Source organism: Alsobacter metallidurans, assembly GCF_014636935.1.
In the GTDB taxonomy this organism is placed as follows: Bacteria; Pseudomonadota; Alphaproteobacteria; order Rhizobiales; family Beijerinckiaceae; genus Alsobacter; species Alsobacter metallidurans.
Window position 1 is genome coordinate 1,704,916 of the sequence record NZ_BMES01000002.1, and the last position, 57,671, is coordinate 1,762,586.

The 57,671-nt window shown below is 68.7% G+C and carries 46 protein-coding genes and 1 pseudogene (2 of these 47 only partly in view); 21 read left to right on the forward strand and 26 right to left on the reverse strand.

What is annotated here, in order from left to right; genetic code table 11:
* A protein-coding gene (locus tag IEV99_RS18375; protein WP_308469380.1) for an ATP-binding protein crosses the window boundary here: on the reverse strand, positions 1-2,090 show its 5' portion. Its footprint begins 628 nt before the window's first position; 2,090 of the gene's 2,718 nt are visible here — the first part of the coding sequence; it begins with the start codon at positions 2,088-2,090; its stop codon lies off the left edge, out of view.
* A gap of 239 nt (positions 2,091-2,329) precedes the next feature.
* Between IEV99_RS18375 and IEV99_RS18380 the strand changes: the two genes are divergently transcribed.
* Together IEV99_RS18380 and IEV99_RS18385 are read left to right on the forward strand one after the other, a co-directional pair.
* Positions 2,330-2,854: a hypothetical protein gene (locus IEV99_RS18380; protein WP_188519169.1), complete on the forward strand. Its 525-nt coding sequence runs from the start codon at positions 2,330-2,332 to the stop codon at positions 2,852-2,854.
* A gap of 304 nt (positions 2,855-3,158) precedes the next feature.
* Entirely contained in the window at positions 3,159-3,563 is a 405-nt protein-coding gene (locus IEV99_RS18385; RefSeq protein WP_188519170.1) for a group II truncated hemoglobin, read from the forward strand.
* Here IEV99_RS18385 and IEV99_RS18390 read toward each other — a convergent pair.
* Positions 3,553-4,245, reverse strand: a complete 693-nt coding sequence (locus IEV99_RS18390; RefSeq protein WP_188519171.1) for a class I SAM-dependent methyltransferase — start codon at positions 4,243-4,245, stop codon at positions 3,553-3,555. The two genes, IEV99_RS18385 and IEV99_RS18390, sit on opposite strands and share 11 nt — an antisense overlap.
* A gap of 98 nt (positions 4,246-4,343) precedes the next feature.
* A pseudogene (locus IEV99_RS18395) lies at positions 4,344-4,700 on the reverse strand (response regulator transcription factor); the annotation flags it as partial.
* Positions 4,701-4,954: 254 nt separating this feature from the next.
* On the opposite strand from IEV99_RS18395, the gene IEV99_RS18400 reads away from it, so the two are divergent.
* A complete protein-coding gene (locus IEV99_RS18400; RefSeq protein ID WP_188519173.1) occupies positions 4,955-5,194 on the forward strand; it encodes a hypothetical protein in 240 nt (79 codons plus the stop codon).
* Positions 5,195-5,211: 17 nt separating this feature from the next.
* Here the strand turns inward: IEV99_RS18400 and IEV99_RS18405 are convergent, their stop codons facing one another.
* A complete protein-coding gene (locus tag IEV99_RS18405) occupies positions 5,212-6,381 on the reverse strand; it encodes a dipeptidase (protein ID WP_188519174.1) in 1,170 nt (389 codons plus the stop codon).
* Between the two features lie 100 nt (positions 6,382-6,481).
* Between IEV99_RS18405 and IEV99_RS18410 the strand changes: the two genes are divergently transcribed.
* Entirely contained in the window at positions 6,482-6,880 is a 399-nt protein-coding gene (locus IEV99_RS18410) for a response regulator (RefSeq protein ID WP_188519175.1), read from the forward strand.
* Here IEV99_RS18410 and IEV99_RS18415 read toward each other — a convergent pair.
* The 11 genes from IEV99_RS18415 to IEV99_RS18465 form a co-directional block, all read right to left on the reverse strand.
* The gene (locus IEV99_RS18415; RefSeq protein ID WP_188519176.1) at positions 6,877-7,908 is read right to left on the reverse strand and encodes a sensor histidine kinase; all 1,032 of its coding nucleotides are present in this window, start codon (positions 7,906-7,908) and stop codon (positions 6,877-6,879) included. The two genes, IEV99_RS18410 and IEV99_RS18415, sit on opposite strands and share 4 nt — an antisense overlap.
* 3 nt (positions 7,909-7,911) lie before the next feature.
* Positions 7,912-8,379, reverse strand: coding sequence for a response regulator (locus tag IEV99_RS18420; RefSeq protein ID WP_188519177.1), 468 nt, complete (start codon positions 8,377-8,379; stop codon positions 7,912-7,914).
* Positions 8,379-10,598: an ATP-binding protein gene (locus IEV99_RS18425; protein WP_188519178.1), complete on the reverse strand. Its 2,220-nt coding sequence runs from the start codon at positions 10,596-10,598 to the stop codon at positions 8,379-8,381. The genes IEV99_RS18420 and IEV99_RS18425 overlap by 1 nt, the downstream gene beginning before the upstream one ends.
* Positions 10,591-11,151, reverse strand: coding sequence for a biliverdin-producing heme oxygenase (locus IEV99_RS18430; RefSeq protein WP_188519179.1), 561 nt, complete (start codon positions 11,149-11,151; stop codon positions 10,591-10,593). Before IEV99_RS18430 ends, IEV99_RS18425 begins: the two co-directional genes overlap by 8 nt.
* A 243-nt stretch (positions 11,152-11,394) precedes the next feature.
* Positions 11,395-12,792: an MATE family efflux transporter gene (locus IEV99_RS18435; RefSeq protein ID WP_188519180.1), complete on the reverse strand. Its 1,398-nt coding sequence runs from the start codon at positions 12,790-12,792 to the stop codon at positions 11,395-11,397.
* Positions 12,793-13,045: 253 nt separating this feature from the next.
* Positions 13,046-13,531 (reverse strand): BA14K family protein, encoded by a 486-nt coding sequence (locus IEV99_RS18440; protein ID WP_244643921.1) that lies wholly within the window; start codon positions 13,529-13,531, stop codon positions 13,046-13,048.
* Between the two features lie 86 nt (positions 13,532-13,617).
* A complete protein-coding gene (locus IEV99_RS18445) occupies positions 13,618-14,211 on the reverse strand; it encodes a hypothetical protein (protein ID WP_188519181.1) in 594 nt (197 codons plus the stop codon).
* 373 nt (positions 14,212-14,584) lie between these two features.
* A complete protein-coding gene (rpoD, locus tag IEV99_RS18450; RefSeq protein WP_188519182.1) occupies positions 14,585-16,609 on the reverse strand; it encodes an RNA polymerase sigma factor RpoD in 2,025 nt (674 codons plus the stop codon).
* A 228-nt stretch (positions 16,610-16,837) separates the two neighbouring features.
* Positions 16,838-18,787, reverse strand: a complete 1,950-nt coding sequence (gene dnaG / locus IEV99_RS18455; protein WP_188519183.1) for a DNA primase — start codon at positions 18,785-18,787, stop codon at positions 16,838-16,840.
* Between the two features lie 137 nt (positions 18,788-18,924).
* Complete coding sequence (locus IEV99_RS18460; RefSeq protein WP_244643922.1) at positions 18,925-19,551, reverse strand: Uma2 family endonuclease; 627 nt, start codon at positions 19,549-19,551, stop codon at positions 18,925-18,927.
* 77 nt (positions 19,552-19,628) lie between these two features.
* The gene (locus IEV99_RS18465) at positions 19,629-20,081 is read right to left on the reverse strand and encodes a GatB/YqeY domain-containing protein (protein WP_188519184.1); all 453 of its coding nucleotides are present in this window, start codon (positions 20,079-20,081) and stop codon (positions 19,629-19,631) included.
* Positions 20,082-20,337: 256 nt separating this feature from the next.
* Here IEV99_RS18465 and carA point away from each other — a divergent pair, with 256 nt between their 5' ends.
* The 3 genes from carA (at position 20,338) to IEV99_RS18480 (ending at position 22,804) form a co-directional block, all read left to right on the forward strand.
* Positions 20,338-21,558, forward strand: coding sequence for a glutamine-hydrolyzing carbamoyl-phosphate synthase small subunit (gene carA / locus IEV99_RS18470; RefSeq protein ID WP_188519185.1), 1,221 nt, complete (start codon positions 20,338-20,340; stop codon positions 21,556-21,558).
* A 95-nt stretch (positions 21,559-21,653) separates the two neighbouring features.
* Positions 21,654-21,992, forward strand: coding sequence for a c-type cytochrome (locus IEV99_RS18475; protein ID WP_188519186.1), 339 nt, complete (start codon positions 21,654-21,656; stop codon positions 21,990-21,992).
* A gap of 98 nt (positions 21,993-22,090) precedes the next feature.
* Positions 22,091-22,804: a class I SAM-dependent methyltransferase gene (locus IEV99_RS18480; RefSeq protein ID WP_308469381.1), complete on the forward strand. Its 714-nt coding sequence runs from the start codon at positions 22,091-22,093 to the stop codon at positions 22,802-22,804.
* Here IEV99_RS18480 and IEV99_RS18485 read toward each other — a convergent pair.
* Together IEV99_RS18485 and IEV99_RS18490 are read right to left on the reverse strand one after the other, a co-directional pair.
* Positions 22,801-23,109 (reverse strand): hypothetical protein, encoded by a 309-nt coding sequence (locus IEV99_RS18485; RefSeq protein ID WP_188519187.1) that lies wholly within the window; start codon positions 23,107-23,109, stop codon positions 22,801-22,803. The genes IEV99_RS18480 and IEV99_RS18485 overlap by 4 nt on opposite strands.
* Positions 23,110-23,194: 85 nt before the next feature.
* Positions 23,195-23,623, reverse strand: coding sequence for a GtrA family protein (locus IEV99_RS18490; RefSeq protein WP_188519188.1), 429 nt, complete (start codon positions 23,621-23,623; stop codon positions 23,195-23,197).
* A gap of 277 nt (positions 23,624-23,900) precedes the next feature.
* Between IEV99_RS18490 and carB the strand changes: the two genes are divergently transcribed.
* The 3 genes from carB (at position 23,901) to IEV99_RS18505 (ending at position 28,317) form a co-directional block, all read left to right on the forward strand.
* Positions 23,901-27,233 carry a carbamoyl-phosphate synthase large subunit gene (carB, locus tag IEV99_RS18495; protein WP_188519189.1) on the forward strand — a complete coding sequence of 1,111 codons (3,333 nt, stop codon included), beginning with the start codon at positions 23,901-23,903 and terminating at the stop codon, positions 27,231-27,233.
* 114 nt (positions 27,234-27,347) lie between these two features.
* Positions 27,348-27,821 carry a transcription elongation factor GreA gene (gene greA / locus IEV99_RS18500; RefSeq protein WP_188519190.1) on the forward strand — a complete coding sequence of 158 codons (474 nt, stop codon included), beginning with the start codon at positions 27,348-27,350 and terminating at the stop codon, positions 27,819-27,821.
* The gene (locus IEV99_RS18505) at positions 27,805-28,317 is read left to right on the forward strand and encodes a hypothetical protein (RefSeq protein ID WP_188519191.1); all 513 of its coding nucleotides are present in this window, start codon (positions 27,805-27,807) and stop codon (positions 28,315-28,317) included. The genes greA and IEV99_RS18505 overlap by 17 nt, the downstream gene beginning before the upstream one ends.
* A gap of 271 nt (positions 28,318-28,588) precedes the next feature.
* Here IEV99_RS18505 and IEV99_RS18510 read toward each other — a convergent pair whose 3' ends face one another.
* From IEV99_RS18510 to IEV99_RS18535, 6 genes are all read right to left on the reverse strand, one after another.
* Entirely contained in the window at positions 28,589-31,057 is a 2,469-nt protein-coding gene (locus IEV99_RS18510) for a sensor histidine kinase (protein WP_188519192.1), read from the reverse strand.
* Positions 31,032-31,703, reverse strand: a complete 672-nt coding sequence (locus IEV99_RS18515; RefSeq protein WP_188519193.1) for a response regulator transcription factor — start codon at positions 31,701-31,703, stop codon at positions 31,032-31,034. The genes IEV99_RS18510 and IEV99_RS18515 overlap by 26 nt, the downstream gene beginning before the upstream one ends.
* A gap of 71 nt (positions 31,704-31,774) precedes the next feature.
* Positions 31,775-32,962, reverse strand: a complete 1,188-nt coding sequence (locus IEV99_RS18520; RefSeq protein WP_188519194.1) for an alpha/beta hydrolase-fold protein — start codon at positions 32,960-32,962, stop codon at positions 31,775-31,777.
* A 163-nt stretch (positions 32,963-33,125) separates the two neighbouring features.
* Positions 33,126-34,739, reverse strand: a complete 1,614-nt coding sequence (gene treF / locus IEV99_RS18525) for an alpha,alpha-trehalase TreF (RefSeq protein ID WP_188519195.1) — start codon at positions 34,737-34,739, stop codon at positions 33,126-33,128.
* Positions 34,740-35,165: 426 nt separating this feature from the next.
* Complete coding sequence (locus IEV99_RS18530) at positions 35,166-36,038, reverse strand: PCC domain-containing protein (RefSeq protein WP_188519196.1); 873 nt, start codon at positions 36,036-36,038, stop codon at positions 35,166-35,168.
* Positions 36,035-37,666: an acyl-CoA synthetase gene (locus tag IEV99_RS18535; RefSeq protein ID WP_188519197.1), complete on the reverse strand. Its 1,632-nt coding sequence runs from the start codon at positions 37,664-37,666 to the stop codon at positions 36,035-36,037. The genes IEV99_RS18530 and IEV99_RS18535 overlap by 4 nt, the downstream gene beginning before the upstream one ends.
* 187 nt (positions 37,667-37,853) lie before the next feature.
* On the opposite strand from IEV99_RS18535, the gene IEV99_RS18540 reads away from it, so the two are divergent.
* From IEV99_RS18540 to IEV99_RS18560, 5 genes are all read left to right on the forward strand, one after another.
* Complete coding sequence (locus IEV99_RS18540; protein ID WP_188519198.1) at positions 37,854-38,870, forward strand: TRAP transporter substrate-binding protein; 1,017 nt, start codon at positions 37,854-37,856, stop codon at positions 38,868-38,870.
* 278 nt (positions 38,871-39,148) lie between these two features.
* Positions 39,149-40,966 carry a TRAP transporter large permease gene (locus IEV99_RS18545; protein ID WP_244643982.1) on the forward strand — a complete coding sequence of 606 codons (1,818 nt, stop codon included), beginning with the start codon at positions 39,149-39,151 and terminating at the stop codon, positions 40,964-40,966.
* 326 nt (positions 40,967-41,292) lie between these two features.
* Positions 41,293-43,185, forward strand: a complete 1,893-nt coding sequence (locus tag IEV99_RS18550; protein WP_244643923.1) for an autotransporter assembly complex protein TamA — start codon at positions 41,293-41,295, stop codon at positions 43,183-43,185.
* Positions 43,185-47,486: a translocation/assembly module TamB domain-containing protein gene (locus IEV99_RS18555; protein WP_188519200.1), complete on the forward strand. Its 4,302-nt coding sequence runs from the start codon at positions 43,185-43,187 to the stop codon at positions 47,484-47,486. Before IEV99_RS18550 ends, IEV99_RS18555 begins: the two co-directional genes overlap by 1 nt.
* 200 nt (positions 47,487-47,686) lie before the next feature.
* A complete protein-coding gene (locus tag IEV99_RS18560; RefSeq protein WP_188519201.1) occupies positions 47,687-49,132 on the forward strand; it encodes an NAD-dependent succinate-semialdehyde dehydrogenase in 1,446 nt (481 codons plus the stop codon).
* Positions 49,133-49,135: 3 nt separating this feature from the next.
* On the opposite strand, the gene IEV99_RS23880 is transcribed toward IEV99_RS18560, so the two are convergent.
* On the reverse strand, positions 49,136-49,264 hold the full coding sequence (locus IEV99_RS23880) for a hypothetical protein (protein WP_280514678.1): 129 nt from the start codon (positions 49,262-49,264) through the stop codon (positions 49,136-49,138).
* Between the two features lie 59 nt (positions 49,265-49,323).
* On the opposite strand from IEV99_RS23880, the gene IEV99_RS18565 reads away from it, so the two are divergent.
* The 5 genes from IEV99_RS18565 to IEV99_RS18585 all read left to right on the forward strand — a co-directional run bounded on the left by IEV99_RS18565 (position 49,324) and on the right by IEV99_RS18585 (position 56,521).
* The gene (locus tag IEV99_RS18565) at positions 49,324-50,871 is read left to right on the forward strand and encodes an acetolactate synthase large subunit (protein WP_188519202.1); all 1,548 of its coding nucleotides are present in this window, start codon (positions 49,324-49,326) and stop codon (positions 50,869-50,871) included.
* 154 nt (positions 50,872-51,025) lie between these two features.
* The gene (locus IEV99_RS18570) at positions 51,026-51,625 is read left to right on the forward strand and encodes a hypothetical protein (protein WP_188519203.1); all 600 of its coding nucleotides are present in this window, start codon (positions 51,026-51,028) and stop codon (positions 51,623-51,625) included.
* Positions 51,626-51,745: 120 nt separating this feature from the next.
* Positions 51,746-52,723, forward strand: coding sequence for a DUF2865 domain-containing protein (locus IEV99_RS18575; protein WP_188519204.1), 978 nt, complete (start codon positions 51,746-51,748; stop codon positions 52,721-52,723).
* A 117-nt stretch (positions 52,724-52,840) separates the two neighbouring features.
* Positions 52,841-54,595 (forward strand): DUF2865 domain-containing protein, encoded by a 1,755-nt coding sequence (locus IEV99_RS18580; protein WP_188519205.1) that lies wholly within the window; start codon positions 52,841-52,843, stop codon positions 54,593-54,595.
* A gap of 309 nt (positions 54,596-54,904) precedes the next feature.
* Positions 54,905-56,521 carry a peptide chain release factor 3 gene (locus tag IEV99_RS18585; RefSeq protein WP_188519206.1) on the forward strand — a complete coding sequence of 539 codons (1,617 nt, stop codon included), beginning with the start codon at positions 54,905-54,907 and terminating at the stop codon, positions 56,519-56,521.
* Here IEV99_RS18585 and IEV99_RS18590 read toward each other — a convergent pair.
* The gene (locus IEV99_RS18590) at positions 56,497-56,721 is read right to left on the reverse strand and encodes a hypothetical protein (protein WP_188519207.1); all 225 of its coding nucleotides are present in this window, start codon (positions 56,719-56,721) and stop codon (positions 56,497-56,499) included. The genes IEV99_RS18585 and IEV99_RS18590 overlap by 25 nt on opposite strands.
* Before the next feature lie 404 nt (positions 56,722-57,125).
* Between IEV99_RS18590 and IEV99_RS18595 the strand changes: the two genes are divergently transcribed.
* Complete coding sequence (locus IEV99_RS18595; protein WP_188519208.1) at positions 57,126-57,389, forward strand: SemiSWEET family sugar transporter; 264 nt, start codon at positions 57,126-57,128, stop codon at positions 57,387-57,389.
* Here IEV99_RS18595 and IEV99_RS18600 read toward each other — a convergent pair.
* Positions 57,386-57,671: the 3' portion of a DUF1499 domain-containing protein gene (locus IEV99_RS18600; protein WP_188519209.1), read on the reverse strand. 239 nt of this gene lie beyond the right edge of the window; the window shows 286 of its 525 coding nt (coding positions 240-525); its start codon lies beyond the right edge, outside the window — the gene reads right to left on this strand; it ends in the stop codon at positions 57,386-57,388. The genes IEV99_RS18595 and IEV99_RS18600 overlap by 4 nt on opposite strands.

The window sequence follows — 57,671 nt, forward strand, 5'->3', positions numbered from 1 at the left end:
GTGTCGCAGACCGCGATCATCACATACTGCCCGGGCGCGATCTCCTCGCGGCCCGCCATATAGCTTTCGTCGAGGTGGGAGTTCACGGTCTCGATGGTCAGCTTGCCGCCGTCCGGCATGGCGTCCCGAGCGTTCACGGCGAGGTTCAGCACGGCGTTCTCGAGCTGGTTCGGGTCCGCATGCGTGCGCCACAGCCCGCCCGCCAGAACGGTCTCGATGGCGATGTTCTCGCCCAGCGTGCGCTCCAGCAGGTCCGACATCCCGGCCACCAGCCTGTTCACGTCCACGGGCTCGGGCGCGAGCGGCTGCTGGCGCGAGAAGGCGAGCAGGCGCTGCGTCAGCGCGGCGGCGCGGTCGGCGCCCTCCACCGCCTGGCCGAGCAGGCGCTTGGCCCGCGCGTCCTCGCCCGGGGCGAGGCAGCGGCCAAGCATGTCGAGATTGCCGGTCACCACCGTGAGCAGGTTGTTGAAGTCGTGCGCGACGCCGCCCGTGAGGCGCCCGAGCGCCTCCATCTTCTGCGACTGGCGCAGCTGCTCTTCGGCGCGTTGTCGGCTCGCCGCCTCGGCGACAAGCTGGGCGTTGGCGGATTCCAGCTCCCGCGTGCGCGCCTGCACGAGCTGCTCCAGCGTCTCGTTGAGCGAACGCTTGGCCTCCTCCACCTCGAACTCGCGCGTGCGGTCTCGCAGGATCTTGAGGAACCCCGACGGCGCCCCGCCCTCCCCGCCGCGCATCGGCAGCAGCGCTCCGGTCGCAAAGAAGCGCTCGCCGTCCCGCCGCACCATCCAGCGGTCGTCCGACGCCCGGCCGTCGGCCAGCGCCTGTCCGAGTTCCCTATCGGGCACGGACGCGGCGCGGTCCTCCGGCGTGAAGATGATGCGGAAATGCCGGCCGGTCGCCTCGGCGGCGGTCCAACCCAGCACGGCCTCCGCGCCGACGTTCCAGGTGCGGATGACTCCGGTGAGATCCGTGCTGATGATGGCCGAGTCGGTGGCGCTTTCCAGGATCAGGCGCAGCTGGCCCTCGCTCTCGCGCAGCTCCCGGGTGCGTTCCGCGATGGTGCGCTCGAGACTCACATTCACGGCCGCGAGGTCGGTCTGCGCCTGCTCGAGCGCCTGCTTGCCCTTGGCCTCCCGGCCGGCCTGGCGGAAGCCGAGGATGCTGAGCGCCCCGAAAGCCAGCCACGCCGTGGCCGCATACACGCCGTAGATGGTGACGCGATCGCGCCAGGCGGCGTGGAGCGCGGCTTCGGAAACGGTGACGGACACATAGACGGGCTTGTCGCCGACGCGGCGATAAGCGCCGAACCGCAACGTGCCGTCGGCGCCTTGATACTCGCCCATCACGCCGGCTTCGGGGCTGGCCGAGATGGCGGCCTGCATGACGGAAGGCGGCTGCGCCCCCACGTATTCGGCGATCGCCGGATAGCGATCCAGGACGTCGAGCGAGGGCGCCCGCCGGAGCGTGACCCGCGCGTCGTAGGGCAGCGGGATCTGCTTCCAGTAGTCGCCGAAGTAACTGAGCTCGGCGGTGGCCGACACCATGCCGGCAAAACCGCCGTCCGGTCGGCTGAGCCGGCGAGCCAGCAGGAATGTCGGCTGGCCCGTGACCCGCCCGAGGATGCGCTCGCCGATAAACAGCGCGTCGCCTCCGGACGCAAGCGCCTTGAAGGCGTCGCGATCCGCGGCGTTCGAGTAGGGCGCCGGCATCGCGAACGTGGTGAACCGCAAGAGGCCGGCTGCGTCGTTGAGCCAGATGTCCTCCACATAGGGCAGCGCGCTCGTGAGCGCCTTGAGCTGCTCGAAGAGGGCCTTGTCGCCCTCGAGGCTCGCGAGTTCGCGCTGGCCAACCGCCGCCGTGGCGCTGCGCAGAGCGACGTCCACCACCTCGATCAGGCGACCGGCATGGTCGGACAGCAGGAAGGCCTGGCTTTGCAGTTCGCCAATGGCGTCGCGCCGCATCTGGCGGCGAAGTTCGGTCGCGAGAAGCAGAAATGAGATGAGGATCAGGGCGAGCCCGAACAGCCCCATGACCCCGGTGATGGAGCCGAGCGTCGCGGATTTCCGCGAGCTGTTCGCGTTGCCTGTCCCCATGGCCCCAATGTTCTGTTGAGCTGCGGCCCAGATACCGCCAACGAAGCCGTACCATTCGAGTCAGCCCGTGCGGCTGAGGCGAAAGTTCCACATTTGTACGCGGCTGTCGATCGGCGGATCGGCCCCAGGAAGACGTGAGGAATCTTGATTAATTTTTATTAACTTACAAATCCAAGGCAGAGGCTTGTCCGTACACGATCAATGGAATCAAAAGCCTTGAAAGTGAGGGAGATGCTGCGGTGGAGCGAAAAAACCCTCCCGGACAAGCGAATTTTGCGTCGGCCGCCCAGGCCGACCAGCGTGAGCGATCGATAGCAACAGTTGCGGCCCTGCTGGCCAACTCCATTCCGGATGCGTTTTCGGGCGTTGCGCGCAATCCGCCCAACGAAATCGCATTTGTTCTCGACCGGGATTTCTCCGCTCTGGAGCAGCGGCGGTTTCTTGATCTCGCGGCCACGGTGATACGCAGGCTCGCCGAGAGAGGCGGGCGCGCGCCCATCAACTGGAACGCAATGGGGCTCGTCGGCATTGCGGGTCTGGAGGCCCCAATGTCGAACAAGCCCTCAGCCGCTGACGAGCGGGCGAACAATCCGGAACAGCGACCCGACAAGCCATCCTTCACGCCGCCCCTGGACGTGGATCCAATGGAGGGCGGCGGCGTGGTTCCGGGCGGCCCTCCGGGCGAAACCTTCGGCAGCACCGCCACGACACCCCCCTCCGAGGCCGAACAGAACGAGCGCGCCGGCCACCGCCCGAATCCGTAACAGGCGGTATGGCGCGACGCTTCGCGTGGTTGCACAGCCGTCCAGGCTCGCCCTCGACGCCTCAACGCCTCGACGTCATTGCGAGCCGGAGGCGAAGCAATCCAGTCTAAAGGCCCGGCCATGAGACTGGATTGCTTCGCTGCGCTCGCAATGACGGGAGGGTGGGTCAGGCGCCGCAGCAACTCCATTTCGATGCAATGACCGGAGGGTGGCCCGGGCGCGTCGTGTCGACCTGAAAAGCGAGCGCGCTCACATCCCCCTGAGCGGCATTGTTTGGCCAACGGGGCTGCGCTATGGCGGGCGCATGGCGACCACCAAACCTCTCTACGACCTCATCGGCGGAGAGCCCGTCGTGCGGGCGCTGACGCGACGCTTCTACGAGCTGATGGACAGCCTGCCTGAGGCGGCGGCCTGCAGGGCGGTTCATCCGGCCAGCCTGGACGGCAGCGAGGCGAAGCTGTTCGACTATCTCACAGGCTGGCTCGGCGGGCCGCCGATCTACGTGCAGAAGAACGGTCCGCCCATGCTGCGCGCCCGACACCTGCATGCGCCGATCGGGCATGACGAGATCGAGGGCTGGCTCGCCTGCTTCCGCCAGGCCTGGGCCGAGACGGTCCCGAACGAGGCCGCGACCGCGGTCGTGATGCCGCGCGTCCAGGCGTTGGCCCGCCACATGGGCAACCGACCCGACGGGGCGGTCAGACCCTGAGGTCGTCCGGCCGCACCTCGAACACGCTGGATCCCGTCCAGGCGCGCCAGTGCCGCTCGGGCAGGTTGATCTCGCGCAGCCGCTCCGGGCTGAAGCGCTCGGTGACGTCGTAGCGCGCCGGCGTGCGGAAGATCATCCCGATCGTGTCGGGGATGAACGCGTCGCCGAAGCGGCGCACATGGATCATCGGGCCGAAACGCTCGATCATCTGCGCCTCGGGCAGGTCGACGAGCTCCTCCGTGAACGGCCCCGGCAGGATCGGCATCGTGAACAGCATCACGCCGCCGGGCGCGAGAGCCTGCGCGAGGCGGATCAGCGGAACCGAATAGCTGCAGCGGATGTGCTCCAGCACGTGGTTGTGCACGATCAGGTCGTAGTGGCCGCGGGGCAGGTCGAACACGTCGGCGCACAGGTCGAACCGCCGCACCCCGAGCCCCGGATATTTCTCCGGCTCGATATCGACGGCGTCATATTGGTCGCCGCCGATTGGACGCAGCAGGGCCGCAAGGCCACGTTCCGGTGCGAAATGCAGGATGCGCGAGCCTGCCGCGGGGCGAATGCGCTCCTGGATGTGCAGCCCCACCAAACGCGTCCGCTCCAGCGAGCCGCAGGAGGCGCAGCGAACCTGCGGGCGCTTCGGCATGTCGGTGAAGCGGTCGCCGCCGCACAGGTTGCAGTGCATTCAGAAAGCCTCGGAGAAAGGGAAAGGCGCAGCAGCCTCGATCAGGCGACCTGCCGGGGCGCAGCCGCGAAGGGCGCGGACCCGGCCGCGACGCCCACGCGCCGCAGCACCGCGCGGATGCGGGCCAGCAACTCCCGCAAATCATAGGGCTTCACGACGTAATCGTCCGCGCCGAGTTCAAGGCCGACGACGCGATCGATGTCGCCGCCATGCGCGCTCGCGAAGATGATGCCGGCTTCGCCCTGCTCCATCACCCAGCGCGCCAGCGAAAGCCCGTCCTCGCCCGGCATCGAGATGTCCAGCACAGCGACGTCGATCGTCTCCCGGCCGACGATGTTGCGAAAGGCTGCGCCATCGCGGGCGGCCAGCACCCTGAAGCCGTGTGCGGTCAAATATTCGGCCACGGCGTCGAGCAGATCGGCCTCGTCCTCGGCGATCGCGATCGTGGCTGTCATGCGCCGGCCCCTCGTGCCTGGATAGCGGCGAGAGCCTAGCACTCGGTCCGTTTGGTCACAATCGACGGTTCGCCACCTCCCTTTGGGGGAACGGCTTGGGCTCCGCTAAGCCCAAGCCGGGGCCGGGCGGAAAATTGTCGCTCCTTTCGGCGAAGTTTCAGGAACAAGTCTCTGGCATCAACGTTGATGAACGAGCCGGGCCACGCCGACGCGAACGCGCAGCCCGAGAAGACGACAGACGAGGGGGACGATCCATGCCGCATCTGAACGCCCGCGCCATCGAGATCGACCCTGAGGGCATGGACCGCCTGCGCCGCGTGATCGCTTCGGCGGCGGGCGGCGCGATCGCGTATGACCCTGACGCCTTCGCGCTTGATGGCGACCACCGCGCGGTGGCCCGTCCCCAGCCCGCGAGCCGGATCGCCCGCAGCCTGTTCGGCGCGGCGCGGGCGCAGCGGATCTACGCTGAGCCCAACGCGCTCGTCTGGGCCTGAGCCCCTCCTCCCGCTGACTAGCTGAAGTCCTCTATCCGCCCGACGCGCGGCGGTTCGCTCGCCCGCAGCCTGCGCCCGGTCGCCTCCACCTTGCGAAACACGCGCAGGAAGTTGAGGCCCGAGATGCCCGCGATCGCATCATCCGACCAGCCTCGCCGGATCAACTCGGCGAGCAGGTGCGGGAAGCGGCTGACATTTTCCAGCCCGACCGGAACTCTCCCGCCGTAGAAGTCCGACCCGATGCCGAGGTGATTCGGGCCGGTGCGCTGCGCGATGTACTGGATGTGGTCGCATAGCTGCTCCAGCGTCGCCGGCGGGATGGCGCCCGTGCGGCGGCTGGGGGCCGAGACCGCCTGCGCGTCCTCCACCGGAGGGGCCTTGCCGTAGGGGTCGCTCAGCGGCTTGAAGTGATCCCGGACGTCCTGGCTGATGAAGGTGGGCACGAAGGTCGCCATCACGAGCGCGCCGTTCGGCTTCACGAGATCGAGCACGTCATCCGGCACGTTGCGCGGGTGGTCGCACAGCGCGAACGCGTTGGAGTGGCTGAACACCACCGGAGCGCGCGACAGGCCAAGAACCTGCCGCATGACGCTGGGCGCCACATGGGCGAGATCCACGATCACGCCCAGCCGATTGAGCTCCAGCACGACGGCTTCGCCGAAGCGCGTCAGGCCGCCATGCCGGGAGGCGTCGGTGGCGCTGTCCACCCAGTCCAGCGTCTCGTTGTGGCAGAGCGTCATCAGGCGCATGCCGGCCGCACGCCAGATCCGCAGGGGCGACAGGCTATTTTCGAGCCCCACGCCGCCCTCCACGGTGAGAAACGACGCGATCTTGCCGAGCCTCTTCGCCCGCAGGATGTCGGAAGCGCGCCGCGCCGGCAGGAACACGTCCGGGTAGCGCTCTTCCATCTGCAGGATGACGTCGAGCACTTCCATCACGGTGCGGCCCGGATGCGGGCTGTGGGTGGGAATGAAGGCGGCCCAGAACTGGGCGCTCAGCTTGCCTTCCTTGAGGCGGGGGATGTCGGTGTCATGGTCCTGGTGCGCGCGGGACGGGTCCCATTTGCCAACGTCGCCGCGCGCGTCGCGATCGGCCCGGATCACGTAAGGCAGGTCATTGTGGCCATCCACCAGGGGGATGCGCTCGAGCAGGTCGAACGCATGGGCGAGGGCGCGATCTTTGGACATGGTATCTCCCGTGGGGCCTCTCCGGCGCCGCTAGGCTGCGGCCTGGACTTTTCTGCGTCCACCCCCGGAACTTGCAGCCCGGCCTTGCGTTATGGGGACCATGAACGATTTCTCCGGTTTGCGGGTCCTCGTTGTCGAGGACGAACTCCTGGTTGCGCTCGCACTGGAGGACATACTGAACGATATGGGATGCGAGATCGTCGGTCCCTTTTCGCATCTCGAAGAGGCCGAGGCCCAGGCGCGCAGCGCCGAGCTCGACGCCGCGATCCTGGACGTGAACGTGCGCGGCCGGCTGATATACCCCGTCGCCGAGATCCTCGGCGAGCGTGGGGTGCCGGTGCTGTTTTGCAGCGGCTATGCGGACACCCCGGTGTTGCCCGCGCCCTTTCGCTCACTTCCACAGGTCGCCAAGCCCTATGACGAGGCCGCGCTGCGGCGCGCGATGGAGAGCGCTTTCGGCGAAGCCTGCCGGACGCGTGACGCCTCGCCGGCCAGCTAGGCCTGCAGCGCGATGTCGCGCTGCTCGGGCGTGAGCGGAAACTGCAGCACGCACACCACGCCGGTCTCCGGAAAATCCAGCGACACCGTTCCGCCCAGCTCGAAACCGACGCTGCGCTGAATCAGCGTGGAGCCGAAGCCGCGCTTCAGCGGCTCCTTCACGGGCGGTCCGTCCTGCTCGCGCCAGGTCAGGCGCAGGTGGTCGTCGCCGTCGCGCTGCTCGATCGCCCAGTCCACGAAGATGCGCCCGCCGTCGGAGGCCAGCGCGCCGTACTTTGCCGCGTTGGTGGCGAGTTCGTGGATGATCAGGTTGACCGTCAACGCATGCTGGGGCGGCAGCCGCACCGGCTCGCCTTGCAGGATGACGTGGCGGCCGTCGCCGCGCCGGAACGCCTTCAGGGCGTCGGAGAGCAGTTCCTCCAGGTCCATGTCGCCCCAGTTGGCGCGCAGCAGCAGCGAATGCGCGCCCGCCAGCGCATGCATGCGGCCCAGAAAGGCGGTCTCGAACGTCTTAAGGCTGTCGCTTCGGCGCATTGTCTGCTGGGCAATCGAGATCACCGTCATGAGGGTGTTCTTCACCCGGTGGCTGAGCTCGGCCACCAGCAGCCGCGTCCGCTCCTCGGCGCGCCGACGCTGGTTCTGCGCCTCGCTTTCGCGCAGCGCGCGTTGCACGGCCGGTCCCAGCCGCTCCAGGCGCGGCTTCAGCACGTAGTCGGTGGCGCCCTGCTTCAGCGACTCGATCGCGATCTCCTCGCCCAGCACGCCCGACACGAAGATGAACGGCGCATTGGGGGCCAGCTCGCGGGCGAGCGACAGCGCCGCCATGCCGTCGAAGCGCGGCAGCGAGAAGTCGGAGAGGATCAGGTCGTAGCCGCCGCGCATCAGCTCGGTCGTGAAAGCCTCGCGTTCCTCCACCCGCTTGATGGTGAACTGCAGGCCGCTGCGGCGCAGATGCATGGTCGCCAGATCGGCGTCGAGCTCGCTGTCCTCGACCAGGAGGATGGCCACCGTCCCGTTGTTGCTCGCCACGCGTTATTCCTCGCCCATCCGGGGTTTGCTGGTTCCCGGAGGCGGCGGCTCGTTGAGGATGGCCCAGAACATTCCAAGCTCCTGGATGGCTTTGAAGAACTCCTGGAAATCAACGGGCTTCACGACGAATGCGTTCACGCCGAGCTGGTAGCTGCGCACCAGATCCCGCTCCTCTCGCGAAGACGTGAGCATCACCACGGGCACCGGGCGCAGGTCGGGATCGGTCTTGATCTTCTCGAGCACCTCGAGCCCGTCGATCTTGGGCAGCTTGAGGTCGAGCAGCACCACCGCGGGTTCGCCGCGCTCACGCTCCGAGAAGGCGCCGCGCGCATACAGGAAGTCGAGCGCCTCGGCGCCGTCGCGCACGACGATCACCTCGTTGGCGAGCTGGCACTTGGCGAGCGCCGCCAGGGTCAGCTCGACGTCGCGCGAGCTGTCCTCCACCAGGAGGATGGGTCTGAGTTCGGCCATCAGCGGCCCTCCGAATTCGGCAAAGCAAAAAAGAACGCAGCGCCCTGGTCGAGCGCCGACTCGGCCCACACGCGGCCGCCGTGGCGCTCAACCATCCGCCGCACATTGGCGAGCCCGATGCCGGTGCCCTCGAACTCTTCGGCCCGGTGCAGGCGCTGGAACACGCCGAAGAGCTTGCCCACATAGGCCATGTCGAAGCCGACGCCGTTGTCGCGCACGAGATACACGGTTTCGCGGCCCCGCCGCTCGGCCCGGATCTCGATCACGATGCGCTCGCGCTTGGCCGAGTATTTCACCGCGTTCGAGATCAGGTTCTGCCAGACCTGGCGCAACAGGCTCGGGTCGCCCAGCGTCGGCGGCAGCTTGTCGACGCGCCAGTCGATGCTCTTGCCCTCAGTCTCGGGCATGAGCAGGCGGCGCACCTCCTCGACGAGCTTGTTCATGTCGACCCGCACGGGATGCAGCGTCACGCGCCCGGCTTGCGAGAAGCTCAGGAGGTCGTCCACCAGCCGGCCGGCCGAGAACGCCGACTGGATGATGGTCTCCAGGTAGTGCGAGGCCTTGTCGTCGAACTTATCGCCGTCGCGCTCGCGCAGCAGCTCGGCGTAGCCGACGATGTGGCGGAACGGCGCGCGCAGGTCGTGCGACACCGAATACGAGAACGCCTCCAGCTCCTTGTTGGATTTCTCCAGCTCGCCGGAAATCTCCGCCATCTGCTCGGCCTTGCGCAGCACGATGTCGATCAGCGCCGTGCGCAAGCCCCGGACGGCGTCGATCTCCGGCCTGGACCACGGCGTCGCGGTCTGGCTGACGGTTTCCTTCCAGGCCGCGAAGGATGTGCGCGGCGACAACCGGCCGGTCACCGGCTCGCGGCTCTTCACCGGCTCGCCCGCCCACGTGACGGTGCGCACCACCTCGGGGCGGAACCACATCACGTAGCTTGGGTGGATCTGCGAGATCGAGATCGCCGCGAGGCCGCTGGCCTTGTCGGTGATCGCCGCGGCCTCGGGCATGTCGCGCACCAGCGAATCCGTGGCGTAGAACCCATCCTCGACAAGGTCGGCCAGCTTGTCCGCGACCATCCGGATCGCGTCCTCGTCCGGCGCGTCGCCGACCAGGCGGACGTCGAACTCCGAAACCACCGCCGCGCCGGTCGCGCCCGCCAGCGCAAGCAGGCGCTCGCCGTCCTGCACGAGCCCGTCCAGAAACTGGTGCGACACCGCCATGTTGGTGAGCAGCCGCGCGTGCACGGCCTGCAGCCGCACCCGCTCGGCGGCTTCCGCATAGAGGCTCAGGCCCGCCAGCCGCATCGCGGCGAGCTGGCCGATGAAGTCGCAGGCCGCCCGCACCGGCTGCGGCGCGCGCCGGCTTTCCGCGCTGTGGCAGGAGATGAGGCCCCACAAACGGCCATTGACGACGATCGAAATCGACATCGAGGCCGCCGTGCCCATGTTGCGCATGTATTCGAGATGCACCGGCGAGACGCTGCGCAGCACCGAGTAGGACAAATCGAGACTGGCCGGCGAATCCACGTCTGGCGCCCGCAACAGCGGCTGGGGCTCGTAGTTCGCGCTCGGGATCTGCCGGACGCGGTTGAGCCGGTAAAGCTCGCGCGCCTGGGCGGGAATGTCCGAGGCCGGAAACCGCAGCCCCAGATAGGACGGCAGCACGCCGTTGGAGCTCTCGCCCAGCACTTCGCCGCTCCACTGCGCGTCGAAGCGGTACACGAGCGCACGGTCGAACCCCGTCACGCGCCGGACCGCATCTGCGACCCTTTGGGCGATTGCGTCGCTGTCGGCGCAATCCTGCAGATCCTGCGCGAGCTTGCGCACGTCCGAATAGGCGGCCTCGAGCCGGACGTTAGCGCCGTGGGCGGCCTCCTCGAATTCCAGCACGGCCAGGCCGTCGGCCTGGTGCAGCACCGGATGGTAGTCGACGCCCGCGACCCGGACGACGCGCGAAGCCGCGAAGCCGTCCGCGCTCGCGAGACCGGACGCGATTTCGCCGCCCGCATCCGCCAGCAGGTCCGGCAACGCGCGGCCGAGCGCCTCGTCCAACGGGCACGTGAGCACCCGCCCCGCATTGGCGCTGGCTTGCGCGATGCGCCAGTCGCCGGGCGTCAGCGCAAACAGCACGCCATGCGGCTGGATGCTGCCCGGCGTGCGGATGGGCTCCACCGCGCAGCTGTCGAGCATCGGATCGGTCAGCGGCTCACCCATGCGCGACCGCCTTTCCTGGCGCGAGCCATCGGTGCAGGATTTCAAAGGTCTGGAGCGCAGCCGCCACCACGGCGGCGTCGGTCTGCGGCGTCGAGATCCCGGCCAGCGCCGCCCGGAACGCACGCCAGCGTTCCGCTGCGTCCCGACCGTAGTTCTCGAAATAACGCGCACCGGGACCGCTGACGCCTAGCGTCCGCCTGACATGCGCGGCGATCACCAAACCGCCCATGGTCGAGCCCTCCAGAACGTAGAGCGACCCCATGGCCTGCGCCCGCGTGGCGAACCGCTCAACCCGCGGCGCCCCCGCGAGGGGCTCGACGCCGAGAGCCTCGAGGTCCTGATCCAGAAGGTGGAGCTTGCGCCGAGGTCCGAAGAAGCACTCGTCGCCGATCGCCTCGGCGACGGCCGGCTCCCATACGCGGAAAAACGCCTGGTAACGCGCCAGCAGGGCCGAGTAGTTGGCTCGGGACAGATTTGGCCGCAGAAGATCGAGATCCGCCTCGATCCGGTCATGCGCAGCACGCGTTTCGGTTTTCAGTCTGTCCAGCAACATCTCGGCCTGAATCCAGGTCAGTCGCCGGCGCGCGACAGCGGCGACGCGGCGGCTGTCCGCGCGGTCCGGAAAAATGAACGCCAGACGTGCTGTACGGTTCCGCGCCCATGGCGCAAAACACGGGTGTCGGCTCGCGCGCCAGAGCGCACGCGCCGAACGGGGTCCCAGAGCATCGGGGGGAAAGCTCCTTGGCCGGATGCCCAAGCTTATATTACAGCCGAAACGCACGTCCAGCGTGTCTCTTTAGCGCAGACCCGCGGTGAGCCCTAGCGCGTCGCGCCGCGACCAGCGCCACAACATCAGCGCCGCCACCACGGTGAGCCCGCTCGCCAGCCCGGCCCAGACGCCGGCGCCGCCAAAGCCGAGCGGAAACGCCATCACGGCCCCGAGCGGCAGGCCGATGCCCCAATAGCCGAGCGCCGCATAAAGCATGGGCACACGCGTGTCGTGCAGCCCGCGCAACATGCCGGCGCCCACCACCTGCGCGCCGTCCGCCACCTGAAACAGCGCCGCAAAGGCCAGAAACAGGGTCGCGGTTTGCGCCACAGCCGCGTTGGCGGGAAGCGAGAGATCCAGAAACGCGCCGATCAGCAGCCGCGGCGCGGCCAGCATCAGGATCGCGGTGAACACCATGAAGCCAACGCCCAAAGCGAGCCCGGTCCAGCCCGCCACCGTCACGCCATGGCGGTCCCGCGAGCCGAAAGCCCGGCCCACCCGCACGGTCGCGGCCTGCGCGATGCCGAGCGGGACCATGAAGGTCAGCGACGCGATCTGGATCGCAACCGCGTGCGCGGCGAGCGCATCGGGGCCGATGATCCCCATCAGCATCACGGCCGCGTTGAAGATCGAGACCTCGAAGATCACCGTGAGGCCGATCGGCAGGCCGATGCCCCAGAAAGCCTTGAACCGCGGCCAGTCGGCGCGCCAGAGCCGACCGAAGAGCCGGTAACGGCGGAACCGCCGGTCGGTGGTCAGCACCACGACGAGGATCGACGCCATCAGGATGGTGGCGCTGAGCGTCGCCAGCCCGGAGCCCCGCAACCCCATGGCCGGAAAGCCCCAATTGCCGAAGATCAGCACCCAGTTGGCGAGCGCGTTCACGCCCAGCCCGATGAACACCGCCATCATCGCCCAGGCGGGCCGCTCCATCGCGGCCATATAGGACCGGAAGGTGAGATACAGCAGAAACGGCAGCATGCTCCATTGCAGGAACCGCAGGTAGCCGCCCGCCGCCGCCGCAAGATGAGGCTCCTGCCCGAGCATCAGCAGCACGCTTTCGCCGTTCCACAACACGATCCAGCACGGGATCGCGATGCACAGGGCGGCCCAGATGCCCTGCCGCACGGTGCGGCGCACCATCTTCACCGAATGCGGCTTTCGCCCGCGCTCGGCCGCCACCAGCGCCGAGGTTGCGCTCATCACGCCGATGCCGAAGATCAGGAAAAAGAAATAGAGGTTCGCCCCGAGCGCGCTGGCCGCAACGGCGTCCGGCCCCAGGCGGCCGAGCATCAGCACGTCCGTCGCCGTCATGCCGGTCTGGGCCACATTGGTGAGGATCAGCGGCCAGCTCAGGCCAAGGGTCGACCGGATCTCTCCCACCCACGCATCGCGGGTCGGCCTGGCGGCGATTGCTTCGTTCATTCGCGCGGTTGTAGTGCGATTGGCGGCCGGGGGCCACCCTCGCCTGATCAACACGGGAGCCGAATATGCAACTCACGCCGTCACTGCGAGCGCAGCGAAGCAATCCAGCCTAAAGCCCGCCCGTTAAGCTGGATTGCTTCGCCTCCGGCTCGCAACGACGGCGAGGCGCTGCGGCGTTGCAGGTGGCTCCCGAAAAAACCACGCACGAAAAAGGCCCGCCGAAGCGGGCCTTTCCGATGTCGCTCCAGACCCATCAAGGGCAGGAGTGACGCAGGCCGTCGTAACCCAGGTAGGTGCCGCTGGCCGGGTCATAGGAGCGGAAGCGCTGGGCGCAGTAGTCGGCCGAGCCGCCGGCGTCCACCGCGCCATAACCGTAGCCGGGCTCCACATAGGTGGTGCGCGGCTGCGAGAGCACGCCGCCGATGATGGCGCCTGTCGCCAGGCCGGCGATGCCGGCCGCGGCCGCGCCGCCCCAGTTGTTGCCACGACGATAGTAGCTGTAGCGCGGGCCATAGCCGCGACCGTAGTAGCCGCCGCGATAGCCGCCGTAGCTGCGATAGCCGCCGTGACGGCGCCACTGCACCTGCGTGGCGAGGCCACCGTCAGGAGCCGACTGGGCGATCGGGGCGGCGGCGACAGGCGCCGCTGTGGCCGGCTTGGCCACGATCATGGAAGCGCCGGCCAGCGAAGCGGCGGCGAAGATCATCGTCAGGGACGTGCGCGGAAGAGCCAAGCTCATGGATTGCTCCTATTATTGTCGATTGCGGAGTCAACGCATGACCCTGCCGATAGGTCCCCGACGCGACGCTACGCCCCAGCCTACCCTCAGGGTGTCTTCGGAGCGGCGCCCGGCGCCGTCGACCCGGGCCCCACCGCGCCGCCCGTGGACGGGCTCGTCGAGTCGCTTGAGCCGGAGCTGCGGCTTCTCGATCCGCTGGACGTCAGCGTCTTGGCCTGGTCCATCAGGCTCGTCGCCGCGTCCACGCAGGCCTTCATGCTCTCGGACGGGTTGCAGCGCACCGCGAGGCGCACGTCGCCGGCGCGCAGCATGAAGCTGGCCCCGCCCATGCGGCGCATCATCTCGCCATGCATGCGGCCCATGTCGCCCTGCATCATGTCCCCGTGCATCATGCCGCCCTGCATCATGCCGCGGCCGCCGTCGGCGCGACCCTGCCCGCGCATGTCGTTTCCACGGCGCTCGCCCCCGTCGCGCCAGGCGCTGCGGTTGTCGTGCGACTGATCGTGCTCGTCGTCGTCCTGGTCGTCGTAGCGGCCCTGATTGGACTGGCCGCGCCAATCGCCCCGGCTGCCCGACTGCTGCATCCAGTCGCCGCGGCGGTCCCAATCGCGGCCGTCGCTCTGGGCCTGAGCCGCCATCGGCAGGCAGGCGAGCGCGCTCGCCAGAATGATCATGCGCATCGTGGTTCTCCCTGGGCTTCACGTCGTTCGTGTCCCGCCGCGAGGCGAGAGCCGTGGGAACGCGCGCCAAGAGACGGTCGTTCCGGCGACTGTCCCGATTGTCCGCCCCAATGGCGGCGACGCGATGGTGGAGCGACGCCTCTTGCAATCGGTGCGCGCATCGCCATCTAGGGATCAGACGATGGCGTGGAGCTGCAAGGTTCCGCCGTCGGATCGCCGCCACGCTATGGGCTCGAAGTCGCCGGATGTACGCGCTTCGCCCCTGACCGTGGCGGTTTGCTTTTGTGGGGCCTCGCAGCCCTCGCCTCAACAAAAAGCCCGCCTTTCGGCGGGCTTTTTCGTGTCTGCGACCCGGGCTGCGCCGGACCGGCGCTCAGTTGTCCAAAAAGCTGCGCAGCTTGCGCGAACGGCTCGGGTGCTTGAGCTTGCGCAGGGCCTTGGCCTCGATCTGGCGGATGCGCTCGCGCGTCACCGAAAACTGCTGGCCGACCTCCTCCAGCGTGTGGTCGGTGTTCATGCCGATGCCGAAGCGCATGCGCAGCACGCGCTCCTCGCGCGGGGTGAGCGAGGCCAGCACGCGCGTGGTGGTCTCGCGCAGGTTGCTCTGGATCGCCGCGTCGATCGGCAGGATGGCGTTCTTGTCCTCGATGAAGTCGCCGAGATGCGAATCCTCCTCGTCGCCGATTGGCGTTTCGAGCGAGATCGGCTCCTTGGCGATCTTCAGCACCTTGCGCACCTTCTCGAGCGGCATGGCGAGCTTTTCGGCCAGCTCTTCCGGGGTCGGCTCACGGCCGATCTCGTGCAGCATCTGCCGCGACGTGCGGACGATCTTGTTGATCGTCTCGATCATGTGCACCGGGATGCGGATGGTGCGGGCCTGGTCGGCGATCGAGCGCGTGATCGCCTGCCGGATCCACCACGTGGCGTAGGTCGAGAACTTGTAGCCGCGGCGGTACTCGAACTTGTCCACGGCCTTCATGAGGCCGATGTTGCCTTCCTGGATCAAGTCCAGGAACTGCAGGCCGCGGTTCGTGTACTTTTTGGCGATCGAGATGACGAGGCGCAGGTTGGCCTCCACCATCTCCTTCTTGGCCTGCCGGGCCTCGCGCTCGCCCTTCTGCACCATGTGGACGAGCTTGCGGAACTCCTGGATTTCCATCCGGGTGTCGGCCGCGAGCGTGTGGATCTCCTGGCGGATGTCCTTGATGGTGTCCTTCTCGGACGCGATCAGCTCCTTCCAGCCGCGGGTGCCGAGCTTCGACACGCGCAGCACCCACTTGGGGTCCAGCTCCGAGCCCTGGTAGTTCTTCAGGAAGTCCTCGCGCGACACGCGATAGCTCTCGGCCAGGCGCATGAGCCGGCCTTCGAGGCTGATCAGCCGCTTGTTGATGTCGTAGAGCTGCTCCACCAGCGCGTCGATGCGGTTCTGGTTGAGCGACAGCGACTTCACGTCGGTGACGATCTCTTCCTTGAGCTTCTTGTATTTGCGCTCCTGGGCCGGCGAGAGCGTCGTGTTCTGCAGCTTGGACTCGACGTTCTGGTCCTGCAGGCGGCCGAGCTTCTTGTAGGCGTCCGCAATGCGGTCGAAGGTTTCGAGCACCTTCGGCTTCAGCTCCGCCTCCATGGCCGACAGGGAGACGTTGTTCTCCATGTCGTCTTCCTCGAGGTCGCCCTCGGGGATCGGCGCTTCCTCGCCTTCGGCGCGCGCTTCCGGCTGCGGCGGAGCGACGCCGTCCACGACCTCGCCGCCCTCGCCTTCCGGCTTGGGACCGTGCTTGCCCTCGGGGCCCGCGTAGGTGGCTTCCAGATCGATGATGTCGCGCAGGAGGACCTTGGCCTCCATGAGCTCGTCGCGCCAGATGATGATGGCCTGGAACGTCAGCGGGCTCTCGCAGAGCCCGGCGATCATCGCCTCGCGGCCAGCCTCGATGCGCTTGGCGATCGCGATCTCGCCCTCGCGGGAGAGAAGCTCCACCGAGCCCATCTCGCGCAGGTACATGCGAACGGGATCGTCCGTGCGGTCGGTCGGCTCGGCTTTTTCGGCGCGCGCCACCACGGCGCGCGGCGCGGCCTCCACGAGGTCGCCGCCGGGTTCGTCGTCGTCGTCCGCCGCGGCGGCGCCTTCGCCGCCCTCGGTGCGCTCGCTGTCGGCCTCTTCGGAGTCCACCACGTTGATGCCCATGTCGTTGAGCATCGCGAAGATGTCTTCGATCTGGTCCGAGGTGTTCTGATCCGGAGGTAGAACCTCGTTCAGTTCGTCATGCGTCACATACCCGCGCTTTTTGGCGAGCTTGATCATCCGCTTGACGGCCTGGTCGGTCAGGTCGAGAAGCGGGCTATCGACCTGCGGCGCATCAGCCACGTCGCCCTCGTTCTTCTCTGTCGTCTTCGTCGCCATGCCCGGTCGCTCCAAGCCTGTCCCGCTCGCCGCGGGCTTCTATCAACGCAATGCAGGGCGGAAAGGACCGTAGCCCGTCCGCCCACGCCACATGCAATCCGGATCAAACTCGCGAATCGTTTAAGTCACCCTTAACCTACCCGCGACGCTCCGGCGTCCGTCGTGCCCCAGCGCACATTTCCCGGCTCGCGCTCCGACGGAACGCGTGGGATATCTGGGCCGGCAGCCTCAATCGTTCGCCGCAAGCGGATCGTCGCCGCGCCCGAGCTTCTCGATTTCGGCTTCCATCCCGTCGATGGTGGACAGCTGCAATCGGAGATCCCGGATCCATGCGAGGCTGGCCTCGCTCTCGTCCTGGGCGAACGCCATTTCGGCCAATCCGAGTTCCTTATGTAGCGTCCGCGCCTTGTGATGCAAGGTCGTGGCCTGACGAAGGCTTTCCCTGACTTCGTCGGGATCGGCCGAAGAGTCAAGGCACCACCGGTCGCCGGGGCGGACGGCCGCCTCCAGGCGCGCCAGCAGCGGGCCCAACCCCTGCGCCTCCAGGGCGGCGCGCACGTCCGTGGCCGACCCGCGCTCCAGGTGCGCGTCGATGTCCACCAGCGCCTGCCGCAGGCGGTTGGTGTCCGGGTGCGCGAGGTCGAGCTCGCCCAGCGCCTCCGCCTGCGTGGCGAGCAGCATCCGGTGCGCCGCGAGCGCGAGCAGGATCAGGGCCTCGCGCGGCGACACGGTGGGCGCCTGCGAGAACAGGGGGCTGCGCGCCAGGCTCTCGGACGCCCGCATGGGCTCGGACCCGAACCCGCCCCGGCGCGGGTCGCCGCGGCGCTGGCCCCCTCGCGCGGGCGCGCCCGCGCCAGGACGCGCTCCCCCATAGGCGCCGCCCGGGCGCCCGGCCCCGTAGCCGCCGCCGCGCGGCGTCAGCTCGCGCATGCGCGCGTCCATCTCGGCGCGGTAGTGCCGGCGCAGGTCCTCGTCGCGCACGCCCGCCAGCAGCGTGCGGATGCGCCGCTCGAGCATGGCCTTGCGCTCGGGCGTGTCGAGCGGGCCCGCCTCCGTCTCCCGGCGCCAGAGCACCTCCGCCATCGGGAGCGCGCCCTCCAGCACCCGCGCGATGGCGGGCCCGCCGCCCGAGCGCGCCAGATCGTCCGGGTCCTGGCCCTCGGGCAGGAGCGCGAAGCGCAGGGACTTGCCCGGCTCCAGGAGCGGGAGCGCGACCTCGATCGCCCGGTAGGCCGCGCGCTGGCCCGCCTTGTCCCCGTCAAAGCACAGGATCGGCTCGTCCGTCATGCGCCAGAGCAGCGTGAGCTGGTCGGGCGTCAGCGCGGTGCCGAGCGGCGCGACGGCGTGCGGGAAGCCCGCCACGCTCATCGCGATCACGTCCACATAGCCCTCCACCGCGATCACGGTCCCGCGCTCATGGGCGGCCTTGCGGGCGTTGTGATGGTTGTAGAGCACCGCGCCCTTGTGGAAGAGCGACGTCTCGGGGCTGTTCAGGTACTTGGCCGGCACGTCGGCCTGCAGCGCCCGCCCGCCGAACGCGATGGCGCGGCCGCGGATGTCCCAGATCGGAAACATCAGCCGGTCGCGGAATCGGTCGAACGGCACCGCGACGTCGTCGCCATGCACCAGCAGCCCGGTCTCGATCATGGCCCCGACGCTGACGCCCTTGCCGGCGAGATGATCGCGCAACCCGTGCCGCTCGGCGCTCGAATAGCCGAGCCCGAAACGCTCGCGCACGTCAGGGCCGAGCCCCCGGTTCTCGCAATAGGCCCGCGCCTTCGCGCCGACCCGGCCTTCCAGCTGCGAGCGGTAGAAATCCGCCGCGAGTTGCATGACCTCGTTGAGGCCCCGGACCTTGCGCTCTTGCTCCTCGGCTTCGCGGGAGATCTTGGGCAAGGCGACGCCCGCCTGCCCGGCCAGCCGCTCCACCGCCTCCGGAAAGGCGACGCCTTCCGTCTCCATCACGAAAGCAAAGATGTCGCCATGCTTGCCGGACGAGAAATCGTGGAAGAAGCCCTTCTGGTCGTTGACGAAAAAGGAGGGCGACCGCTCGGCGTTGAAGGGCGACAACCCCTTCCACTCGCGCCCGGCCTTCTGCAGGCGCACGCGCTTGCCCACGACCTCCGAAACCGGAAGCCGCGCGCGGATCTCATCAAGGAGGCCGGGCGGAAATTTCATGTCCTGTCAATATAGGGCCGCGCCGAGTCGACCGAAATGGCCGGCGAGTTACGCCCGCAATCCACAGGGTCCTTCAACGACAACCAGGATGTCCTCGCGCCTGCTCATCTTTTGGGCCAGCAGGGCCGAACGGCGGATCATGGGAGATCCGCTGCGTCCCACTCCAGGTCGAGATCATCGAGGCGAAGCGGAAGGTCCGGCGCGAGACCGGGAACCAGCCGTTCAGAGGCTGGCTGCACGGACACGTGCGAATAGCCGCCCGCACCCGGGCCGGTAAACACGTGCGTCTCCCGCCGCACGGCGTCAATCACCCACAGTTCCGGCACGCCGAAGCGCGCATAAATGGCGGGCTTGCGGTGGAGATCGTAGCCGAGGCTCGAATCCGACACCTCGACGGCCAGCAGGATGGTGGGACCCGCAATCGTAGCAAGCGTCACGGGTTTGCGGAAAACGACGAAGTCGGGTTCGAGAAATGTATCCTCAGAGAGACGGAACGTCGTTTCCGGCACGATTCGAAGATCATCGGGTCGCTGCCGGATCCATAGGTCGTTCAAGGCCGCCTTCACCACCTCGTGCCGAATCCCCTTTGCAGGCATCACCACGAGCTCCCCGCCGATGAGCTCCAAGCGGTCGTCCTCGGCGAGGATCCCGGCCTCGACCAATTGTTCGACCTCCGCCACCGAGAAGGCGCGGCGAGGCAGCCCTTCGGCGGCCTGGGTCTGGCGGATGGGGCCGGGGATCTGGACCGGAGCATTCATCGGCATGAGCCTATCATGCCAATCCGCGGGCCGTTTAGCGAGCGCGCCGGTTGTGGCCGGCGCACGCCCCTCCGCCAGCCGCTTCACCCCTGCAGCTTGGCCTTTATGGCGGCGCTCGCCCTGCCGAAATCCATCTTGCCGGCGTAGCGCTCCTTCAGGGCGGCCATCACCTTGCCCATGTCCTTCATGCCGGCCGCGCCGGTTTCGGCGATCACACCGTCGATGGCCGACGACACCTCGGCGTCGTCCATCTGCTTGGGCATGAACGACATGATGATGGCGATCTCCTCGCCTTCCTGCTCGGCGAGCTCGGGGCGGGCGTTCTCCTGGTAGATCTTCTGCGATTCCTGCCGCTGCTTGATCATCTTCTGCAGCAGGCCGAGGATCTCCTCGTCGCCGAGCGGCTCCTTGCCGGCAGTGCGCGCCTCGATGTCGCGATCCTTCAGGGCGGCCGTGATCAGCCGCACGGTGGAGATCCGGCGCTTGTCGCCCGCCTTCATGGCCTCTTTCAGCGCAGTGGTGAATTGCTCGCGCATGGCGCTCGTCTTTCCTGGTTGAGGCTTTCGGCCGCCCTGCCCGATTCGGCGAGCGAACGGCGGCGGAAACGGTAAGTCACTGAAAGCGGTTGTGAATTCCGGAATGCTTTCCGGTTGACGCCGCGCGCCCGTCCCCCTAGTTTGCCGGTCCGGCGCTCGGGTCCCAAGGACCCGGGCCGCGAGCGTGCGACGGATGTGCAACGCTCCCAGGCGCGGCGATGAGTTCCGCGTCCGGGCGGCAGGACTTAGGACGAAAATGGCGACGCTTCAAGATCAAGCCCCCGGGCAGGCCCAGGGCGCGACGGATCACGGCGGCTGGGCGGAGCCCCGCGCCACGGCGCTGCTCGTGCTGGCGGACGGCACGGTGCTGGAAGGCTTCGGCGTCGGCGCCGAGGGCTCGGCCGTCGGCGAGGTCTGCTTCAACACCGCGATGACGGGCTATCAGGAAATCCTGACCGACCCTTCCTATGCGGGCCAGATCATCACCTTCACGTTCCCGCATATCGGCAATGTCGGCGTCAACGACGAGGACGTCGAGACCGTCAACATGGCGGCCAATTCGGGCGTCCGCGGGGCCATCCTGCACACCGTCATTACGGACCCGTCCAACTGGCGCGCCGCCCGCCACTTCGACGCTTGGCTGAAGAGCCGCGGCATCGTTGGCCTCGCGGGGATCGACACCCGCGCGCTGACGGCGCTGATCCGCGAGAAGGGCATGCCCAACGCCGTGATCGCGCATGCGCCGGACGGCGTGTTCGACGTCGAGGCGCTGAAGCGGGAAGCCGCCGCCCTGCCCTCCATGGACGGGCTCGACCTCGTCCCCATGGTGACGGCGGCGCAGCGCTACGGCTGGGACGAGAAGAGCTGGAAGTGGGGCGAAGGCTTTGGCCTTCAGGAGAATTCCACCCGCCACGTGGTGGCCATCGACTACGGCGTGAAGCGCAACATCCTGCGCCTGCTGGCCGACCGCGGCTGCAAGGTCACGGTTGTGCCCGCCACCGCGACCGCCGAAGACGTGCTGGCGCTGAAGCCGGACGGCGTGTTCCTGTCCAACGGCCCGGGCGATCCGGCCGCGACCGGCGAGTATTCGGTCCCGGTGATCCGCGCGTTGCTGGACCAGAAGGTCCCGACCTTCGGCATCTGCCTCGGCCACCAGATGCTGGCGCTCGCGGTGGGCGGCAAGACCGCCAAGATGCACCAGGGCCACCATGGCGCGAACCACCCGGTGAAGGACTTCACGACCGACAAAGTCGAGATCGTGTCCATGAACCACGGCTTTGCGGTGGACCGGGACAGCCTGCCGGCCAACGCCAAGGAGACGCATGTCTCGCTGTTCGACGGCTCGAACTGCGGCATCGCCCTCACCGATCGCCCCGCCTTCTCGGTGCAGCACCATCCCGAGGCATCGCCCGGCCCGCAGGACAGCCACTACCTGTTCGACCGGTTCGTCGAGATGATCGACGCCAACAAGCGCTGACCCAGGCGCGCCTTGCCCTCGCGGGCTAGGCGCTGCACCATCGTGATCCCCCCGATTCACGCTGCTGCCCCTCGCGCAGCGTCTGGGAGGTTGCGATGAACAGGGTGTCGATCTGCCTCGCGGCTGCGGGAGTGGCTCTGGCCGTTTTTCCGGCCGTCGCCGCCAACCTGAAGCGCGGCGCCGCAATCGCGCAGGCCAATTGCGGGCCCTGCCATGCGGTGGGGCGAAGCGGACCGAGCCGCAACGCCGCCGCCCCGCCCTTCCGGACATTGTCCGCGCGCTATCCGATCTCATCGCTGCAGGAGGCGCTGGCCGAAGGCATTATGGTCGGCCATGAGGACGTGGGCATGCCCGAGTTCAACTTTTCGGTCGAGGAGGTCGACGACCTGGTGGCCTATATCGACAGCCTCTCTCCGCGCAAAAAGAAGCGCTGAACCGCTGGAGCCGCGGTCCGCTTTTCTTGTTGTTCCAGCCGGTTACAATCGGCGCACAACCGTCGGCGGCCCATCCTTCGCCGCGAGGGGAAGGCTTGATGGCGATGTCCTGGCGTGAGTTTTTCGACGGCGACCACGCTCTCTACGTGAACGAGCGGCACAAGCTTCTGCATGGCCGCATGGTCGCGCGCGACGTCGCCGCGCTGGTGCGTGCGCTCTCGCCGGCCGACCGCAAGCCCGTGGTGCTGGATTTCGGCTGCGGCGAGGCGTTGGAGGCCAAGGTCGTGGCGGCGGTTGCCTCACGGCTGATCCTCTCGGACGCCGCGCCGGGCGTGCTGGCCGGGGTGCGCGCGCGGTATGCCGGCGATACCGCCATCGAGGCGCTCTCCCCCGAAGAGGTCGACGCGCTGGCCCCGGGGTCGATAGACGTGGTGGTCGTCAACTCGCTGCTGCAATACCTGCCGCGCGCCGAACTCGACCGCCTCCTCGCCCAATGGCGCCGCCTCCTGCGCCCCGGCGGCCACCTCGTTCTCGGCGACGTAATCCCGCCGGACGTGAGCCCGGTGACGGACGCCGCCGCGCTGCTGCGCTTCGGCTACGAGGGCGGCTTCCTGCTGGCCGCCGGCGCGGGGCTTGTCCGCACCGCGCTATCGGATTACCGCAAGCTGCGCGCTGAGCTCGGCCTCTCCACCTACGACGAGAACGCCATGCTGGCGATCCTCGAAAACGCCGGCTTCGACGCCGAGCGCCGCCGGCCGAACATCGGTCATAACCAGGCGAGGATGTGCTTCGTGGCGACGCGGCCCGACTAGGCGGCTGACCGGGCTTCCAGCCGCTCCCGGTGCTGCCGGCGCTTGACGACCGTCAGCGCGATCACGATCGCGCAGCCCGCCGTGTTGACGCCCGAGATGAAGGCGAGCCACGGGTCGTGCAGGTTCACGGCCGCGTAGCCCAGCGTCGAGCCGTTGGCGCAGGTCCACATCGCCCAGGTGCTGTACGAGATGGCCGAGGCCCCGTGCTCGTCGCGGGCGACCTTGATGATTTGCGGCACGTAAGAAAAGACACGCAGAAAATTGAAGAAGCTGAAGAGCGCCAGCATCAAGTCGGCAGTACTCATTCCACCCTCGCGCGGTGTGCGGCTCAAGCCGTGACGCCCCGCAATCGAGTGTGCACGATCCACTGCGCCTCATCTGTGCCTTGCTTCACAGGGGCGCGGGGGGAATCTCCCGGTGACCCTGGAACGTCCACCACCGATTGGCCGCAAAGCTCCAGAGCATCACGCAGCCCGTGGTGATGATCTGCGCGAGCAGGTACGGAATGGCCCATCGCGCGTGCAGCAGGCCCATCGCGAGGCCGGTGAGCACGAAGCCCACCGCGGCCACCAGCGCGAAGCGCCAGGTCGCCTCGCCATGCGGGCGGTTGCTGCGGAACGCATAGCGGCGGTTCAGCGCGTAGGAGACCACTCCGCCCGCCACGTAGCCGGCCAGCGTGGCGGCCACCACGGGCGCGCCGGCGCCCTCCACGAGGGCGACCAGCACACCGTAATGCGCGAGGGCCGACACCAGCCCGACGCCCGCGAAGGCGGAGAACTGGCGCTTCAGGGCGGAGGCGGGGGGCTGCGGCGAAGGCATGGCGGGCTTGTGGGCCCCCGGCCCCGCGCGGTCAACCCGCCCGCGAGCGCATCCTCCACAGGCCAGGCCGCGTTTCCGCTTCCCACGGCTTCGATTCTCGTCTAAGGACACCCGACTTTCGGCGGGAAGTCTCGATAACCGGCGTCCCCGCCCGAAACCTGATCCAGGTTCCCGCGAGGACGCGCTCCGGCCGTGTTGATGGCCGACAGCGCGGCCTTTTTTTGTGCGCGCGTCCAGGCGGAGTTCCGGCTGGCGCATAGCCCTGACGAAGAGCGACATGCCAAAGCGGACAGACATCTCCACCATCCTGATCATCGGCGCGGGCCCCATCGTCATCGGACAGGCCTGCGAATTCGACTACTCCGGCACCCAGGCCGTGAAGGCCCTCAAGGAAGAGGGCTACCGGATCGTGCTGGTGAACTCGAACCCGGCTACGATCATGACCGATCCGGACATGGCGCACCGGACCTATGTGGAGCCGATCACCGCCGAGGTGGTGGCCAAGATCATCGAGAAGGAGCGCCACGCCGTTCCGGGCGGCTTCGCGCTGCTGCCCACCATGGGCGGCCAGACGGCGCTGAACTGCGCGCTCTCGCTGAAGAAGCTCGGTGTGCTGGAGAAGTTCGACGTCGAGATGATCGGCGCCACCGCGGAGGCCATCGACAAGGCCGAGGATCGCGAGCTCTTCCGCGACGCCATGACGAAGATCGGGCTCGACACGCCTCGCTCGCACCAGATCAAGACGTTGGCGGGCGCGCTGGAGGCGCTGGCCGACATCGGCCTGCCCGCCATCATCCGGCCCTCCTTCACGATGGGCGGCACCGGCGGCGGCATCGCGTACAACAAGGCCGAGTTCATCGAGATCATCGAGCGCGGCATCGACGCTTCGCCCACCAACGAGGTGCTGGTCGAGGAAAGCGTGCTCGGCTGGAAGGAGTACGAGATGGAGGTGGTCCGCGACCGCGCGGACAACTGCATCATCATCTGCTCCATCGAAAACATCGACCCGATGGGCGTGCACACGGGCGACTCGATCACCATCGCGCCCGCGCTGACGCTCACCGACAAGGAATACCAGCGCATGCGCGACGCCTCGCTGGCGGTGCTGCGCGAAATCGGCGTCGAGACCGGCGGCTCCAACGTGCAGTTTGCCGTGGACCCCGACACCGGCCGCATGATCGTGATCGAGATGAACCCGCGCGTGTCGCGGTCGTCGGCGCTGGCCTCCAAGGCGACCGGCTTCCCGATCGCCAAGGTCGCGGCCAAGCTGGCGGTCGGCTACACGCTTGACGAGATCGCCAACGACATCACGGGCGGCGCGACCCCGGCCTCGTTCGAGCCGACCATCGACTACGTGGTCACCAAGATCCCGCGCTTCGCCTTCGAGAAGTTCCCTGGCGCCGAGAAGACGCTGACCACCTCCATGAAATCGGTCGGCGAGGCCATGGCGATCGGCCGGACCTTCCAGGAATCGCTGCAGAAGGCCCTGCGCTCGCTCGAGACGGGCCTCACCGGCCTCGACGAGATCGAGATCGAGGGCCTGGGCCTCGGCGACGACAAGAACGCCATCCGGGCCGCGCTCGGCACGCCGACGCCTGACCGGCTGCTGCAGGTCGTTCAGGCCATGCGCTATGGCTTCGACGTCGAGCAGATCTACCAGGCCTGCAAGATCGACCGCTGGTTCCTGGAGCAGCTCTGGTCGCTGGTCGAGACCGAGAACAAGGTCCGCGCGCTCGGCCTGCCGACCACGCCGGGCGCCTTCCGGCAGCTGAAGTCCATGGGCTTCTCGGACGCTCGCCTCGCCGTGCTGGCCAAGCTCCCCGAGGCGGAAGTGTCCAAGCGTCGTCGCGCGCTCGAGGTGCGGCCGGTGTTCAAGCGCATCGACACCTGCGCGGCCGAGTTCGCGTCGCCGACCGCCTACATGTACTCCACCTACGCGCCGCCCTTCTCGGGCGCCTTCGCGGACGAGGCGCAGCCCTCCGACCGGCGCAAGATCGTGATCCTGGGCGGCGGGCCCAACCGCATCGGCCAGGGCATCGAGTTCGACTATTGCTGCTGCCACGCCTGCTTCGCGCTGAGCGACGCCGGGTTCGAGACCATCATGGTCAACTGCAACCCGGAGACGGTCTCGACCGACTACGACACCTCCGACCGGCTCTATTTCGAGCCGCTCACCGCCGAGGACGTCACCGAGATCCTGCTCAAGGAGAAGGAGAACGGCACGCTGGTGGGCGTCATCGTGCAGTTCGGCGGCCAGACTCCGCTGAAGCTCGCCAAGGCGCTGGAGCAGGCCGGCATCCCGATCCTGGGCACCTCGCCGGAGGCGATCGACCTCGCCGAGGATCGCGACCGCTTCAAGCGCCTGCTCGACAAGCTCGGCCTCAAGCAGCCGCAGAACGGCATCGCCTATTCGGTGGAGCAGAGCCGCCTGATCATGCAGGACCTAGGCCTGCCGCTGGTGGTGCGCCCGTCCTACGTGCTCGGCGGCCGCGCCATGGAGATCATCCATGACGAGGCGATGTTCGACAAATACCTGCTCGGCACCCTGCCCGAGCTGGTGCCCAACGACATCAAGGCCCGCTATCCCAACGACAAGACCGGCCAGATCAACACGGTCCTGGGCAAGAACCCGCTGCTGTTCGACCGCTACCTGACGGACGCCATCGAGGTTGACGTCGACGCGCTGTGCGACGGCAAGGACGTCTATATCGCCGGCATCATGGAGCACATCGAGGAGGCCGGCATCCACTCGGGCGACAGCGCCTGCACGTTGCCGCCGCACTCGCTGAAGCCGGAGACGATCGCCGAGCTGGAGCGCCAGACTCGCGAGCTCGCGCTGGCGCTGGATGTCGGCGGCCTCATGAACGTCCAGTACGCGCTGAAGGACGGCGACATCTACGTGCTGGAGGTGAACCCCCGCGCGTCCCGCACGGTGCCGTTTGTCGCCAAGGTGATCGGCGAGCCCATCGCCAAGATCGCTTCGCGCATCATGGCGGGCGAGAGCCTGGCGAGCTTCGGCCTCCAGCCGAAGCAGCTCGACCATATCGGCGTCAAGGAGGCCGTGTTCCCGTTCGCGCGCTTCCCGGGCGTGGACGTGCTGCTCGGCCCGGAGATGCGCTCCACCGGCGAGGTCATCGGCCTCGACAGCTCCTTCGGCATCGCCTTCGCCAAGAGCCAGCTCGGCGGCGGCGCCTCGGTGCCGAAGGCCGGCGCGGTGTTCGTGTCGGTGCGCGAGGACCACAAGCCCCGCATCGTCGAGACCATGCGGACGCTGGCGGATCTCGGCTTCAAGATCATCGCCACCTCGGGCACGCAGCGCTTCCTGGAAGAGCACGGCGTCCATGCGGCGAAGATCAACAAGGTGCTGGAAGGCCGCCCGCACGTGGTCGACGCCATCAAGAACGGCGAGATCCAGCTGGTGTTCAACACCACGGAAGGCAAGCAGGCGCTGGTGGACTCGCGCTCGCTCCGCCGTGCGGCCCTCTTGCATAAGGTGCCGTATTACACCACGCTAGCGGGAGCCGTGGCTGCGGCGCAGGGGATCAAGGCCTACGCGGGCGGCGATCTCCAGGTTCGCGCGTTGCAGGACTACTTCACGGCCCGGGGCTGAGTTTCGCCAAGGGCGGACCTCAACGTCCGAAAGTGATCCGCCGTCGTCCGGGCTCTTGAAAGGGAGCGTCGGGACGGCGGCTTTTTCGGATTTTCTGATCGAACGGAAGCAGTGATGGAAAAGATTCCGCTGACCCCCTCGGGTTACAAGTCCCTCGAGGATGAGCTGAAGCACCGCCAGCAGGTCGAGCGCCCGCGCATCATCCAGGCGATCGCGGAAGCGCGCTCCCATGGCGATCTTTCGGAAAACGCCGAATATCACGCCGCCAAGGAACAGCAGTCCCTGAACGAGGGTCGGATCGCCGAGCTCGAGGACAAGTTGTCGCGCGCCGAGATCATCGACATCAGCAAGCTGTCCGGCGGGACGATTAAATTCGGCGCCACCGTGAAGCTCATTGACGAGGACACGGACGAGACCAAGACTTACCAGATCGTCGGCGAATCCGAGGCCGACGTGAAATCTGGACGGGTGAGCATAACTTCCCCCATCGCTCGCGCGTTGATCGGCAAGAAGACCGGTGACTCGGTCGAGGTCAACACGCCTGGTGGAGGCAAGAGCTATGAAATCGTGGATGTCGCGTTCGTTTGATCGTCGCGCGGTTCTGGGCCTGGGCGCATCCGCGCTCGCGGCCGGCATCGTCGCGTCCTCGCCCGTGCTGGCCCAAATGGCCGGCGGACCGGCGATCAGCGGCATCTCGGTGGACATCCGGCCGCTCGAGGCCAAGGGCCTGAACGGCTTCGCGGAGGCGCTCGGCGCCGCCGTGCACCGTCAACTCTCGAGGGAATTCGCCGGCCAGATTACGCGCGATCGCCGGGCGCCGGTGCTCTATGTCCAGCTCACCGCCATCTCGATGACGCCTCCGGCCGGCCCTGCCGTGGGCCGGGGCCGCGGCGGCGGCGGCGGCGCCGAGAGCGACTTCCTGGAAGGCACGGTGTCGCTCGGCGGCCAGAGTTTCCCGTTGCTGGTGCAGCAGAACGCCGGCACGGCCGGCGACTGGCGCCGCCCCGAAGTCAACGACCGCCGCCGCTTTGACGCGCTGGCCTACGCGTTTGCGCACTGGGCCCGGCGGAAGGTGGGCGGGTAACGGCAGCGCCGCAGCCCCACCCTCCCCTTGAGGGGGAGGGTCGCCGCGCAGCGGCGGGGTGGGGTGCTGCAGGGCGTGACGCTCATCTATGCGGCGTGGGTCCACGCCAGCGTGCGTCTTTGGTCAGCCTCAACCCTGCCCCGCCGGCATCCCACCCCGACGGCCTTCGGCCGTCTGCCCTCCCCCTTAAGGGGAGGGTGGGCATCGAGGCTTCGAAACTGCGAGCGGCCACACGACTGCGCAGAAGCCATCCTCCCCTCGCTTAATTCACCTAATTCGGCGAGACAATCTGCAGCCAGCTTTGCAGAAAGCGTGAGCGTCGTTGCTGGTCCAGAAACGCCAGCAGCCAAGGGCCGATGGTGATCGGCTGGAGCGGGCCCCTCGCCTGCTGGGCGATGGCGGCCGCCGTGCCGGGGCCCTCGCCCAGAATCGCGCCGAGCCCGGCCGCTCCCGCCACAACGGACTGGCCGCGCGGCGAGAGCGTGTGGTCCACGAAGGCCCGGGCAAGGTCGGGATGGGGCGCGCTGCGCGGGATCAGCATCACGCGGCTCAGCACCAGCGTGTAGTCGCTCGGCGTCACGACGCCGATGCGGGCGCCAGCGGCCCGGCGCGCCAGCGCGTAGGAGCCGAGAGCGTTGTACGCCATCGCGAGTTCGCCGCGTTCGACCTTGTCGATCATCTCGCTTGTGCAGCACACGAGCTGCGCGCCCGCGCCGCCCAGCGCGCTGGCGACGCGCCAGAACAGGGAAGACACCTGCGCGTCTTGCGCCGCAAGCAGGTGACCGACGCCGCTCTTGACGATGTCGTAGGTCGCGACCTTGCCGCGAAAGCGCTCGGGATTGCGGTCCAGCAACTGCACCCAGGCCGAGCGCGAGCGCGGCGCCTCGGGCACCAAGTCGGGATTGTAGACGATCACGGCCGGCTCGAATGTGAAGCCGAACACCTCGTTGCGCCACCGCGCCCAAGCGGGCAGCGCGCGCGTGAAAACGGAATCGTGCGCCAGCGCCAATCCGTCATTGGCGAGCTTCACCTGGAGGTCAATGGCTGAGCTCACCAGCAGATCCGGCTTGGGCTGCAGCGCCCCGGCCAGGAAGCGCTCCTGCAATTCTCCGGTGTCGAGCTCCAGGTAGACGACGCCTTGCCCCGCATGAGCGGCGCGGTAATCCTCGATCAGGGGCGCGAACTGCGCCGCGTCCGTGGTGCCGGCGATCACAAGCGGCCGGCCGCCGCCATCCCCGAAGGCGTGGACGCGAACGTCGGCGGCGCGGGCTGACGCGAGCGGGGCCAGCATGGCGCCGATCGCCAGCAGCGCCGCGACGCCGCCCATCAGAGCCGATCGCGCCGGCGCGGCCTCGGCCTCCAGCGTCACCGAGGCGTGGAGCCCGCCGCCGGGTCGGTCGGCCAGCGTCAGCGCCCCGCCATGACCGCGCGCCACCTGGTCCACGATGGACAGGCCGAGCCCCGAGCCCGTGCCCTCGCGGGCGCGGCGGCCGCGCCTGAAGCGCTGCAGCACCAGCGCCTTTTCGTCGTCCGGGATGCCGGGCCCCCGATCCAGCACCGCGATAATGACGCGCCCGGGCCCGGGCTGGCTCACGGTCACCTCGATGAGACCTTCGGGCGCATGCAGCAGCGCGTTCTCGACGAGGTTCTTCAGCATTTCGCGCAGGGCGATGCGGTCGCCCGAGATCACCGCGCCGGCGGCGGCCGGATCGAGACTGGTGCGGATGCGCCCGGCTGCGTCCGGATCGAGGCTCTTCAGCGCGTCCTCGACGATGCCGGCCACCGGCGCGGGGGCGACGTCGCGGCTCTCCAGCCGATGGATGAGCGTGGCGTCCATCAGCACCTGGCCGACGAGTTGGCTGGCCTGCACGGCGTTGGCATGGATGCGCGCCAGCCTGTCGCGCAGCCGCGCCGGGTCGGTTTCCTCCAGGGCGATCTCGGATTGCGCCCGCAGGGAGGCGAGCGGCGTGCGCACCTGGTGGGCGGCGTCGGCCAGAAGCGAGCTCAGCCGGCCGAACACGCTGGCGAGCCGCGCCATGAAGTCGTTCAGCGCCGTCACGAGCTCGTCGACCTCGTGCGGCACGGGGGCGGCGAGCGGCGCTAGATCGTTGGGCGCGCGGCCGCGCAGCTCGCGCTCGATCGCCCGCAAGGGCCGCAGCGCCCGCTTCACGCCGAAATGCACCAGCAGCAGCGCAAAGCCGGCCAGCGCCAGCAGCGGCCACACGGCGCGCTGGATCAGCTCGGAGGCGAGCAGCGCCCGCGCGTCGCGCGTCTCGCCGACCCGCACGGTGACCCACCCTGCGCGATCGCCGAGCGACACCAGGCGGCCCACCGTGACGACGCGGATCTCGTCGCCCCGAAAAGCGAGGTTCTGGAACACCGGGTCGGCCGAGCGGGCCGCCGGCAAGCCTTCGCCGAGGTCGGCGTAGCCCGTCACCGGGCGGCCTTCCGGGTCCAGCACCTCGTAGAAGATGCGGTCCTCGGCCGCGAAGCCCAGCATGGCCAGCGCCGCGAACGGCACCTCGACGGCGACCTTGCCCTCCTCGGCCTGCACCGCGCCCGCGATGGAAAGCGCCGAGGCGGCGAGCAGCCGGTCGAACGCCGCGTCCGCGGCCTGGCGCGAATACACGGCGCTAATCGCCACCAACGCGACGGTTGCGACCGCAAGCGCCGCCGTGGCGGCGGCCAGCAGCCGCCGGCCGATCGAGAAGCCGCTACGCCTCGTGGGGACGAGCCGCATAGCCGGCGCCTCTCACGGTGACGATGCTGAGGGGCGCGCCGTGCAACTTGCGGCGCAGGCGAGAGACGTAAAGTTCCAGCGCGTTCTCGGAGACCTCGTCCTCCAGGCTGAAGAGCTGGTCCATGAGCCGCTGCTTGGGGATCACTTGCCCAAGACGGCTGGTGAGGATTTCAAGCAGCCGGAACTCGCGCCGGCTGAGCTCCAGCGGCCGCGCGCCGAGCTGCGCCGTGCCGGCCGCATGATCGAGCACGAGGTCGCCGATCCGCACCGCGCTGGCCGCCGCGCCGGACGGGCGCCGCAGCAGGGCGCGCAGCCGGGCCTCCAGCTCGCGCAGATCAAAGGGCTTCACCAGGTAGTCGTCCGCGCCGAGGTCCAGGATGCCGATCTTGTCATCGATCTCGGAGCGCGCCGTCATCACCAGCACGGGTGTGGCGATGCGCGCGGCGCGCAGCGCGGCCAGCACCGCGAAGCCGTCGCGGCCCGGCAGGTTGATGTCGAGCAGAATGGCGTCGAAGCTCTCGCCCAGCCCAAGCTCCGCGGCCGCATCGCCGTCGCGCGCCCACTCCACCGCATGGCCCGAAAGCCGCAGCTTGGACGCGACGGCGTCGCCCAGATCCTCCGAATCCTCGACCAGCAGAATACGCACGCGCGACGGCTCCCCTCCCGCACGGGGATTGTTAGCACCCCGTTGCGGCGAGGCGAAGCAGCCGCCGGACGCTACTGGAAGGCTTTCTGCGCGAAGTCGCGCAGGCTGGCCCGCCAGACCCACCAGTCGTGGTTGCCGGGCCGCGGCTGTGTGGTGAAGTCGATGCTGTTGGTCTTCAGCATGGACCAGATCGCCTTGCTGTCCTCGAAGCCGGCGTCCTCCGTGCCAACCGACCAGTACAGCGTCTTGGCCCCCGCCACGGACTCGCGCAGCGCCCTCCACTGGTCGGCCGTCATGCTCTCCAGCTCCTTGCGGAACAGCGACACGCGCGTCCGCGAATAGCTGAACACCCCCACATTGCCGAAGCCGCCCGGGAGCGCCCGCACGATGTCGACGATCTGGCCGGCCCCGCGCGACAACCCCGCGATGGCGCGATCCTTGGGCTCCTTCGACACCGCGTAGTTGGCCTCCACGAACGGCATGACGCCCCCGATCACCTCGGCGGTGGTCAGCTCGGGCAGCGCGCCGGACGGAACCTTGAAGTCGTCCAGGTAGCCGTCAGGCATCACGATGATCATCCGCTTGGCTTTGCCCTCGGCGATCAGCTTGTCGAGGATGAAGCCCGCGCGGCCGAGCTTGGGCCATTGGTCTTCCGACTGGGTCCCGCCATGCAGGAGATACAGCGTCGGCAGGGTCTCGGCCGCCGGGTTGTAGCGGGGCGGCGTGTAGACGCGCATACGCCGCTCGAACGCGACGCCAGGCGCCCGGTAGAACACCTCGCCGATCACCCCATGCGGGATGTCCTTGTCGTTGCGGGCGAACTCCTCCCCGCCCCCGATCTCGACCATGTTCTCGTAGCGATTGCGACCGCCCACCACCGAGAGGTTGTTGGGGTCGAGCATGCCGAGGCCGTCGACCTCCACGGCGTAGCTCTCGTAGCCTTGCTTGAGCTTGGGGGACGTGTAGGTCCAGACCCCGTCCTCGCTCTTTTTTGCCGGTCCGGGCTTTGCCTCCAGCCCGCTGACCACGACCTTCTTGGCTTCAGGGGCCCAGATCTTCACCGTTACCTGCCCGTCGGGGCTCACCGTGGGGGACACCACCTCCGGCTTGGGATTGGCGCGCTTGGCCCGGCAGGTGCTGTCGCAATAGTCGGCTGGAACGCCGCCAACGGGCGGAACGGCCTGCTGCGCGAAGGCGAGTGGACTGGCCCACAAGAACGCCAGCGCGGCCGGCGCGAGACGGATTCCGCGTGTGCTCACTTCGACTCTCCTCTGGTTCCGCTCCCGGGAGGCGCAGTGCTCGTTATGATTGAACGCGATCGGAGGTTGCGCCGCCTCCAACCAGAAGGCTGGGCCCGCCAATCCGGATTGGCAACAATCGACACCCTTGGCGACCGGCAATGTAGCTCGCCGGGGCTCGCCCCTACCCTCCCGTGCGGGCCAGGTTGGCGGCCGGAAGCGGTACGACGCCGAGTTCAGGATAGCGCGCCATCAACTCGCGGGTGACGCCGTTGGTCCAGCCGAAGCCGTCCTGGTTGGGGTACTCGCCGCCGCCGGCCGCGAGGTCCTCGCTGACGACGTCGTATTTCTCCATCAGCTTGCCGGTGGCCGCATAGACATGGCCGACCTTGGCGATCCAGCGCCGCGCGATCTCGTTCGCCAGGGCGTACTCGTCATACTGCGTCAGACCCGCTACCGCGATCCACTGCAGGGGCGCCCAGCCATTCGGTTCGTCCCACTGCTCGCCGGAGCGAACGCGGGTCGTCACCAAACCGCCGGGGGCCAGCAGCTCGCGCCGCACCGCCGCCGCGACCGCCCGGGCCCGCCCGCCCGTCGTGAAGCCCAGAAACAGCGGAAACAGGGTCGCGGCGCTGAGCACGCCGGTGTGGCGGCCTTCCTCCCAGAGCAGGTCGCCAAACGCGCCCTGCCGAGGGTCCCAGAAATGCGCGTGGATGGCGTCGCGGCGGCGCCGGGCGGCGTCCTTCACGGCGTCGGCGGCCTGCGTCTCGCCGGCCCATCCGTAGGCTTCGCCCAGCGTGGTTTCGAGCTGCAGCAGGAGGCAGTTCAGGTCGATGGGGGCGATGCTGGTGGTGCGGATCGTCTCCAGGCCGCCGCCCGGCTTCAGCCAGCGGCTGGAGAAGTCCCAGCCGCTCTCGGCCGCGGCGCGCAGGTCGCGCCAGACCTGCGTGGGCTCGCGGCCGGGCGCGGCCTCTGCGGTCTCCATGTCCTCGCGCCAGCTCTCGTCGCGCGGCGTGGCGCGGTCGTCCCAGTAGCGGTTCAGGATCGCGCCGTCGGCGAGACGCACGGCGCGCCGGTGCGCATGCCCGGGCGCGAGATCCTCGGCCCCCGCCATCCAGAATGCGTATTCGGCCTCCAGCGCCGGCAGATAGGCGCGATAGGTTTCGGCGTGATCGCGCAGGCCCGCGATCAGCGCCACCATCAGGGCGAAGAACGGCGGCTGCGAGCGGGTGAGATAGTAGCTGCGATTGCCGTTGGGCACGTGGCCGTAGGTCTCGATCAGGTGGGCGAAGTTCTCCACCATGGCGGCGGCGAGGTCCTCTCTGCCGCTGCGGACGAGGCCCAGCATCGTGAAATAGCTGTCCCAATAGTAGATCTCGCCGAAGCGGCCGCCCGGCACCACGTAGGGCTTGGCCAGCGCGAGCAGCGATGAGCCGGGCGCGGGCGCCTCGGCATGGCGCTCCAGCAGCGGCCAGAGCGCGTCGATATGGGCGGGCACGTCGCGGCCAGCCACGGTCATGAAGCCGGTCTCGGAGGCGGGCGGCAGCATGAAATGGGCCGCCACGAAGCCGGCGAGATCGAAGCCGGCGTCGCCGCGCTCGGCCTCCCAGGCGGCCAGGATGGCGGCCGGGTCCACGCGCGGCGTGCAATCCGCAAAGGTCTTGCTGTCGGGGAACAGGCGCGCTGACTGCACCGCCTCAAACAAGGCGCGGAACAGGCGCGACGGCGGCAGCGCCTCCTCGCCCGGGAAACGAAGCGACGCCTGCGAGCGCCGGACGGAGAGAGCTTCAAACGCCATGTCGGACCGGGGGAGCCGAAAAGGAGGGAGGCTAATAAACGGGCGCCGACTCACGCCAGCGATCGTTTTGTGATCATCAGTCCGAGCAGTCTGCAGTTCTTCTTGGTAAGATTCCCTATCGGGCTCAACCGAAAGAGTATTTGTGCGCCGCACAACTGATCGAATTGCGGAGGGCGTGTCAGGAAAAGCACGAACGTGAGCTACACTTTACATATCCAGAGAATCTGCGCCTAATTACAAGGCAAGCGAATCCAACCGGCCGGCCTGATCACCCGCGCCCGGTGAAGGACATGGAGCCGGACCGCGCGCCTATAAACGACAGGGCTCAACAACAACAATCGCCCTGCTGGACCGACTTTGGGGGTCTCGCCTGAACAATCGCCCGGCTCAGCCGGGCGTTTTGCTTTGGGGGTTGGCGGCCAAAGCTCAGCCCTCTTCCAGCGCGACCTCGAAGGTGATGCAGACCGGCGCCTCGCCGGGCACGAGTCGCCCCGTGTGGATCTCGCCCTGCGTATCCACCAGCACGATGTCGACCTCAGCCTCCAGCGCGCCCGAGGGGCCTCGCCGCACGACGCCGCGCTCCACGAAGATCTCGGTGGCGATGTCTCCGACCCGATGCCCACTGGTGTAGAGCGGCTGGATCAGGCTTCCGACGCTGCCACGCACGCGGGCGGCCGCAAAACCGTGCCGCTGCGCCAGCGCGACCAGCGCGCCGCAGAAGTCGATATTGGGTCGCATACGGGCGAGCGCCAGCCGCGGGCCGGAGCCGGGCGGGCCAGGGTCGGCCAGTTCAACCGGCCCGAAGATCTTGAACACCGTCTCGGCGTCCTCGCGGGCGTCGATCCCATGCTCGGCGAGCCCCCACGCGGTGGCGGCGATCGGCTCGGCCACCATGGCGTCGTGCGGCATCATGTGGCCGCCGGTGCGCCGGCCGTCGGCCTCCGCCCAGACGCCGTGCACGTGAACGAACGGCGCCCCATCGCGCGTGCCGAAGGTGACGTTCGCGCGTTCCAGCCGCGTGACGCCCGGGGGCGAGAACGGCGCGCTGTACCAGGCCGCGTGGACGCCGTCCGTGGAGAGCGCCGGCCGCACATAGGTGAAGGGCGCCAGCGCGCCGCCGGCGAGCTCCAGCGTCCCGCCCCGGATGCCCGCCCCCGCCATCAGCCGGGCGATCGCCTCGTTGATCGAGAGCCCCGGCTCCAGCACGCCCGAAACCGAGATCCCACGCCCCGCGAGGCTGTCGATGCGCTGCGCCGGCGCGGGGCCGGGATGCGCCAGCGCCTTGATGACGCCGCTCACTGCGCGCCGCCAGCAGGGGCCAGCAGGCCGCGCGCCTCGAGTTCCTCGCGCACCATCTTCTTGGTGATCTTGCCGTAGCCGGACTTCGGCAGCTCCTCCCAGAAGAACACCCGCCGGGGCAGCTTGTAACGCGCCATCTTGTCTCCCATCCAGGCGACCAGATCGCCCTCCGCCACGCTCGCGCCCGGCTTCAGCACGCAGACCGCCACGCCGATCTCGCCCCAGGTCGGGTCCGGCACGCCCAGCACCGCCACCTCGGCGATGGCCGGGTGGGTGAGGATCTTCTCCTCCACCTCGCGCGGATAAATGTTGGAGCCGCCCGAGATGTACATGTCCGAGGCCCGGCCGGTGATGTAGACGAAGCCCTCGGCGTCCATGATCCCAAGGTCGCCGGTGCGGAACCAGCCGTTGCGGAACGCCTTGGCGTTGGCCTCCGGATTGTCATAATAGCCCGCGAACACGGCCGGCCCGCAGACGCAGATCTCGCCGGTCTGCCCGTACGCGACCTCCGCGCCCGAATCGTCCTGGATCTGCACCTGCATGCCGGTGCGCTCGAACCCGCAGGTGCCGAGCTTCAGGTTGGGCCCGTCCTCGGCCTCGTGCAGCGCCGCCGGCAGAACCGTGATGTTCCCGGTCACCTCGCCCAGCCCGAAATACTGCACGATCACGGGGCCGAGCTTGCGCAACGCGACCTTCTGGTCCTCGCGATACATTGGCGCGCCCGCATAGATGACGTGGCGCAGGGTGGAGTGGTCATGCCGGTCCACGCCCGGATGCTCCACCAGCATCTTCAGGATGGTCGGCACCGTGAACATGTTTGCGACCCGGTGCTCGGCGATCAGCCGCCACGCCTCTTCGGCGTCGAAGCGGTCGCCCGGCAACAGCACGGTCTTCACCGCCCGGGCGGTCTGCACCAACTGGTGTACGCCCGCACCGTGCGAGAGCGGCGCCACGACCAGCGCGGCGTCCTGCTCGGAGGCGCCCGGCGTGAGATCGGCGAGGTGGTTGGTGATCACGAAGGCCATCTGGCCATGTGTCAGCACGGCCGCCTTGGGCCGGCCGGTGGTGCCCGACGTGAAAAAGAACCAGCACGGATCGTCGTACTCCACATCCGCGAGCGGCGCTGCGGCGCCATCGTGCTGCGCCATCATGGCGCCCACCGAGATCGCCGCGAAAGGGGCCTCGCCGAAGCTCGCCAGCAGCTCCAGCGCCGGGCATGCAGCCTGCACGGCCGCCGCATGGGCGGGGAACTCGGCGTGGCACAGAAACGCCTTCGCGCCCGAGGCCGACGCCAGGTAGGCGACCTCGTCGGGGATCAACCGGAAATTGGTGGGCACCCACACGGCCCCGAGCCGCAGCGTCGCGAACAGCGAGATCCACATCTCCTCGCCGTTCTTGGAGTGCACCAGCACGCGGTCGCCCTTGCTCACGCCGCGTTCCGCCAGCGCGGCCGCCAACGCCTTGGCCCGGGCGCTCATCTGCGACCACGTCCAGGAGCGCTCGCCCCACACGAAGCCGACGCGGTCGGGAAAGCGTCGGGCGGCCTGGTCGAGCAGGTGCGCCAGGTTCATGACCCGGTTGGACACCCGCGCGATTCCGCCCCGGATCGCCTGGTTTTCCCCTGACATGCCGCTCCCCCCGTTGAACTCACATTGACCGGACGTGCTTTCGGCTTAGATTGAGCCGCCCTTTGACGGGTCCGAATGGATCATCGAAAGGCCGCAAAAAGCAACACGGGGTGGGAGGCGCCGCCTCTGCGGGAAACGCAAAGCGTTGCCGCGGACGCCATCTCACCGGCTCGGGAGAGACCTCAAGATGGCACGTTTGACCCGCCGCGACCTGCTCGCAACCACTGGCGCCGCCTTCGCGGCCGGCACGTTCGGCATCATCGGGCGCGCCGCCGCGGCCGACTTCACCTACAAGTTCGCGAACAATCTTCCGGTCACGCACCCGCTCAACGTTCGCGCCCAGGAAGCCGCCGACAAGATCAAGGCCGGCACCGGCGGCCGCGTCGAAATCCAGATCTTCCCGAACAACCAGCTCGGCTCCGACACCGATATGCTGAGCCAGGTGCGCTCCGGCGGCGTCGAGTTCTTCACGCTCTCGGGCCTGATCCTGTCGACGCTGGTGCCGGCCGCCTCCATCAACGGCATCGGCTTCGCCTTCCCGGACTATGACACCGTCTGGAAGGCCATGGACGGCGACCTCGGCAACTATGTTCGCGGCCAGATCGGCAAGTCCGGCCTCGTCGTCATGGACAAGGTCTGGGACAACGGCTTCCGCCAGACGACTTCGTCCAACAAGCCGATCACGACGCCGGACGACCTCAAGAACTTCAAGATCCGCGTGCCCGTGAGCCCGCTCTGGACCTCGATGTACAAGGCCTTCGACTCGGCCCCGACCTCCATCAATTTCAGCGAGGTCTACTCGGCGCTGCAGACCAAGGTGGTGGACGGCCAGGAGAACCCGCTGGCGATCATCTCCACCGCCAAGCTCTACGAGGTGCAGAAGTTCTGCTCGCTCACCAACCACATGTGGGACGGCTTCCACATGCTGGCCAATCGCCGCGCCTGGGAGAAGCTGCCCGAGGCCGACCGCGCCGTGGTGGCTCGCGAGCTGAACGCGGCCGCCGTGCTGGAGCGCGTCGACGTCGCCAAGCTCAACGCCGGCCTCAAGGGCGACCTGGAGAGCAAAGGCCTCGCTTTCAACCAGCCGGATCCCGCCGCCTTCCGCGATAAGCTGCGCTCCGCCGGCTTCTATTCCGAATGGAAGGGCAAGTACGGCGACGAAGCCTGGGCTCTGCTGGAGAAGTCTGTCGGCAAGCTGTCGTAGGCGATCGCCAATTCAACGATACCCCTCATCCTGAGGAGCCCTGCAAAGCAGGGCGTCTCGAAGGACGAGGGGCTCCAGAAGGCTCGGCAGACTCACGAACTGGACTCCCTCGTCCTTCGAGACGCAGGCCCAAAGAGGGCCTGCTCCTCAGGATGAGGGGTTTAGCGGCGATTCAGCTGGGCCTTTCACGAACGGCGCACAAACGGCTTTCGGACACCATGGCGGGCATCCAGACACTCGACGCGGACACGGCTTCGCCCGCCACGGGCGCACGCGGCATGGCGACGCGGATCGAGGCCGCCATCTGCCGCGCGGTCGAGATTCCGGCCGCCATCCTGGTCGCCGCCGAAGTGATGGTGCTCTTTGCCGGCATCGTGGCGCGCTACGTGCTGCACAAGCCGCTAGTGTGGTCGGACGAGCTCGCCTCCATCCTGTTCCTGTGGCTCGCGATGCTCGGCGCCGTGGTGGCGTTCGGGCGCGGCGAGCACATGCGGATGACCGCGCTGGTCGGCAAGGTCGGCCCGCGCGCCCGGGCGTTTCTGGATGCGGTGGCGCTGGCGGCCGCGCTCGCGTTTCTGCTGCTGATCGTCTACCCGGCCTATGACTACGCCTATGAGGAAACCTACATCACCACCCCGGCGCTGGAGATCCAGAACGCCTGGCGGGCCGCGGCTCTGTGCGTCGGCGTGGTGCTCATGATCGCGCTGGCGCTGCTGCGCCTCGCCCGGGTAGCCGATCTCGCCACCACGGTCGGGGCGCTGGGCGGCGTGCTCGCCATCAGCGTCGCCATCTGGCTGCTCGGGCCCGCGCTGAAGCCGCTCGGCAACGTCAATCTGCTGATCTTCTTTGTCGGCATCGTAGCCGCCACGGTGTTGTCGGGCGTGCCGATAGCCTTCGCGTTCGGGCTGGCGAGCTTCGGCTACCTCGCCACCACCACGAGCGTGCCCATGCTGGTGGTGATCGGCCGCATGGATGAGGGCATGTCGCACCTCATCCTCCTCTCGGTGCCGCTGTTCGTGTTTCTCGGCCTGCTGATCGAGATGACCGGCATGGCCCGCGCCATGGTGCAGTTCCTGGCCAGCCTGCTCGGCCACGTGCGCGGCGGCCTCTCCTATGTGCTGGTCGGCGCCATGTACCTCGTGTCGGGTATCTCGGGCGCCAAGGCGGCCGACATGGCGGCGGTCGCGCCCGTCCTGTTTCCCGAGATGAAGGCGCGCGGCGCGAAGCCGGGCGACCTCGTGGCGCTGCTCTCGGCGACGGGCGCGCAGACCGAAACCATCCCGCCCAGCCTCGTGCTGATCACCATCGGCTCGGTGACCGGCGTCTCCATCGCGGCGCTGTTCACCGGCGGCCTCCTGCCCGGCGTGGTGCTCGCCATCACGCTCTGCCTCGTGGTGCGCCACCGCTACCGCAACGAGGATCTCTCGCACGTGCGCCGCGCCACCGGCGCGGAGATCGCCCGAACCTTCGCGATCGCGCTGCCCGCGCTGGCGTTGCCGTTCATCATCCGGGCCGCCGTGGTGGAGGGCGTCGCCACCGCCACCGAGGTGTCGACCATTGGCATCGTCTACTCGGTTGCGGCCGGGCTGCTGATCTACCGCCAGTTCAACTGGCGCCGCGTGGTCCCCATGCTGGTGGAGACGGCGGCGCTCTCAGGCGCGATCCTGTTCATCATCGGCGCCGCCACCGCGATGGCGTGGGCGCTCACCCAGTCGGGCTTCTCGCGCGACCTCGCCGCCATCATGGCCAAGCTGCCCGGTGGCGGCGGGAGCTTCCTGGCCGTGTCGATCGTGGCCTTCATCATCCTCGGCAGCGTGCTGGAGGGCATCCCCGCCATCGTGCTGTTCGGTCCGCTGCTGTTCCCCATCGCCCGCCAGCTCGGCGTGCACGAGGTGCACTACGCCATGGTGGTGATCCTCTCGATGGGCATCGGCCTCTTCGCCCCGCCCTTCGGCGTCGGCTACTATGCCGCCTGTGCGATCGGCCGCGTCAGCCCGGATGAAGGCATGCGGCCGATCTGGGGCTACCTGCTGGCGCTTGTCGTGGGTCTCATCGTGGTCGCCGCGGTGCCGTGGATCTCCATCGGGTTCCTTTGAGACTACCTCCCGTCATTGCGAGCGACCGCGAAGCAATCCAGCCTAACGCCCGCCCTTTAGGCTGGATCGCTTCGCCTCCGGCTCGTAATGACGGCGAGACCCGCGCCACGCGGCGGCTTGACGCAGTCAGCGCACCGTCGGGCGTGCGGTTCCGTCCCGGTGCAATCCGTAGGTATTTCGACTAACCTGCGCCCCACAAACCCGGGAACAATCGTCTCAATCAGGCGTTCGCTCCCGGTGAGGGGAGCGTTCTGTTGGGTTGTAAGTCTGTTGTCGCATTTGCGTGCGTCCTGGCCGGCGTCGTCGCCGCACCGGGCCAATCCGCGTTGGCCCTCGATGTCCTCGGCTTCTTCGGCTTCGGCGAAAAGCCGCCCGAACCCTCGGCCACCGCCTTCCCCTACAAACTGAAGATCGAACGCCAGGGCGCGCCCAGCGAGGTCGAAACCGCCGTCGAAGACGCCTCCGCACTGCAGAAGCTGCGCAATCAGGCTCCGGGCGCGCCGGACCAGCTGGTGCGCATCGCGGAAAGCGACCTCCCCAAGATCGTCGACGCCCTGTGGGGCATCGGCTACTACGACGCCGCCGTCACGATCGAAATCGCGGGCGTGCCGCTGGCCTTGGGGGCGACCCGCACCGACGCCGCCATCAGGGCCATCGAGCCCTATCGCGCCCGCGCCAAGGTGCCGGTTCGCATCGTCGTGAACGCGGGCCCGCAATACAAATTCCGCAACGTCATCGTCCTCAACGACGCCACCGGCCAGCCATTCTCGCATGCTGAACTGCCCGAGCGCGCCATCAAGGCCCAGCCGGGCGAGCCCGCCCGCTCTGCCGAGGTCGTGGCCGCCGAGGCCGGCATCGTCGACAACTTTCGGGAAAAGGGCCATCCCTTCGCCAAGGTCACGTCCCGCTCGCCCGTCGTAATCCACCCCGAGCGCGCGATGGACATCACGCTCCGGGTCAGCGCCGGACCGGTCGCGCAACTCGGCGCCATCACGGTGTCGGGCGCGCCGGGCGTGGATCCCGCCGTCGTGCGCTCCTTCATCTACGCCGAGCCGGGCGACCCCTATTCGCCGACCGCGCTGGCGGGCATTCGCAAGTCCGTTGGCCGCATCGAGGCGCTGGGAGGCGTGCGCATTCGCGAAGGCGAGGCGCTGGACCGCAACGGCGGCCTGCCGATCTTCGTAGAGCTTTCCGAGCGCAAGCGTCACGCGCTGGGCGTTTCCGCCTCCTTCTCCACCGTGGACGGCCCCGAGGTTCGCACCTACTGGACCGACCGCAACATGTTCGGCGGCGGCGAGGTGCTGCGCGTCGAGGCGTCGAGCTTCTACACGGGCCGCGCCATCGGCGAGCCGGCCTGGCGGCGCGACGAAAAGCGCCTCCAGCGCTCTGACATCGGCGGCCGCTTCGGCTTCACGTTCCTGAAGCCGGGCCTCTGGGGCACGCGCAACGATTTCCTCGCCTCTGCGCAAGCCGCCCGAGAAAAGGGCTACGCCTACACGGTGCGTCGCGCCGGCGGCGAGATCGACCTGCGCCACCGCTTCTCGGACACCAGCGCCTTCCAGATCGGGCTGCGCGCCGAGCGAGGCCAGAGCAGCGATGCGCTGGGCCAGATCGACTACACGCTAGTCGGCGTCCCGGTGTCCTACACCTACGACTCCACCGACAAGCCGCTCGACCCCAGCCGTGGCGTCCGCTTCGCGGCCTCGGTGACGCCCTACCCATCCTTTCTCGGCTCCACGGTCGGGATGACGATCGCCAAGGCCAACGCCTCGGCCTATTACGCGCTGGACGAGGACGCCCGCTACATCCTGGCCGCCCGCGTCGGCCTCGGCTCCATCCTGGGCGGCGAGCTCGAGGACATCCCGTCTAACTACCGCTTCTACGCCGGCGGCGGCGGCTCGGTGCGCGGCTATCGCTACCAGAGCCTGAGCCCGCGCATCGGCCGCATCCCGATCGGCGGCCAAAGCCTGGTGGACGGATCGATCGAGGCGCGCATCAAGGTCACGGACACCATCGGGGTGGTGCCATTCGTGGACGCCGGACAGGCCTATGCCGAGCGTTACCCGCGCTTCAACGAGCCGATCCGCGTCGCGGCTGGCGTGGGCCTTCGCTATTATACGTCGCTCGGGCCCATCCGCCTCGATGTCGCCGCGCCCGTGAACCCGCGCAAGGGCGACAAGCCCGTGTCCGTCTACATCAGCATCGGGCAGTCCTTCTGATGGCCAAAACGCTGACGACTCTGCGCGCCGGCGCGCTCGCCCTCCTGGCTCTCGGCTCCGTCGGCTACGCCTGGCTCGGAGCCGAGCGCCCCGCCTGGGCGCAGGAAAGCGACCAGGGCTCGCTCGCCAAGCTGTTCTCCTGGGCGCTTTCCACGCCGGAGAACCGGGTCCGCATCGGCGGCGTGGAAGGCGCGCTGTCGTCCGAGGCCGTGATCCGCGACGTGCAGATCTCGGACAAGAACGGCGTCTGGATCACGCTCGACCGCGCGCGCATCGCCTGGAGTCGCACCGCCCTGCTGGCGCGTCGCCTCGACATCAGCGCGCTCGAGATCGACAAGATCACCATTGCGCGCAAGCCGACGCCCGATGAGGCCGACGCCGCCAAGGCGGCCGAAGCGCCGGCGCTGCCGGCTCTGCCTGTGAAACTGATCGTCAAGAATTTCAGCATGAAGGAGCTGGCGCTCGGCGAGCCCGTGCTGGGCCAGGCCGCCCGCATCGCCGTGCAGGGCAACACCGTGCTGGGCAACCCCTCTGAGGGGCTCGACCTCAATCTTCAGGCCACGCGCACGGACGCGCAGGGCCGCTTCGCGGTGCGGCTCAACTACGTGCCGCAAACCGCGCGCCTCGCCGTAAACCTCGACTTCACCGAGCCGCAGGGCGGCCTCGTCGCCAGCGTGGCCAACCTTCCCGGCCAGCCGCCGATCGACCTCAAGGTGCAGGGCGAAGGCCCGCTCGACAACTTCGCCGCCAGCCTGAACTTCGTGTCCGGCCCCGAGCTCGGCGCTCAGGGTCGCGCCACCGTGACCCGCGATGGCGCGAGCCGCCGCGTCGCGCTGGCGCTGGGCGCGCGCATCTCGGCTTTGTTGCCACCTGTGGTCGCGCCCGTCTTCGCCGGCTCCACTGACCTTAACGGTGACGTGCTGGTGGGCGACGACGGCGGGCTCAACGTGCGCAATGTCGAAATCGCGGCCCGCGCCGCCCGCCTCACGGTGGCCGGAACCATCGACGCCCGGCAGCAGATGGACATGCGCCTCGCCATCAGGGCGGTGCCGACCGAAGGCGCGCGCACCCGCGCGGGCGACGCCGAGATCGGCCGCCTTACGCTCGACGCGACCGCGAAGGGCGCGGCCACGTCGCCCAACGTGCAGGCTACGCTGGACGGACGGGAAATCTCGGTTCCCTGGGGCAAGGTCGCGTCCGTCACGGGCGCGCTCGCCATCAACCCGGCCGCCGAGGGCGCGGCGGACACGCGTTCGGCCGTGTCGTTCGACGCACAGGCGCGGGGCGTCGCCCCGGTCGACGCCGGCGAGGCGCGCGCCATCGGCGACCGCCTCGACATCGTGGCGCGCGGAAAGGTGGACGCCAGCTTCAACGCCGACCTCGCCGAAGCCCGCCTGGCCACGCCGACGCTCGAAACCACCTGGACCGGCGTCGTGGGCCGCCGCACCGTCACCGGAACCGCAAACGCGCGCGTGCCCCGGATCGCGGCCTTCTCGGGTCTCGTCGGGCGCGAACTCGGCGGCTCGGCCGAACTGGAGGCCAAGGTCACGGGCGACCCGGGCCGCTACCGCATCGACGCCGCCCTGGACGGCCGGCTCACGGATGCCCGCGTCGGCGTCGAGCAACTCGACCGGGCGCTGGCCGGGCAGGTCTCCATCAAGGGCCTTGCGCGTCGCCTGCCCGGCGGCCTCGGGTTCTCCGACCTTCGCATTGACGGTCCCAACATCCAGACCCGCATCGACGGCGACGCCACCACGGAAGCCGCCAACCTCGTGGCGCGGCTCACGCTGCCGGAGCTGAAGCGCGTCGACGACCGCATCACTGGCCGCGCCGAGGCGCAGGCCAACCTCACCGGCTCGCTGGAGCGGCCGGACGTCACCGCCAACCTCACCGTCACGGACGCGCGCGCGCTCGGCAAGCCGATCCCGCGGCTCGCCGTGGACCTGACCGCCACCAACGTCACGGGCGATCTCGATGCGCGCCTGAAGCTCGACGGAGAGGTGGACCGCAAGCCCGCGCGGGGCGGCTTCCACCTCATCCGACAGGGCGCGAGCAGCCGCCTGGAAGAACTCGACGTCACAATCGGCTCCGTGCGCCTCGCCGGCGGCCTCACGATCGACGAACGCACGCTGCTGGCCGGCAAGGTCGCGCTCACGGCCGGCGACCTCAACGACCTCTCGGCGCTTGCCCTCGTGCCGCTCGCCGGCCGGCTCGACGCGGCCGTGGATCTCTCGGCGCCGGATGGCAGGCAAAACGCCGCCATCACGGCCACGGGCGACCGCATCACGGTGGCGGGCCAGAGCCTGCGGCGCCTCGAAGCACGCCTCACCGCGGCCGACATCTACGCCGCCCCGGTGGTGGACGGGACAGCCGCGGCCGACGACGCCGTGCTGGGCGGGATCCGGTTCAAGACGCTGAAACTCACCAGCCGCGGCACGCAGCAGGCGAGCGCCTTCACACTCGCGGCCGATGGCGACATGGACGTGAACGCCGAGGGCCGCCTCCTGCCCGGCCCGCCCATCCGCGTCGACCTCTCGACCCTGAGCCTCACTCGCAACAAGCAACGGCTGGCGCTGGCCGGCGCGACCTCGATCACGATCGAGAACGGCGACGTGGTGATCCCGGGGCTGACCATCACGGCCGGAACGGGCCGCCTGCGCATCTCCGGCCGCGCTGGCAATCGCCTGGCGCTGACGGCCGACGCCACCAACGTGCCGCTGTCGATCGCCGACCTGGTCTCTCCTGGTCTCGGCCTCGCCGGGACGCTTGAGGCCCACGCCGAACTCGGCGGAACCGCCGCGGCTCCTACCGGCCCTTATCGTCTGAGCGTATCGCGCGCCGCAACGGCCGCGAGCCGCAACGCCGGCGTGCCGCCGATCGACGTCAAGGCCGACGGCCGCCTCGACGGCCAGCGGGCAAGCGTGAACGCCACCGTGTCGGCGGGGCCCGGCGCAAGCGTGCGGGTTGGCGGCTCCGCCCCGCTCAACGCCGCCGGCGCGCTCGACCTCACGATCCGCGGCCCCCTCGACGCCTCGCTGGCCAACGGCCTGCTCGCGGCCGGCGGCCAGCGCGTCACCGGCCGCCTCAATCTCGACCTGCGCGTGCAGGGCCGAACGTCCGCGCCGCAGATCGGCGGAACCGCCTCCCTCACGGGGGGCAGCTTCAACGATCCCATCGCGGGCATCCGCCTTCAGTCCATCGAGGGCCGTTTCGCCGCTCGCGGCGAGGATATCGCCATCGAGCGCTTCACGGCCGCCACCCGCAACGGCGGCACGCTCTCGGCTTCGGGCCGCGTCCGCGTCGATCCGGCGGCCGGTTTCCCGGCTGACATCCGCATCACCGGCTCCCGGGCCGAGCTCGTCTCCAACGACACCGTCTCGGCCACCGCCAACCTCTCGCTCGCCCTGAGCGGAGCGCTGGCGCAGACGCCGCGCATCGCCGGCCGCGTTGACGTGATCTCGATGGACGTATCCATTCCGGAGCGCCTGTCCGGCGTCGCGGAGCCGTTGCCCAATACGAAGCACGTCACGCCCGGCCCGGCCGCCCGCGCCCGCCTCGCTGCGGCCAAGCGAGCTGGGGCCAAGCGCGCCGGCCCGCCCTTCGTGGCGGCCTTCGATCTCACGCTCACGGCCCAGAACCGCATCTTCGTGCGCGGCCGCGGGCTGGAGGCCGAACTCGGCGGCGACCTGCGCCTCACCGGCACCAGCAAGGCCCCGAACGCCATCGGGGCGTTCAACCTGCGCAACGGACGCATCGACCTCGCCGGCCAGCGCATCGACCTCGTGCGCGGCCGCCTCACCTTTGCGGGCGACCTCACGCCGGAGCTCGACTTCCTGGCGCAGACACAGGCTGCCGACATCACCGCCCAGATCGCCATCACGGGCGTCGCCAACGAGCCGACCTTCGCGATCACGTCGACGCCCGGCCTGCCGCAGGACGAGATCCTGTCACGCATCCTGTTCGGCCGCGCCGCCGGCGGCCTCACCGGCGTGCAGGCGTTGCAGCTCGCACAGACCATTGCGCAGCTCTCGGGCGGCGGCGGCCCGGACCTGCTCGGCGGCCTGCGCAAGGCGCTGGGAGCCGATAGCCTCGATGTCAGCGCCGGCTCGGGCGGCGGCCTCGGCGTCGGCGTCAGCCGCTACGTCAACCGCCGCGTCCGCATCGGCGTGCGCGCCGGCGTCAACCCGGCCGACACGGGCGTGGGCGTCGACATCGACGTCACCAAGAACATAAAGCTGCGCGGCCAGGTCGGCGCCAATGGCGGCGCCTCGGCAGGCGCGGCTTACGAGATCGAGTATTGAGCAGCTGAGGTCCACGGCCTGCTTCGCCGTCACTGCTTAGCCTTCGGCTAGCAAAAGCAGCGAGATTTGCGGTTCACGGATTCCGTTGATCAGCGCAATAACCCGCGAAGGTTTGATGCTCGCAGCTCCGTTTTTCGTACACCTCACACGCACGGGCGCTTTAAACTGCCTCCCGACAAGAAATGTCCCGGAGACCTCCCATGGCCAAGCTCCTACCTTTCCAGCGCGAGAAGAACCTGATCGGGGGCGAGTGGATCGACGCTGACTCGGCCGGGACCATCGAGGTCACGAATCCGGCCACCGGCGAGGTCATCGGGACGGTGCCGAACTGCGGCGCGGCTGAAACAAAGCGCGCCATCGAGGCGGCGCAGAAGGCCTTCGAGGGCTGGCGCGCCACCACGGCCGCGGAGCGCGCCGACAAGCTGCGCAAGCTCGCGGCCGCGCTGGAGAAGAACAAGGAGGAGCTTGCCGTGCTCCTCACCACCGAGCAGGGCAAGTCCCTGGCCGAAGCGCGCGGCGAGGTCGGCATCAGCGCCGCCTATGTGCTGTGGTTCGCCGAGGAGGCGCGGCGGGTCTATGGCGACACGATCCCGTCGCCCTGGGCCAACCGGCGCATCCTGGTCACCAAGGAGCCGGTGGGCGTCGTCGCGGCGATCACGCCGTGGAACTTCCCGTCCTCCATGCTGTCACGCAAGCTTGGCGCCGCGCTGGCGGCGGGCTGCACGGTGGTGACCAAGCCGGCGACGCAGACGCCCTATTCGGCGATTGCGTGGGGCTTGCTGGCCGAGGAAGCCGGCATCCCGCCGGGCGTGATCAACATCCTGACCGGCTCGGCGACGCAGATTGGCGGCGAGATGACCGCAAACCCGCTGGTCAAGAAAGTGACGTTCACGGGCTCCACCGAGATCGGCAAGCTGCTGATGAAGCAGGCCTCCGGCACCATGAAGCGCGTCTCGATGGAGCTGGGCGGAAACGCGCCGTTCCTGATCTTCGACGATGCCGATCTCGACGCCGCCGTGGAGGGGGCGATCGGCTCGAAGTACCGCAACTCCGGCCAGACCTGCGTGTGCGCCAACCGCTTCTACGTGCAGGCCGGCGTCTATGACGCCTTTGCGGAGAAATTCGCCGAGGCGGTGCGCGACCTCAAGGTCGGCAACGGCCTGGAGCCCGGCGTCACCCAGGGTCCGCTGATCGACGAGAAGGCTGTCGAGAAAGTGGAGGAGCACATCGCCGACGTGCTCGCCAAGGGCGGCCGCGTGGTGACAGGCGGCAAGCGCCACGCGCTCGGCCACTCGTTCTTCGAGCCCACCATCGTGGCCGACGTGACGCCCGGCATGAAGGTCGCCAAGGAAGAGACATTCGGCCCGCTCGCGCCGCTGTTTCGCTTCGACACCGAGGAGCAGGCCGTCGCGATGGCCAACGACACCGAGTTCGGCCTCGCCGCCTACGCGTACACCCGCGACCTCGGCCGCGCCTTCCGGGTGATGGAGGGGCTGCAATACGGCCAGGTCGGCATCAACGCCGGCGTGATCACCACCGAGGTCGCGCCCTTCGGCGGCGTCAAGGAGTCGGGTCTGGGCCGCGAGGGCTCCAAATACGGGCTCGATGACTACCTGAACGTGAAGTACGGCTGCATCGGGCTGTAAGGCTTACAGCACACAGCCGTCATGGCCGGGCTTGGCCCGGCCATCCACGCCGCCGCCCGGCGCGTGGGTCCCCGGGGCAAGCCCGGGGATGACGGTGGAGAGCGCCAGCCTGACGCCCGCAACGGCTTCCACGGAAGCCCACTCCGGGCCATGGTCGACCCGGACACTGACACCAACCCCACGAGATTCTCATGAACGGCGCCGACAGGCTGTGCGATGTGCTGCTCGCCAACGACATCGACGTGTGCTTCGCCAATCCGGGCACGTCCGAGATGCATTTCGTGGCGGCGCTGGACCGCAAGCCGAAGATGCGCTGCGTGCTGGGCCTCTTCGAAGGCGTGGTGACGGGCGCGGCGGACGGCTATGGCCGCATGGCCGACAAGCCCGCCGCCACGTTGCTGCATCTCGGCCCCGGCCTCGCCAACGGCCTCGCCAACCTCCACAACGCCCGGCGCGCCCGCACGCCGATGCTGAACGTGGTGGGCGACCACGCCACCTACCACCTCCAGCACGACGCGCCGCTCACCAGCGATATCGCAAGCCTCGCCAGGCCCATGTGCCACTGGTACGCGGAGACGAAGACGCCGGAGGACATCGCCTCCACTACCGCGCAAGCCTACGTCGCCGCCATGACGCTGCCGGGCGTGGCGGTCATGACCCTGCCGGGCGACGCCGCATGGGGCGATCTCGCTCCCGCCCCCGTGGAGCGCACGCCACTTCCCGCACTGCCGCATGTGAGCGCCGACGCCATCCGCGACGCCGTCGCGGCTCTGCGCTCGGGCAAGCGCGTCGCCATGCTGATGACCGGCAAGGCCCTGCGCACCGAGGGGTTGACGATCGCGGGCCGCATCGCCGCCAGGACGGGCCTGCGCCTGCTCACCCCGCAAAGCATCAACCGCATCGAGCACGGCATCGGCCGCGTCCCGGTCGACAAGGTGCCCTACCCGGTGGACCAGGGCGTCGAGCACCTCGCCGACATCGACGTGCTGCTGATGCTGGGCACGCAGGTCCCGGTCGCGTTCTTCGCCTATCCGGGCAAGCCCGGCCGCCTGATCCGCGACGACTGCGAGGTGCAGACTCTCGCCAGGCCGGGCGACGATCTCGTCCACGCGCTCCAGTGGATCGCCGACGAGGTCGGCGCCAAGGAGCCGCCGCGCCTCGTCCAGCCGGGCGGCCTCGCGGACGCCCTCCAGCCGGGTGCGCTCACGGCCGACTCGGTCGGCTACGCGGTGGCGAAGCTGCTGCCCGAAGGCGCCATCGTGTGCGACGAGGCGGTGAGCTCCGGCCGCAAGTTCTTCAAGCTCTCGGAAAACTCCGCCCCGCACACCTACCTGCAGCTCACCGGCGGCGCGATCGGCGTCGGCATCCCGATGGCGGCCGGCGCGGCCGTGGCCTGCCCGGACCGCAAGGTCATCGGCCTGCAGGCCGACGGCAGCGGCATGTACACTGTGCAGGGCCTCTGGACCCAGGCGCGCGAGAACCTCGATGTCGTCACGGTGGTGTTCGCCAATCGCTCCTACGCGATCCTGCATGGCGAGATGCGCAATGTCGGCGTCAACCAGTTCGGCCGCAACGCCGCCCGCATGCTGAACCTGGACGAGCCCTTCCTCGATTGGGTCACGATGGCCAGGGGCATGGGCGTGGAAGGCGGCCGGGCCGAAACCATGGAGGACTTCGAAAAGCTCCTCCGCGCCGCGCTGGGGCGCAGGGGACCGTTCCTGATCGAAGCCGTGATCTGAGCGTCGAATCGCCAAAGCTCAATTGGGGCTGGAATCTTCGTCAACACCCCGTACCGCGCTTGTCGGAACGGCTGACGCATAAACCGCGTTGTGTCCATGAAGCTCGGCCACGCAGGCCGCCAGCCTGCCCGGTTGGCCGAGCCAAGGAGGACACATGACCGTCTCGACCTTGAAGCACAGCCTTTCGCTCAAGAGCCTGCTCGTGGCCGGCGTCCTCGTGGGCGGCGCGTTTGCGGGATTCACGGGCTCGGCCTCGGCCGCCCCCATCCCGGTCGCGGCCGCGACGGGCGTCGCCGCCGACAACCTCACCCAGGATGTCGCCTACAAGAAGCGCCATCACGTTTCACGCCACGTCACCCACCGTCGCTATGCCCATCGCCGCTACTATCGCGGCAACGACCGGGCCGGCGCCCGCGCGGCGATCGGCGCTTTCGGGCTGATTGCGGGCGCGATCGCCACCAATGCGGCGCGCGACCGCTATTACGACGACTATGGCTATGGCGGTTACGGCTACGGCGGTTATCCGGCCTATGGCTACGGATACGGCAACGCCTACCCCCGCTACCGCTACGGCGCGGCCTACCCGGCCTATGGCTATCGCCACCACGGCGCTTGGGCGGGACGCCAGGCGTGGAGCGGAGGCGGCCGTCATTGGAACGGCGGCGGGCGCCACTGGAACGGCGGCGCGGCTGCGCGCGGCTACGGCGGCGGTCGAGCTCACTTCGGCGACCACGGCCAGTTCGTGCGCGACTAAACATCTCCGGCCGGCCGCCCTTCAGGGGACGTAAACCCTGTAGGGCGGTCGTGCAGAATCTGGCCTCCACGTCGGCTCTCCTCCGGAACTTCGTCATTCGACGGCCGTTTTTGAGCCATGATGATGGTTCTGCCCCGCCGTAACCTCTGCCGCCGGATTGCTCTGGCGGCTTTCGCCTGCCTCGGGTTGGCCGGCGGCGCATACGCGCAGTCGTGCGAGGCGCTCAAGGCGGAGTACCGCACTTTGGGCGGCGGCTCGGGCGTTGCACGGCAGGAATACGGCCAGCTCGTCGGCGTCTACCAGCAGCTGAATTGCGGCGGAGGCGGGTTCCTGTTCTTTGGCCCGCCGGCGGCTTGCCGGGGCATCGGCGCGCGCCTGCGCTCGCTGCAGGGTGTGATGGCGTCGGGAGGCGGCGAGGACGTGCGCGTCCGCAAGGCGCAGCTGCGGGCCGAGATCGCCCAGGCCTGCGGCGATGGCGAGCATGCGTCGGCCGCCCGCGGTTTTTCCCCGCGCGGCGGAAAGCGCCTCGTCTGCGTCCGGGCGTGTGACGGCTTCTATTTCCCGCTCGCCAATCGACCCGAGGACGGCGACAGCGAGAGCCTGTGCCAGGCGCTGTGCCCGGGCTCCGAAACCACCGTGTTCCGCATGCCCGAGGGCGGCGCCATCCAGGAGGCCGTGTCGAGCCGCGGTCAGGCCTATATGGACCTGCCCAACGCGTTGAAGTACCGGACCTCCGTCGACAAGAGTTGCGCCTGCAAGGGCGAAGGACAGAGCTGGACGGAAGCGCTGGCGCGCGCCGAAACCATGATCGCCCGGCGCGGCTCCGACATTGTGGTTGACGCCAAAATTGCGGCGAAGCTCTCGCAAGCCGTCAACGCCAAGGCGGTTGCGGCCAATCGCAAACCGGTGCGCGAAGAGCCGATCGAGAACGACATCGTGGTCCGTCCGGCCTCGACGGCGGCGGCGACGCCCGCATCCACCACGAACGAGGCGGCCGCCGCGCCGCTCGTGTCACGCGTTCGCGTCATCGGTCTCACGCCGGCGGCCGCGCAGGCTGGAGCTGCAGAGATTCAGACCGGCGCTGTCACGAGCCCGTAACGTCATGTCGCGTTAGAAGTACTTGGTTAACCACGAATGCATCTATATAAATTTTGATATTTGATAACCATATTGGTTAGCCATGCCGGAAGTTGGACGTGGCAGCTTTTCGTCACGATGACGAAAACCTTTCCGGCCGTAACGGTGTTGCTCGGCTTGATCGTCGCCTCCTCGGCGCTGGCCCAAGGTTGCGAGGACCAGCGACGCTGGCCGTGGAGCGACCGCAAGGCGATCACGGCGGCGCTGCGCAGTGAATACATGCAGCTGCATGCGTCCTACGAGGCCATGAGCTGTACGGGCCGACCCAGCGTGCTGACCGGGGCCGAGCGCTATTGCGGGACGGTGGCCGACCGCCTCGTCGCCATCCATCACGAACTCGAGCGCAACCACTGGCTCGGCAAGCGCGTGACCGCCTGCGGCCCGGAGGGAACGCGCCCGCCCTTGGCTCTCGAGCCTGTCGACGAGGAGATCCCGGCCGCATCCGACGCGCCCGCAAAGGCGAGCGGCTCCCGTGTGGCCAAGTCATACAATACCGCCACGCAGGCGAAAGCCGTCGCCCCACAGCCGGACAAGGCGCCGGTTGAGGTCGCCGCGCCAGCCGCCAGGCCGTCCGACGCCCGGGACAGCCGGCGCGCGTCCGTGAAAACGGCATCGGCGTCGCAGGAAGCCGGACCGATCTCTGCGGAAGCGCCCGCCCCCACCGGCGCGTTGAATTCGCAAGCCGCTCCGGCCGTGCAGCCGAAACGACGCCCGGCCCCCAAGACGCGCAATGCCGACGTTGCCTCGCAACCCGGACCCGCGCAGGTGCAGGCCGCGGCGTCTCAGCAGCAGTTTCAGGCCGGAGATCACGAAACACCCGAGCTCACGGCGCCTGCGCCGCCGAAGCTTCTGCGGGCGAAGCGTCCGCTCGCGCCTGCGAAAGCTTCCGCTCCGGACGCCGCCCCGGCCGAACCGCCCGTCACGTCCACGTCAACGACCCTCCCGGTTCTGCCGCAGTCGACGCCCCGCCTGTCCACCGCGCGTCCGCTGCTCGCCGCGCGAGCCGACCACCCGGCGCCGTCCACACCCACGAAGGCCTCCGCGCCGCCCACGAGTTTCGTCCCGCCGGCGCGGCCGCGCGAAGCCGTCGCTGCGGCGGCCAGCCCCGAGGCCACACTGGCCCTGGTTTCGCAGTTTGCCGCCGAGCCGGAAAGCGCCGCCGCCATCGGGGCCGGCTACTACGCAACCGTGTCAAACGCGGGCCTTTACACGGCGGCCGAGCCGCCGATCGAGCCGGCCGGTTCGCCCGCCCGCAAGCGCTTCATGGCGAAGGGCGGCCGCTTCGCCTGTGTGCGCTCCTGCGATGGCTTCTATTTCCCGCTGAACCAGTCCGTGCGTGGCGGCGACGCGCAGGACATGTGCACGTCGCTCTGCCCCGGAGCCCGCACGGAGGTCTACAGGGTGCCGCAAGGCGGCCGCATGGCCGACGCGGTGTCCGTGAAGGGCCAGCGCTACGCGGACCTGCGCTCCGCCTTCCTGTATCGCCGCAAGGTGAATGCGGGCTGCGGCTGCAAGGTGCAGGGCCAGTCGTGGGAGGCGTTGCTGCGGCCGGCCGAGCGCGTGCTGGCCTCCCCGCACCGCGACCCGATCCTCGATGAAGCAACGGCCGACCGGCTGTCGCGCGCGCAACTCCGGGCGAAGCTGCGGGCCGAAGCCGCTCAGGAAGCCGCGTCACGCGAGCCGGCCGCCCAGCAGGCCGCCGGGGGCGCTCCCCCGATCGCCCCTCAGCGCCAGCCAAACCGTCCGACGCCGGCCGCGCAGCGGCTGGAGGAACCCCGGCAGGAACATGAGCCGGCCGAGACGGGCTCCATCCGATCGCATCGCCGGCGCTGACGAGAGCTTCCTCAACGAGAAAGGCCGCCCCTCGCGGGACGGCCTTTCCATTGTCGAGACCGCGGTCCTCAGGAGGACCCGGAACGCCTCGTCAGGCGCAATTCTCCGCAGCGGCGGAGATCCAGGTCGAGACCAACAGGCGCGGCTGATGACAATGAGACACTGGATCACCTCCTTTCAATTGTTTCGGTAAGCGATTATGTGGGGCATCGACCGGCTTCCGCAAGTGCGAAAGCCCCTGGTCCATTCTGTCGCAGGGGAGCGGCCGCCAGCCCTGGCCGGCCGCCCAGCAGCACGATCGCAGGTTCCATGACCGACGGTTCAAAGACCGACGCCAGCATCACTGACGGCTCGCCCGTCTCCCGCCGGCGGACCTTCGCCATCATCTCCCACCCGGACGCGGGCAAGACGACGCTCACCGAAAAGCTGCTATTGTTTGGCGGCGCGATCCAGCTCGCCGGCGAGGTGAAGGCCAAGAAGAACCGCGTCAGCGCCCGCTCAGACTGGATGGGCATCGAGAAGGAGCGCGGCATCTCGGTAGTCACCTCGGTGATGACGTTCGAATACGCCGACTGCGTCTTCAACCTGCTCGACACGCCCGGCCACGAGGACTTCTCGGAGGACACCTACCGGACGCTCACGGCGGTGGATTCCGCCATCATGGTGATCGACGCCGCCAAGGGCATCGAGGCGCGCACCCGCAAGCTGTTCGAGGTGTGCCGGCTGCGCGACATCCCGATCGTCACCTTCATCAACAAGCTCGACCGCGAGAGCCGCGATCCCTTCGACCTCCTGGACGAGATCGAGAAGACGCTGGCGCTCGACACAGCCCCCGTGAACTGGCCCATCGGCCGGGGCCGCTCTTTCGCGGGCACTTACGACATGGCCAAGAACACGGTGCGTCGCCTCGACGCCGACGACGAGGCGCAGCCCGTGAACGGCCCGGATTCGCCCGCCGTGCTGGAGATGCTGCCCGACCACGAGCGCGACGCCTTTTCGGAGGAGATCGGGCTCGCGATGGGCGCGTGCCGCCCATTTGAGCTGAAGCCGTTCCGCGAAGGCCACCTCACGCCGGTGTTCTTCGGCAGCGCCCTGCGCAATTTCGGCGTCCGCGACCTCATCGACGCGCTCGCGGCGTTCGCGCCGCCGCCGCGCGGGCAGGACGCCGACACCCGCCGGGTGGAGGCCGAGGAGCCGCGCATGACCGGCTTCGTGTTCAAGATCCAGGCGAACATGGACCCGAACCACCGCGACCGCATCGCCTTCATGCGCGTCTGCTCGGGCCGGCTCAGCCGGGGCATGAAGGCCAAGCTGGTGCGCACCGGCAAGCCGATGGCGCTGAACACGCCGCAGTTCTTCTTTGCCCGCAACCGTGCGATCGCGGACGAGGCCTGGGCGGGCGACGTGGTCGGCATCCCCAACCACGGCACGTTGCGCATCGGCGACACGCTGACCGAGGGCGAGGACCTGCTGTTTCGCGGCGTCCCAAGCTTCGCGCCCGAGATCCTGCGCCGCGTGAAGCTGCAGGACGCCATGAAGGCCAAGAAGCTGCGCGAGGCCCTGCAGCAGATGGCCGAGGAAGGCGTCGTCCAGCTCTTCCTGCCGCAGGACGGCTCCGGCGCCATCGTGGGCGTGGTCGGCGCCCTGCAGCTCGACGTGTTGAAGGAGCGCCTGCTGGCCGAATACGGCCTGCCGATCGACTACGAGCAGACCCGATTCAGCATTTGCCGCTGGATCACCTCCGACGTGCGGCACGACCTGGAGAGCTTCATCTCCAAGAACCTGTCCTCCATTGCGGACGACCTCGACGGCGCGCCGGTGTTCATGGCCGCCAGCCCGTTCTCGCTGCGCTACGACGAGGAACGCGCGCCCGCGATCCGCTTCTCGGACATCAAGGACTATCAGGTCCGCGACAAGGCCGCCTGAGCGGGCGCGTCGGCCCCGGCCTCGAACGGTCGCGGCTGCGCGGCCAGCTTCGGCGCGAGCGCGGCCACCAGCGAGGCCAGCGCCGCCCCGGCGACCAGGAACGCTATGATCATGAGCGTGAAGTCCGGCTTCGCGCTCGCGATCACGCTGAGCAACCAGCCCGCGACCGTGAAAGCCGCCACGATGATAAATTCGAGCATGGGTCCCCCTCGGCCGTAAGCGGCCGCTTCTGACGCCGGGCCTGAAGAGCGCGACGGGCCGCAAGCGGCCGATGCGTGGGGGAGCCCGACAAGGATTCCAGAACGGAGCCGGGTGAGGCTATTCGGACGATTGCGTAAGTCGTTCGCAGGTTGAACTTGCCCGCACCAACGCCCCTCATCCTGAGGAGCAGGCCCGCTTGGGCCTGCGTCTCGAAGGACGAGGGGTCCAGCGCGCTCGCCGTCGGTGCAATCTGGAGACCCTCGTCCTTCGAGACACATCGCCAAGGGGCGATGTTCCTCAGGATGAGGGGATCCTGGGTTCCGCTCGGAATTCCAGACCCGTCGCCCGTTGACTTCCAACCGCCCCCACTGCATTCCCGGATGGCCTGCCCGCCGGAGCCGCCATGCTGTCACCCGCCATGATCGAAGGCGTCGGCAACCTTGCCGCGTTGATCACGACCTTGTGCTGGATCCCGCAAGCGTTGCGCGTCATCCGCACCCGCGACACGCGGGCGATCTCGCTGCTGGCCCAAGGCGCGCTGCTGCTCGGCGTGGGACTGTGGCTCGTCTACGGGCTGCTGCAGGGCGTCGGCCCGCTGATCTGGTCCAACGTCATCACCTTCGCGCTGGTCGGCGTGATCGTGGTCCTAAAGATCCGCTACGGCTAATCGGCCGCCTGCAGCTTCACGAGCCGCGGGTCCGCGAGCCAGCCCTTCACGCGCTTGAGGTTCACGCCGAAATCGCTGCTGCCCACGAGACTGCGCGAATAGATCGCCAGCGTAGCCCCGCCCTCCCCGGCCGGCAGCGCCACTGCCTCCACGGTGTCGGGAAATCGCATGAGCGGCGTCCGCACCACATAGCGGTCACGCAGTTCGTCTGCGGACGACGCCGCCAGGCGCGCGTCTGGATTTGCGAGGATCAGCGAGCGCAACGTCGCCAGCAGCTCATCC

Excerpts from the sequence above, each read along its gene's own strand:
- IEV99_RS18465 (WP_188519184.1), bottom strand. The coding sequence starts at position 20,081 with ATGCGCGAGCAATTCACCACTGCGCTGAAAGAGGCCATGAAGGCGGGC.
- carB (WP_188519189.1), top strand. The coding sequence starts at position 23,901 with ATGCCAAAGCGGACAGACATCTCCACCATCCTGATCATCGGCGCGGGC.
- IEV99_RS18480 (WP_308469381.1), top strand. The coding sequence starts at position 22,091 with ATGGCGATGTCCTGGCGTGAGTTTTTCGACGGCGACCACGCTCTCTAC.
- carA (WP_188519185.1), top strand. The coding sequence starts at position 20,338 with ATGGCGACGCTTCAAGATCAAGCCCCCGGGCAGGCCCAGGGCGCGACG.
- IEV99_RS18440 (WP_244643921.1), bottom strand. The coding sequence starts at position 13,531 with ATGAGCTTGGCTCTTCCGCGCACGTCCCTGACGATGATCTTCGCCGCC.
- IEV99_RS18400 (WP_188519173.1), top strand. The coding sequence starts at position 4,955 with ATGCCGCATCTGAACGCCCGCGCCATCGAGATCGACCCTGAGGGCATG.
- IEV99_RS18535 (WP_188519197.1), bottom strand. The coding sequence starts at position 37,666 with ATGTCAGGGGAAAACCAGGCGATCCGGGGCGGAATCGCGCGGGTGTCC.
- dnaG (WP_188519183.1), bottom strand. The coding sequence starts at position 18,787 with ATGAAATTTCCGCCCGGCCTCCTTGATGAGATCCGCGCGCGGCTTCCG.
- IEV99_RS18435 (WP_188519180.1), bottom strand. The coding sequence starts at position 12,792 with ATGAACGAAGCAATCGCCGCCAGGCCGACCCGCGATGCGTGGGTGGGA.
- IEV99_RS18580 (WP_188519205.1), top strand. The coding sequence starts at position 52,841 with ATGACGAAAACCTTTCCGGCCGTAACGGTGTTGCTCGGCTTGATCGTC.
- IEV99_RS18540 (WP_188519198.1), top strand. The coding sequence starts at position 37,854 with ATGGCACGTTTGACCCGCCGCGACCTGCTCGCAACCACTGGCGCCGCC.
- IEV99_RS18560 (WP_188519201.1), top strand. The coding sequence starts at position 47,687 with ATGGCCAAGCTCCTACCTTTCCAGCGCGAGAAGAACCTGATCGGGGGC.
- treF (WP_188519195.1), bottom strand. The coding sequence starts at position 34,739 with ATGGCGTTTGAAGCTCTCTCCGTCCGGCGCTCGCAGGCGTCGCTTCGT.
- IEV99_RS18510 (WP_188519192.1), bottom strand. The coding sequence starts at position 31,057 with ATGCGGCTCGTCCCCACGAGGCGTAGCGGCTTCTCGATCGGCCGGCGG.
- IEV99_RS18505 (WP_188519191.1), top strand. The coding sequence starts at position 27,805 with ATGTCGCGTTCGTTTGATCGTCGCGCGGTTCTGGGCCTGGGCGCATCC.
- IEV99_RS18575 (WP_188519204.1), top strand. The coding sequence starts at position 51,746 with ATGATGGTTCTGCCCCGCCGTAACCTCTGCCGCCGGATTGCTCTGGCG.
- IEV99_RS18545 (WP_244643982.1), top strand. The coding sequence starts at position 39,149 with ATGGCGACGCGGATCGAGGCCGCCATCTGCCGCGCGGTCGAGATTCCG.
- IEV99_RS18565 (WP_188519202.1), top strand. The coding sequence starts at position 49,324 with ATGAACGGCGCCGACAGGCTGTGCGATGTGCTGCTCGCCAACGACATC.
- IEV99_RS18595 (WP_188519208.1), top strand. The coding sequence starts at position 57,126 with ATGCTGTCACCCGCCATGATCGAAGGCGTCGGCAACCTTGCCGCGTTG.
- IEV99_RS18405 (WP_188519174.1), bottom strand. The coding sequence starts at position 6,381 with ATGTCCAAAGATCGCGCCCTCGCCCATGCGTTCGACCTGCTCGAGCGC.
- IEV99_RS18425 (WP_188519178.1), bottom strand. The coding sequence starts at position 10,598 with ATGGGTGAGCCGCTGACCGATCCGATGCTCGACAGCTGCGCGGTGGAG.
- IEV99_RS18585 (WP_188519206.1), top strand. The coding sequence starts at position 54,905 with ATGACCGACGGTTCAAAGACCGACGCCAGCATCACTGACGGCTCGCCC.
- IEV99_RS18430 (WP_188519179.1), bottom strand. The coding sequence starts at position 11,151 with ATGTTGCTGGACAGACTGAAAACCGAAACGCGTGCTGCGCATGACCGG.
- IEV99_RS18385 (WP_188519170.1), top strand. The coding sequence starts at position 3,159 with ATGGCGACCACCAAACCTCTCTACGACCTCATCGGCGGAGAGCCCGTC.
- IEV99_RS18485 (WP_188519187.1), bottom strand. The coding sequence starts at position 23,109 with ATGAGTACTGCCGACTTGATGCTGGCGCTCTTCAGCTTCTTCAATTTT.
- IEV99_RS18590 (WP_188519207.1), bottom strand. The coding sequence starts at position 56,721 with ATGCTCGAATTTATCATCGTGGCGGCTTTCACGGTCGCGGGCTGGTTG.
- greA (WP_188519190.1), top strand. The coding sequence starts at position 27,348 with ATGGAAAAGATTCCGCTGACCCCCTCGGGTTACAAGTCCCTCGAGGAT.
- IEV99_RS18420 (WP_188519177.1), bottom strand. The coding sequence starts at position 8,379 with ATGGCCGAACTCAGACCCATCCTCCTGGTGGAGGACAGCTCGCGCGAC.
- rpoD (WP_188519182.1), bottom strand. The coding sequence starts at position 16,609 with ATGGCGACGAAGACGACAGAGAAGAACGAGGGCGACGTGGCTGATGCG.
- IEV99_RS18410 (WP_188519175.1), top strand. The coding sequence starts at position 6,482 with ATGAACGATTTCTCCGGTTTGCGGGTCCTCGTTGTCGAGGACGAACTC.
- IEV99_RS18475 (WP_188519186.1), top strand. The coding sequence starts at position 21,654 with ATGAACAGGGTGTCGATCTGCCTCGCGGCTGCGGGAGTGGCTCTGGCC.
- IEV99_RS18570 (WP_188519203.1), top strand. The coding sequence starts at position 51,026 with ATGACCGTCTCGACCTTGAAGCACAGCCTTTCGCTCAAGAGCCTGCTC.
- IEV99_RS18460 (WP_244643922.1), bottom strand. The coding sequence starts at position 19,551 with ATGCCGATGAATGCTCCGGTCCAGATCCCCGGCCCCATCCGCCAGACC.
- IEV99_RS18490 (WP_188519188.1), bottom strand. The coding sequence starts at position 23,623 with ATGCCTTCGCCGCAGCCCCCCGCCTCCGCCCTGAAGCGCCAGTTCTCC.
- IEV99_RS18390 (WP_188519171.1), bottom strand. The coding sequence starts at position 4,245 with ATGCACTGCAACCTGTGCGGCGGCGACCGCTTCACCGACATGCCGAAG.
- IEV99_RS18555 (WP_188519200.1), top strand. The coding sequence starts at position 43,185 with ATGGCCAAAACGCTGACGACTCTGCGCGCCGGCGCGCTCGCCCTCCTG.
- IEV99_RS18445 (WP_188519181.1), bottom strand. The coding sequence starts at position 14,211 with ATGCGCATGATCATTCTGGCGAGCGCGCTCGCCTGCCTGCCGATGGCG.